Consider the following 57,671-nt stretch of genomic DNA (forward strand, 5'->3'; position numbering starts at 1 on the left):
CTATAGAGGGCGTAACCCACCAGCGAAAGCAGCAGAATCCCCAGTAACAGGAACGACAGCGAACTGCCCAGCGGCCAGTTACGCGCGGTGCCGAACTGTTGCTGGATCAGGTTGCCGATCATCAGCGTCTTGCCTCCGCCGAGAATCGCCGGGGTGATGAAGGCACCGAGACTCGGCACAAACACCAGCAGTGCGCCGGCAATCACGCCGGGCATCGACAGCGGCAGGATGATCCGCCGCAATGCATGCCAGCGATTGGCACCGAGGTCGTATGCGGCTTCCACCAGACGCCAGTCGAGTTTTTCCAGGGTCGAGTAGATCGGCAGAATCATGAACGGCAGGAAGCTGTAGACCAGCCCGACGCTGACCGCGAAGTCGTTGTAGAGCAGGGTGATGCCACCGGCCTGGGGGAACAGCGCGTTGAGGCTCTGAGCAACCCAGCCATGCTCGCGCAGGATAATCAGCCAGGCGTAGTTGCGGATCAGCAGGTTGGTCCAGAACGGGATGGTGATCAGCAACACCATGAGGTTGCGCCGCTGCGGTGTCAGGCTCGACATCCACAACGCCACCGGGAAGCCGAACAGGAAACACAGCAACGTAGTGCCACCGGCCTGGAACACCGAGCGCAACAGCGCCTGGGCGTAGACCCAATTGAGCTCCAGTTCACCGTCGAAACCTTCCTGGAAAAACAGCTGCACATAGCTTTGCAATTGCCAATTGGCCTGCCAGTCGACGCCGCCGTAAACGTTGCGCGGCAACAGGCTGATGTAGCCCATGATGCCGAGCGGAATGGCGATCAGCGCCAGCAAAGTCAGAACCACCGGGCTGAGCAACAGCGCACGGTTGAGGGCGGGAGAAGTGCTGCTGACGCTCATCTCAGGCCTCCATCAACAGGCAGGCGTGGGGCGGCAGGTTGACCGCGACGCGATCACCGACCACCCGGCCACGGTTCAGGCCTTCGTTGTTCTCGCGCAACATGACCTTGATGTCGTTGTTCAACCGGCACTGGTAAAGGGTCGCGGTGCCGACATACAACACCGCTTCAATCACGCCGCGCAGGTGATGCGGTTGCGCCGGGTCGACCAATTGCGAGCGTTCCGGGCGGAACGCCAGTTGCACGCTGGTGCCGTCGAAGCCTTGAGCCGGGCAGGGGATTTCCACCGGCATGCCGCTCGGCACGAACAGTTTTTCGTTCTGCTGGCCGCGCTTGAGGTGGCCGGGGAGGAAGTTGATGTCGCCGATGAATTGAGCAACGAAGCGGTGCTGCGGCCGTTCGTAGATATCGTTCGGTGTGCCGATTTGCAGGATCTTGCCGGCGGACATCACGGCGATTCGGTCGGACAGGGTCAGCGCTTCTTCCTGATCGTGGGTGACGAAAATGAAGGTGATCCCGGCTTCTTTCTGTACGCGCTTGAGTTCGACCTGCATTTCCTTGCGCAGCTTCAAGTCCAGCGCCGACAGCGGTTCGTCGAGCAACAGCACTTTGGGTTTCGGCGCCAGGGCCCGGGCCAGGGCCACGCGCTGCTGTTGGCCGCCGGACAACTCGGCCGGTTTGCGCTCGGCCAGGTGTTGCATTTGCACCAGCGCCAGCATCTCATCGACGCGCTGGGCAATTTGCTTGCGATCAAGACCCTGCATCTCGAGGCCGAAGGCGATATTCTGCGCGACGCTCATGTGCGGAAACAGCGCGTAGCTCTGGAATACTGTGTTGACCCGGCGCTTGAACGGTGGCAAATCATTGACCGGTTCACCCGCCAGACGAATCTCGCCTTCGCTGACCTGTTCGAAGCCGGCAATGGTGCGTAACAAGGTAGTTTTGCCGCAGCCGGAAGGGCCGAGCAGGGTGAAGAATTCATTGTCGGCAATGTCGACTGAAACGTTGTCGAGGGCTGGAGCCAGCCCCGGATCGTCGGAATACCGCTTGGAGACGTTACGCACTTCAATCGCTGTTGGATGACCCATAATGGTGCATTCCTCTAATTATTGTATGCAATATCTGGATGCAATCTAGAAATAACCGGATTAATCTGCTCGTGCAACCCCCTTTTTCAAAGGCTGCTCATCGCCTGGGGCCGGTTGTTTAGCGCTAAAGGAGTGTTCAGATGACCGAGAAAAAACTCGAGACCACGGTCGACCGCGTCTACCAAGGGGTTTACGAGGCGATCAGCAAACGTTCATTGCGTCCCGGGATGAAGCTCGGCGAAGCGTCATTGGCCGAACTTTTTAATGTCAGCCGGACGTCGGTTCGTGCCGCGCTCAAGCAGTTGGAGGCCGATGGCCTGGTCACCACCGAGCCCAACAAAGGGGCGTCGGTGTCGTTGCCCAGTGATGAGGAGATTCGCTCGCTGTTTGAAACGAGGCGCCTGATCGAGATCGGCATCGTCACGGAGCTGTGTCGTCGTCGTGATACTGCCGTGACCCAGGACCTGCGTGATCACTTGTTGCTGGAGGATGAAGCGCACCGCAGTGGCGACCATGAACGGCTGATTCATTTGCTCGGCGAGTTCCACATCAAGCTCGCGCAAAGCCTGAACAACCCGGTGTTGCTGGACTGGTTCCGCAAGCTGATCTCCCGCGCCTCGCTGTACGCCGCCGCGCTGGATGACGACAGTCACGAGGCTTGCCGCGACGACGAACACCTGCGGTTGATCGAGTACATCGAAGCGGGCAATCAGAGCGCCGCGATCGAACTGACCTGCATGCATTTGAATGGCATCGAGAAGGCGATCCTCGACGTCGCCGCCACGCTGAAAACCGGTTACCACCCGCTCAAGCACCTGATTGAGGTTTAGCCACGCTGCTACAAGGTTCGTGCGCAGGGCACGCTCCATGGCCATAAAAATCTGCAGATCAAGAATCAGCTAACCTCTATGAAACCATTGGCGACGGCGATGCTCGAAAACAAACGGGCACGCACCGTCCTCATGCCGTTGCGATCCCTTAAGCCAGTCATCTACAGGGATACAGAGTCAGTCGATGCAGTTTCTAGACGATAGCCATGGGTGTGCAGGCTGGAACGGTGAAATGGCCGGGCGCATCCGCGCGTTCGACTGGAGCCTGACTGAGCTTGGGAACATGGAGACCTGGCCCAGAAGCTTGTGCAGCGCGGTGCAGTTGATGCTCGCGTCGCCACTGCCGATGGTGATGCTGTGGGGCCGACCGGGTTACATGATCTATAACGATGCGTACTCGAAGTTTGCCGGTGGCCGACATCCTTACCTGTTGGGTTCCCCGGTGGAACTGGGCTGGCCGGAAGTCGCCGAATTCAATCGGCATGTGGTCGACACCTGCCTGGCCGGCGGCACCTTGTCCTATCGCAACAAAGTCCTGGAGTTGCTGCGCGACGGGGTTCCCGAAGACGTCTGGCTGGACCTCTATTACAGCCCGGTGGCGGATGATGACGGGAAACCGGCCGGGGTCATGGCGATGGTGGTCGAGACCACCGAACATGTGATTTCCGAACGCCGCCGTCAGGCCGCCGAGGACGCCTATCACGCCGACAACGAACGGGTGCGCCTGGCGCTCAATGCCGGGGCTTTGCTCGGCTCGTTCGTCTGGGACATCAAGGACAATGTGCTCTCCGGCGACGAGCGTTTCGCCCGCACTTTTTCCTACCCGCCGGATCAAAACCTGGCCGACCTGCCAATGGACATCGCCGAAGCACGGATCCATCCCGATGACCGCAGCTGGGTGCAGGAGCAGATCAACCAATCAGTGGAAACCGGCGAACCCTTTAACGCCGAGTATCGGGTCCTGCGCCCGGATGGCAGTTATCTGTGGGTGCAGGCGAGTGGTGGCTGCGAGTTCAATGAGCAGGGCGAACCGTTCCGTTTTCCCGGGGTGTTGATCGATATCCACGAACGCAAGACCGCCGAAGAATCCCTGCTCAAGTTCACCCGCAACCTGGAGCAACGCGTTGCCGACGAAGTCGAAGCGCGGCTGGCAGCCGAAGAACAACTGCGTCAATCGCAGAAACTCGAAGCCATCGGCGGCCTTACCGGCGGCGTGGCCCATGACTTCAACAACCTGTTGCAAGTGATCGCCGGCAACCTGCACTTGCTGGCGCGGCATGAGCCGGACAACGCCAACGTGCAGCGCCGGGTCAGTGCTTCGATTGCCGCGGTCGAACGCGGCGCCAAACTGTCTTCGCAATTACTCGCGTTCGCCCGTCGTCAGCCCCTGTCGCCAGCGGTCTGCGACCTGCGCCAGGTCTTCGATGGGCTCGGGGAATTGTTGCAGCGGGCGTTGGGGGAAACCATCCAGATCAATGTCACCGCGGCCGAAGCTCCCTGGCACATCTACGTGGACCACAATCAACTGGAAAACGCTGTCCTCAATCTGGCGATCAATGCCCGGGACGCCATGAACGGCGAGGGGACCATTGACCTGAGCGCCGAGAACATCACCCTTGATAGCAAGTTTTGTGCAGGCAAGGGCATCGTCGCCGGCGACTATGTCTGCGTGGCAGTGGCTGACAAAGGGGTTGGCATGTCGCCGCAAGTCCTCGCACAGGCTTTCGAACCGTTTTTCACCACCAAGGCCGATGGTCAGGGCACGGGGCTGGGATTGAGCATGGTGTTCGGTTTCGTCAAGCAGAGTGGCGGGCATATCGAGATTTCCAGCGTGGTCGGGCAGGGCACTCGGGTGCAGCTGTATTTCCCGCGCAGCCTGCGACCGATGCTCAGCGAAACGACACGTCATGACCCGCAACAGCGAGGCGGACACGAAACCATTCTGGTGGTCGAGGACAACGAGGCGGTGCGCAGCTCCGCGGTGGAATTACTGAACGAAGAGGGTTATCAAGTGCTGACGGCGGCCAACGGTGACGTCGCGATGCAGATGTTGCTGGAGGGCGCTGTGGTAGACCTGATTTTCACCGACGTGGTCATGCCCGGCCTGATCAAAAGCTCGGACCTGGCCGCTTGGGCCAAGGTGCAGACACCGCCGGTGGCCGTGCTGTTCACCTCGGGCCACACCCGTGACATTATTTCGCGCAATCACCAACTCAGCCCGGATACTTATTTGCTGAGCAAACCTTATGGTCCCGAGGCGCTGACCCAAATGGTCCGCACCGTCCTCAATGGCTAACGCAATTAAAATGTGGGAGCGGGCTTGCTCGCGAAGGGGCCGTGTCAGTTGACAGAGATGTCAACTGAGAGACCGCTTTCGCGAGCAAGCCCGCTCCCACATTTTGATCGAGTACGGACCCACGCTATCAATCATTCCTTAGAACCCTCGAATCAAGGCTGGTCCATGACTTCCAATCCTCCCTCCGGCATGGTCAGGGTGCGCGGCGCCCGGGAACACAACCTCAAGAACGTCGATGTCGACATCCCCCGGGATGCCCTGGTGGTGTTCACTGGCGTGTCCGGTTCGGGGAAATCGTCGCTGGCGTTCTCGACCCTCTACGCCGAAGCGCAACGCCGCTATTTCGAATCCGTGGCGCCTTATGCGCGGCGCCTGATCGATCAGGTCGGGGTGCCGGACGTCGACTCCATCGAAGGCTTGCCGCCGGCGGTGGCGCTCCAACAACAACGAGGTACGCCGAGCACGCGCTCTTCGGTGGGCAGCGTGACGACGTTGTCGAGCCTGATCCGCATGCTGTACTCCCGGGCTGGCAGTTATCCGCCGGGGCAGCCGATGCTCTATGCCGAAGATTTTTCGCCTAACACGCCTCAGGGCGCGTGCCCCGACTGTCATGGGTTGGGCCGGGTGTACGAAGTCACCGAAGCATTGATGGTCCCGGACCCGAGCCTGACCATTCGCCAGCGCGCGGTCGCCTCCTGGCCCACCGCCTGGCAGGGACAGAACCTGCGCGACATCCTGGTGACGATGGGTTACGACGTCGATAAACCCTGGCGCGATCTGCCGAAAAAACTGCGCGACTGGATTCTCTTCACCGAAGAAACCCCCACGGTGCCGGTGTATGCCGGGCTCACCCCCGAAGAAACCAGAGTCGCGCTCAAACGCAACATGGAACCGAGTTACCAGGGCACGTTCACCGGCGCCCGGCGTTACATCCTGCACACCTTCAGCCATTCCCAAAGCGCGTTGATGAAGAAGCGCGTCTCGCAATTCATGCTCGGCAGCCCGTGCCCGTTGTGCGATGGCAAACGGCTCAAACGCGAGGCGTTGTCGGTGACATTTGCCGGTTACGACATTGGCGAGTTGTCGCAGATGCCGTTGCTGCAAGTGGCCGAAGTCTTGAAACCAGTGGCCGCTCACAGCTACCTCGAACAGACCGAGGCGGCGGGTGAGGTATTGACGCACGATCAGACCCGCGAGGCCCGCGAGCATCGTGTAGCCCACGGCGCCAGTGGCCACGCCAACGCGCCGGATGTGCGCCACACACCGAACCTGTCGGTAGAGAAACGCCTGGCCGCGCAGCGGATCGCTCAGGACTTGCTGGAGCGGGTCAGCACGTTGACCGATCTGGGGCTCGGTTACCTGGCGCTGGAACGCAGCACGCCGACGCTGTCGTCCGGTGAGTTGCAGCGTCTGCGCCTGGCGACGCAATTGGGTTCGCAGTTGTTCGGCGTGATCTACGTGCTGGATGAACCCTCGGCCGGATTGCACCCGGCGGATGGTGAAGCGTTGTTCGAAGCCCTGCAACGCTTGAAAGCCGCGGGCAACACCTTGTTCGTGGTCGAACATGACCTGGAAACCATGCGCCGCGCCGACTGGCTGATCGACGTTGGCCCGGCGGCCGGCGAGCATGGCGGCCAAATCCTGTACAGCGGGCCGCCGCCAGGGTTGGCGCAGGTGACGAACTCGCAGACGCGCGCTTACCTGTTCGCCGAGCAGGTCACTCAGCCCCAAGCCAGCCGAAAGGCGAACGATTGGCTACGGCTGGACGGCATCACTCGCAATAACCTGAACAACCTCAGCGTCGAGTTTCCGCTGGGCTGTTTTACCGCGGTGACGGGCGTCTCCGGTTCCGGTAAATCAAGCCTGGTCAGTCAGGCGCTGCTGGAACTGGTGGGCGCGCATCTCGGGCGCGCGGCAAGTGACAGCGAGACGCAAGAGTTGAGCCTTGAGGACGACGCACCGCAAATGAGCGGCGGTCAAGTCACGGCGGGGCTGGAATCGATCAAGCGCCTGGTGCAAGTCGATCAGAAACCCATCGGCCGCACGCCGCGTTCGAACCTGGCGACTTACACCGGGCTGTTCGACAACGTGCGCAAACTGTATGCCGCCACCCCCGAGGCGCAGGCCGAGGGTTACGACGCGGGCCAGTTTTCCTTCAACGTTGCCAAGGGGCGATGCTCGACCTGCGAAGGTGAAGGCTTTGTCAGCGTCGAGTTGCTGTTCATGCCCAGCGTCTATGCACCGTGCTCGACCTGCCACGGCGCGCGCTACAACCCAGAGACGCTGGCAATCATCTGGCAAGGCTTGAACATCGCCCAAGTGTTGCAACTGACGGTGGACGAGGCGGTCACGGTGTTTACCGAGCAACCGGGTATTCGCCGCTCGCTGGAGGTGCTGCGCGATATCGGCCTGGGTTACCTGCGCCTCGGCCAGCCGGCGACCGAGTTGTCGGGCGGTGAAGCCCAGCGGATCAAACTGGCCACCGAGCTGCAACGCAACCAGCGTGGGGCAACGTTGTATGTGCTCGACGAGCCCACCACGGGTTTGCACCCAAGGGATGTCGATCGCTTGCTCGAACAGTTGAATACGCTGGTGACGGCGGGGCATACGGTGATCGTCGTCGAACATGAAATGCGTGTGGTGGCGCAGAGTGACTGGGTGATCGACATCGGCCCGGGGGCGGGGGATCAGGGCGGGAAGATTGTTATTGCAGGCACACCGCAGAAGGTCGCCAAGAGTAAAAAGAGCCGGACAGCACCGTTTTTGGCCAGAGTCCTCGGGTAAATCAAAAGATCGCAGCCTTGCGATGGAACCCTGTCCCCCAGGTGGCTTCGAATCTTCAAGGCCCGACTGTTTCAGCCGCGCACGTGCAGTGATGAACGAGGTACTTATGAAAGATGACAGTGATCTTGAGGAGAACGCGAAAACCGCCGAACCGGAAAGCGCAGACAAAGCGGTCGACCAGAAGCAACTCCACACCGATAACGACAATGAGTTCAGCCCGGGTTTCAAGCCCAATCCCGACCGGCCCAAACCCGGAGATGACACCGATGCCGACATCGACACCGATGGCGGCTAGTCAGGCATTGAAAACGGCCGCATCAAACGGTGCGGCCTTTTTGTGGGAGGGTTATTTGCTCGGATGAGCAGCCTGGAGTTTTTTTGCCATATCCAGATGCTTCTCCAGCGCCGGCAGCATTTTTTGCGCGAAACCTTTCAAGTCCGTGGCGCCTTTGGTTCTGTCGTCCGTCACCGTGTTGGCTTCTTTCTTGAACAGTTCGAGGGTGCCTTCGTGAGCCTTCACCTGATTATTGGCGTAGGCCGCATCGAAGGACTCATCGCGCAAGTCGAGGATTTTCTCTTTCGCCTGTTTGACCAGCGTCGTGCTGTCCGGTACCTCGATGTCATTCTTTTTTGCCAGCGCCGCCAGTTCATCGTTGGCCTTGGAATGGTCGGTGATCATCATGTTGGCGAATGCCTTGATGTCCGCCGATGAGCTTTTTTCCAGGGCCAGTCGGCTCGTTTCGACTTCCGCGATACCGCCCGCGGCCGCGCTGTCGACGAAGTCATTGGAAGTGGCAGCAAACGCCGTGCCCATGCTGGTGCTCAAGGCAACGGCCAACGTGAGGTGGCGCAGGGTAAATCCGTCCATTGGTTAGTCTCCACACAGGTTTCATGGGCGATCGAGTGATCGTTAACGTGTGGAGGCCGACGAGCGGACAAAGGTTTTATTGCGTTTGTGGCAGGGCGACGAACGGGCACCGCTGGTCTGATAGGCGGTCGACAGAACGGGCTAACCGAGGCCATTCTGATAGTTGGTGAACGCAATTGATCGCGTTTGCCTCCGATCAACAAACGGAGGTGTTCCATGCCGGTGCCACACGACCTTTATCAGGATCTCAAGCTTTCAAAGGAAGATATCCAGCAAAAACGCACCAAGGATCCGTTACTGGATTCACTGATCAACAAGTATTCGCAGGCGGATGCCGAGGTCGTAAAGGCTGAATCCGCAAAATCGGATGCGCCCAGTGATGACGCATTGAAGAAACTCAAGGCGAAGCGCGTGGAGGTTAAGCAAAAGATCGTTGATCGACTCCAGACGCCGTCCTGACGCGCCCTGTCTGGTCACCGACGAGCGGTGACTGAAAAACTGGAACGGCGATAAATACCGGCACCTCGAATGTTCAGAGTCCGAATCTACGGCTCCATGCGAGGTGCCCCATGACCGAACGCACCACCATCAATCCAGCGCGGTGCTCAACGGCAATCGCGCCATGTGTTTGGCCTTCAACGACCCGAAATACAACCAATCCCCATACTCGCGAACGGTCGTGATCGGCGAGTAGTTGTCGCGGCTACCGTCCTGCAAGTTGGCGATCACTTTACCGTCCAGATCCAGGCCCAGCGCGAAGGCGCGTTTCTCCACCGGTTTAGGCAGGACAGTCATGGCCCGCACGATCATCTTGCGCACGAAGGGATGCGGCGCGGTCGCATCGAGCAATGCGTTGCGCGGTGCATAGAGCGCCACCCAGAAGCGGTCGCGACCATTGAACGCGAGGTTGTCCGGCAACCCTGGCAAGTTGTCGATGAATAGATCGTGGGTGCCGGCTTTGGGGCCGCTCAGCCAGTAACGACTGATGCGATAGGCGCCCGTTTCGTTGACCAACACAAAGGCATCGTCCGGGCCCAGGGTCACGCCGTTGGCGAATTCCAGCTTGTCCAGCAGGACCGCGGTCTTCCCGGTCTGGAAGTCATAACGCAGCAAGCGGCCATCGCCGCCGTGCTCGATGATCGCTTCGCCGTCACTGCCGTAGCCAAAGCGACTGGAGGCATCACTGAAATAGGCGTAGTGCCCGGATTTGTCGATCACCACGTCGTCGGTGAAGCCGAAGGGCACGCCACTGGCCGCCGTGGTCAGTGCAATCAACCGGCCCTGGGCATCCAGTGACAGCAAGCCCTTGACCCCGTCGGCAATTACCAGCAGACCGTTGGGATGACGGGCCAGGCCCAAGGGCCTGCCGCCCGTATCGGCCAGCACCTTGGTGACCTTGCCATCGAGGCTGGTACGGATCAATCGGCCGTCATGCAAACCCGTGATGAGAACGTCTTCCTCCAGCAGCAACGCTTCCGGCCCGTCGATATCCGCGGCGCCAACGCGCTCCACGCCTTTGAGGCGCTGATTGTCGGCGTAGATGCCGCTGGTGAGGGAGGGCGCCGGTGGCGGAGTCCAGGCCACCGGTTGAACCTTGGTCGGCATCAGCAGCAGAAAGGCACTGATGGCGACGATCACCAGCAACACCACATGGCGAAACTTGATGGTTCGACTCACGCGGTCACTCCTGCCGGGGCCAAATGTTTTTGCGCCATCTCGCGCAATGCCAGCATCGACGCTGCCGACTCACGATCGATGCGCCGCTTGAGCAGCAGTCGATTGGCAATGCGCATCGCCAGGCCGCTGAACTGATACTCCAGGGTGCGTACAAAGCGTGTGCCATCGCCCCTGGCCTCGCACTCGTAAGTCACCACTAAAGACAACCCGTGATCGTCATGGGCCCAGGCACTCCAGCGGCGTCCTGGCAGGTATTCGTTAACTTCCCAGTGCAAGTGTCCTTCACGCCCGCCCGCCTTGATGTCTTCCTCAAATCGTCCCCCGACATGCAGCGGACCGCTCTGGCCGTCGACCTTGAGGGACGAGGGATGCCATTCCGGCCAACGGGTCACGGTGCTGGCATAGGCGAGCACGTCAATCGGGTCTCCAGCAATGTCGATCTGATGCTGCATGCGGGTCATGGTCGTTCTCGTCGGGTGCAGGTCCGTCGGCTCCGGCTCCCAATAGAGGGTGCCGAACAGGTAGTCCATCAGCGGAAAAACGATATTGAAATTGCGTTCCTGCATCAGCTCACGACGGTGATGCAGTTCATGCAGGCGGCGCATCTGGCGGATCCACGGCAACCGTGTGACGGGGTTCTCCGGCGGCAGGTGCTCACAGGCATGGAACACTTCATAGGTCAGGTAGCCGAGGACCAGACAGCCGCCGAACAACCCGGCGACATTGGCATCGAACTGCGCAAGCAGCCACCAGACGGGCAGGGTGATGACGACCGTGTGCAACACGATCAACCAGGCTGGAAACAGAATCACCCGCCAGTCCCGGGCACTGTCGTAGGTCATGTGGCCAGGGGCGAAAAAGCTGTGATGGTCACCGGCATGGCGTGCGTAGAACATTCGCGCGAAGTTTTTTTTGTGATGCCCCAGGTGCCGATGGACCATGTACACGCCGAAGTTGAAGAACAACAACGTCAACGGCATCGCCAGCCATTCCAGTGGTTGCACCTGATGCACGGTGCTCCAGAATCCGCCGATGGCCAGCACCCCGAACAGCAGCACAAAAGCGCCGTGCAGCCATGGGTTGTAGAGCGGATGAATGTCGGCACGGTAGCGGGCGCGGAATGCTTCGGTGGTCTGCCTCACTGCAATCACCTGTAGTTATTGTTATCTCCAGCAGATTAGACGATCCCGGCGTTTTGGCTGGCCCAACCTTGAGGACGCAACCGCCATGATCCGGTGCAAACCGGACTCAGGTCAGCGGGTTCCAGCGTTGCGACCAGTCATCGTCGGATTTGATCACCTCGCGCAGCAGGTCGAAGGCTCGTTGCAACGTCGCGGAGTCGCGGTCGCGGGAGTAAACCAGATAGGTCGGGTAGCTGAATTCCGGGGCTTTGGGCACTTGCTCCAGCACACCACTTTCCATATAGCTCTGGACCACCCGGGTGCGGAAGTAGCCGCTGCCGCCGTTTTCCAGAATGTATTGCAAGCCCAGTGGGCCGAGGTTGAAGCTCAATGCGGCTTTGGCTTTTTCCGGCAGGGCCGCGTCGTGCTGGCGGCGGAAGTCCGGGCCCCAGTCGATGTACACATAGGGATCGGGCCTTGCGGCCAAGCGGATGAGGACCAGTTTTTCTTCCAGCACCTGTTCGACTTGCAAGCGCGGCCAATACTCGGGCTGGTAAACCAGCGCCGCATCCAGAACCCCCAGTTCCAGTTGGCGCAGCAGGTTTTCACCGTCACGGATTTCCATGCGCAGGGCGTGGCTGGGGATCTTCTCGCGCAGCGCGCCGGCCCAGCTGAGCATCAGCGGGTTGCACAGACTGACCTCGCCACCGATGTGCAACACGTCGCGGTAACCCTCGGGCAGCGGCAAGTCCCGTCGCGCCGCTTCCCAGGTTTCGACCAGTTGATTGGCGTAGACCACAAAGGCTTCACCGTTCGGCGTCAGGCGCGCACCGGCGCGGTTGCGCACGAACAACGTACTGCCTAGCTGGCTTTCGAGTTTCTGTACCCGCGCCGTGATCGCGGTCTGGGTCACGTGGAGTTTTTCAGCCGCCGCGGCAAGGCTGCCGTGGCGGACGATTTCCAGAAAGGTGCGGGCGAGATCGATGTCCATGGGGTGGCCGGTGCGGGAGGTGCGCCATTGTAAACGGATACCGTCGGATCAGTTCATGTAGCAGCTGCTACAGGGATCGAGGAGCTGCCGCAGGTTGCGATCTTTTAGCGGTTCATTTCAAAACGCAAAACACGAACAACCAAAGGCCCCCCAGAAACCGGCGAAATCACTGACCGGCGCCGAGGACAGCCGCGCCCGTTCATGGCGATGGGCATGCACCGCGCAAGCCCCGACGCATTGATGAACCTGTGCCGTCAGCGGCGCCAGGGGTTTCCAATGGCCCGGTACTTTGGCGACTGGCGACCACTCCGGCACTACGGGGACTGGAGGCGGTCCGAGTTTTTCAAACTCGACGCTGCCGTAGACGATCTTGCCGTCGACGATGGTCAGTACCGATTCGATCCATTTGACCGCTTCATCCTCGATATGGAAGTAATCCGCCGACAGCGCAATCAGGTCCGCCAGTTGCCCGACCTTGATCTGGCCTTTTTTGCCTTGCTCGGAGGAAAACCAGGCGCTGCCGTGGGTGAAGAGTTCCAGCGCGGTATCGCGGCTCAAGCCTTGCGGGTACAGCGCCAGACCTCCGACGGTGCGGCCGCTGATCAGCCAGTACAGCGAAGTCCAGGGGTTGTAGCTGGACACGCGCGTGGCATCCGTGCCGGCGCCGACCGGAATGCCTTCGGCCAGCATACGAGCGATGGGCGGGGTGGCTTCGGCAGCCTTGGCACCGTAACGGTCGACGAAGTATTCGCCCTGGAATGCCATGCGGTCCTGGATCGCGATGCCGCCGCCAAGGGCTTTTACCCGTTCGATGTTCTGCGGGGTGATGGTTTCCGCGTGGTCGAAGAACCACGGCAAACCGTCGAACGGAATGTCGCGATTAACCTTCTCGAACACGTCGAGCATGCGGCTGATGGATTCGTTGTACGTGGCGTGCAAACGGAACGGCCAACGCTGTTCCACCAGATGGCGGACCACCGGTTCCAGTTCCTGCTCCATGGTTTGCGGCAGGTCTGGGCGGGGCTCGAGGAAGTCCTCGAAATCGGCCGCCGAGAACACCAGCATTTCCCCGGCACCGTTGTGCCGTAGAAAGTCATCGCCCTGACCGTAGTGGGAGGTGCTGGTCCAGTTCTTGAAGTCGGTCAGCTTTTCCTTGGGTTTCTGCGTGAACAGGTTGTAGGCAATGCGCACCGTGAGCTGTTGGTCTTTGGCCAGTTGCTGGATGACTTGATAGTCGTCCGGATAATTCTGATAACCGCCGCCGGCGTCGATGGCGCTGGTGACACCCAGGCGATTGAGTTCGCGCATGAATTGGCGGGTGGAGTTGACCTGGTACTCCAGCGGCAGTTTTGGGCCCTTGGCCAGGGTCGAGTAGAGAATCATCGCGTTGGGGCGGGCGATGAGCATGCCCGTCGGGTCGCCATTGGCATCGCGCTGGATTTCGCCACCCGGCGGGTTCGGCGTGTCACGGGTATAGCCGACCACTTTCAATGCCGCGCGGTTGAGCAGGGCACGGTCGTAGAGGTGCAGGACGAACACCGGGGTATCCGGCGCGGCCTTGTTCAGTTCATCAATCGTCGGCAGGCGTTTTTCGGCGAACTGGAATTCGTTCCAGCCACCGACCACCCGCACCCATTGCGGCGTGGGTGTGCGGTCCGCCTGATCCTTGAGCATGCGCAGCGCGTCGACCAGTGAAGGGACGCCTTCCCAGCGCAGTTCGAGGTTGTAGTTGAGGCCACCACGGATCAGGTGCAGGTGCGAGTCGTTAAGGCCGGGAATCACCGTGCGACCGTGCAAGTCGATTATCTGGGTGCCGGGGCCTTGCAGGGCCATGGCCTGGGCATCGCTGCCGACCACCACGAAGCGTCCGTCCTTGATCGCGACGGCGCTGGCTTGGGGTTTTTTGCGGTCGACGGTGTGCAGGCGTCCGTTGTACAGGATGAGGTCGGCGGGGGCGTCGGGCATGGTTTTACTCCCTGCGATTAGCGGGCTGATCCAGGCACCGACGGCGCCTGCCGAAAGGCCTTGCAGTACACGGCGGCGGTTAAATCCGTCGTGGTCGTCAGGTGGGCTCATGGGCAGTGCTCCACGCAAAGGCTCTTGATAAAAAAGCGAGGGCAAACAGCCGATGTCTGACGCATGCGGCCAGAAGGAATATAGACGGCAAATCCACAGGTAGCCGTTTTCCAATGGCGAAAAACGACGAATCCCGCCTCGAGGGGCGGGATTCGTTTGCAGCCAGGCGTGCTCCCGAAGGTCGGGAGCGGCGCGCTTAGGCCGGGAACAGCTCGGACAGTTTCATGGCCAGCATCATGTCGCCTTCAGCGCGCAGTTTGCCGCCCATGAAGGCTTGCATGCCGTCGGTTTCGCCGCTGACGATGCCTTCCAGGGTTTCGCCGTCCATGACCAGAGTCACCTGGGCGTCCGGGTTTTCGCCTTCCTGGAGCTCGCAGGTGCTGTCCTTGACGATCAGCGAGAAGTTCTTGGTGTCGTCGATGCGGAAACCGAATACCAGGTCCAGACCGGCAGCAGCGGCTGGGTTGAACTTGGCTTTCATTGCTTGTACGGCATCAGCTACGGAGGTCATGGTTCGATCCTTTCTTGGGTAATTAGAGCTGGGTGATTACAGCCAGGGTCACAATTGTCCGGACTCAGCGAAACGTGATGAGTTCCGGGGTCTTCAACAGTTGCAGGTGCGCATGACTGTTGAAAGAAGACAGAGCCACCTCACGACCGCGAAACTTCAGCAGGTTGAGCGAGGTGTTGACGATTTGCCAGTTCAGTTCAAACGCCTGCTTTGCCGGCATTTGCGTAATGAGATGGAGCAGGGCCGTGATGGTGCCGCCGGAGGTGAACACGGCGATTTTCTGGGTGTTGTCGGCGCTTTCGAGGATTCGCTGCAGACCGGCTTGCACCCGTTCGACAAACCCCAGCCAGCTTTCCAGGCCCGGTGTGTCATAGGTGCCGGCGAGCCAGCGCTCGATGATCAGGGCGAAGATGCGCTGGAACTCGCCGCGGTTTTGCGCGGCATTGCGCAGGATGTGCAGCGCTTCGGGCTCGTCCGGTAACATGGCCGGCAGCAGCGCGCGGATCACCGCGTCGGCGTCGAACTCATTGAAAGCGGAATCGATTTCCACGACGGGAACCGGCAGGCCTGCCGCAGCGAACTGTTCCAGTGCGCTGTTGGCCGTATGTTGCTGGCGGCGCAGGTCGCCCGAGAGGCAGCGATCGAAGCTGATGCCCAGTTCGGCGAGGTGCTGGCCGAGGACTTCTGCCTGGCGAATACCGGTGGGCGACAGGACGTCATAGTCGTCTGCACCAAAGGAGGCCTGGCCATGTCGAATCAAATAGATACTGCCCACGTCCGCGTCATCCCGGTACGTTGAAGGTTCGGCGAGGTTATGAGGATGAAGGTGAGCTGTCAATGAAAAAACATACGCTTGTTTGAAATGCCCGTTACAGGGCTGTTGCCAGAGGTTTCACGGCTGGCCGCCGGCGCGGCGCATGGGTATGCTGGAGGTATCCCGCGCGCGTTTATGCAGCGCATCGTATTAAAGGAGTCCCTGTGGAGTTTTTTGCCGAGTACGCAGTTTTTCTGGCTAAGACCGTGACACTGGTGATCGCCATTCTGGTGGTCCTGGCCAGTTTCGCGGCGTTGCGCAGCAAAGGTCGACGCAAGTCGGTCGGCCAGTTGCAAGTCAGCAAACTCAATGATTTCTACAAAGGGCTGCGCGAACGCCTGGAGCAAACCTTGCTCGACAAGGACCAGCTCAAGGCCTTGCGCAAGGTCGAAGCTAAATCCGAGAAAAAGCAAAAGAAAAAACCTGAGGGAGCCAAGCCACGGGTGTTCGTGCTGGATTTCGACGGCGACATCAAGGCGTCGGCCACTGAAAGCCTGCGCCATGAAATCACCGCGCTGCTGACCCTCGCCACGCCCAAGGATGAAGTGGTGCTGCGTCTGGAAAGCGGCGGCGGCATGGTTCACAGCTACGGCCTGGCGTCCTCGCAACTGGCGCGTATCCGTGATGCCGGTGTGCCGTTGACCGTGTGCATCGACAAGGTCGCGGCCAGCGGCGGCTACATGATGGCGTGCATCGGCGAGAAGATCATCAGCGCGCCGTTCGCGATCCTCGGCTCGATCGGCGTCGTGGCGCAGTTGCCTAACGTCAACCGCCTGCTGAAAAAACACGACATCGACTTCGAAGTGCTGACCGCCGGCGAATACAAGCGCACCCTGACGGTGTTTGGCGAAAACACCGAGAAGGGCCGCGAGAAGTTCCAGGAAGACCTGGACATCACGCACCAGTTGTTCAAGAACTTCGTTTCCCGCTATCGCCCGCAACTGGCCATCGACGAAGTGGCCACCGGTGAAATCTGGCTCGGCGTCGCGGCGCTGGACAAGCAACTGGTGGACGAACTCAAGACCAGCGATGAATACCTCGCCGAACGTGCGAAGAAGTCCGAGCTGTACCACTTGCACTACGCCGAACGTAAAAGCTTGCAGGAACGTATCGGCATGGCGGCCAGCGGTTCGGTCGATCGCGTCTTGCTGACCTGGTGGAGCCGCCTGACTCAGCAACGCTTCTGGTAACCCCCAGACTCAATGAAACCGGGTAAATTCCCGGTTTCATTATTTTGGGAGACTCTTTTCGCTGCATTCTGACGACTTTTCCTAGCGGCTTCAGGACTGTTCCCACTTCCCGCCGACTCAAGCAGATTTACTGTAGTCATTCCAATATGACTGCAATGGACTGCACATGAATGATTCCCCGTCTTACCCGACCAACAACACTGACGCCACCTCGGCGCCAGCGATGCGTGACGAACTGCAAGCGGCCGTCAGCAGCGCATCACCGCAAACCCCGGCCCAGTTCGGCGCTCAGCTGTTTCAGAAGAAATGGGGGCACGACATCGACCCGCGAACGGCGCTGCTGGTGACCCTCGATTACGATTACAGAGGCCATTCGGCGCAGGATGGCGTGCATCAAGGCCAGGTGGCCAGCTCACAAACCTTGCTGCAGGCGCTGCTCGACAATTACCAGACGGTTGGAGACGGGCGCTTTGCCGAAACTGCTTTTGGCTTGTACACCCCACCTGACATCGGGCCTTGCGTACGAATTGTCGAGCATGTCGACGAGTTTGCCGACCATGGCAGCGGCAACCATCGAACTTACGAAGGGGTCTATCGCCGCAGCGTCCCGCAAACTTATGAGCCACTGACCCAGATTCCATTGCGCCCCGCCGATTTCAAAAAATGGGTCTGGACGCTGGAGTTGAAAGAGTTGTACCAAGCGTACCTTGAGCGCGTGTGGCCATCGGATGCGACGATCCTCGCCCGCCCGGCCTATCCACTTCGAACTTCGGTCAAGGCCGCATTTGTCATGAGCGCCTGGTTGCAGCGTCATGAAAACAGTCTGAGCGAGAAAGGTCTGGAGCTGGTCCTGCGAGTCGCCGGTCTGCCGCCAAAACAGTCCTGGAGCACCTTGACGCTCCAGCAGTTGCAGGCACCGACGCGAGTGCCGGGCTCGATCAAGGCCGGACGGTTTGAGCTGTACCGCTACACCGCGATGGATATCTGGACGTTTCGCGAGTGCAAGGGTTCGAGAATTTTGCTCTACATTCCCGGCAATTCATCACCTTGGCACGAGTTTTTCGGCGCCGCGAAATTGCAGCGTTGGGTGGTGGAGCAGGGCAAGGTCGATGATACAAAGCACGCCCTGGCGAATCACTTTGCCGAAGACGATCGCACAGATGGCACCTTCCATGCCGGCGTGTTGACGGCGCTGGACGGCATGGTGCGTTACCCGAAAATACACTGGCTCACCAAAACCGCCGGGTTTTTCAATAATGACGGTTACTGGGATCCCGCCGAGTACATCGGTTTCGAGCGGGCTTCAAGGGCAACCGATCCTTTTGCGCAACTGGTGCTGAGCATGAAGCACGCCGCGCAGAACAGTGCTGACAGCATCCGTGACGACGCACAGGTCAACCGGAGTAACTTGAATGCCTTTGTTGAGCCGCTGGTGGGATGGATCAACCGTTTTGGCCCGTTGGCGCTCTTTGTCCCGGGCGGTGAGGGGCTGTTGGCGCTGGCGGGGCTGATCGATGCCGGTTACGGACTGAACCAGGTGGTCAATGGTGAAACATCGACCGAACGTTCGCAGGGGCTGACGCGAACGGTTTTTGGCCTGCTCAACGCGCTGCCGATAGTGGCAGGTGCGGCACAGGTTGGGGAAGGGGCCGAGGCACCGGGACTGATCGAGAAAGGCCTGGAACCGGTTGATACTACGAAGGAGCAAGGTCCGGCACCCGATCCGCATCCGGTTGCACCGCCGGAGCCCGTGCCTGTGGCGACGGAGAGTCGCGCGGAACTGCTGCGGGGCATCGGTGCTTCGGTGGAAGGTTTCAGCGACGAAACCCTGATGCAGATCGGCAAGGTCAGCGCGGTCGATGAGGACATGCTGCGATTGATGAATACGGGGCGGACTCCGACGCCGATGCTGGCCGATACCATCAGCCGTTTTCGCATAGACCACAATCTCGGACCGCTCGCCGGCCCTGAACGCTCAGCCTTGTTCCACAGTCGTTATCAGGCCTTGCAGGCGTCGGATAACGCCTGGGTCCGCCTGTTTCAACAGCAGTATCCCGGCCTGCCCAAAAGCGCCGTGGAGCAAATGCTTGACCGGTATGGCGTCGACCTTGCGTCAACCCCCGAAGCTGTCGAGGCAAAGCGCTTGTTCAGTCGCCTCGATGGCAAGGCCCGTCAGTATCAGCAGCATGTGCGGCTGAATCGGGCCTTCGAAGGACTTTATCTGCGTTCTGTGAACAATCCCGAGTCCGAGACACTGGCATTGCATTCGTTACCCCATCTGCCGGGCTGGCCCCGGGGCTTGCGTATTGAGGTGCTCGACGGGTCGCTCAATGGTCGGGTGCTGGATCGTTGCGGTTCGCTGCAAGCAACGGACGTGCGACGGCTGATCAAAACGGCCGATCACCGTTACGCCACGCCTGACGCTTCAACGGCTACGGATTTCCATGAGGCGTTGTTCAGCGTTCTGTCTGATTCGGAGCGCACGGCATTGCAGTTGCCGTTGAAGGATTCGGTGGAGGCCTTTACACGGTCTATCAGTGAGGGAGCCTTGTCGCGTTCCGAACTGATGACAGGCTTGAACCGGATGGACAGCGGCTTGCCGTTCGAAGCGCAGGGTTTGCATGGCGGAGGTTTTCCAACGACGCCACAGGGCGCAGCGCTAAGCGCAGTGGCAATGCGGCTGCAAGTGAGCGATCTCTACCCTGACTTCAGCCATGCGCAAATCGATGAGTGGCTGCTGCGTGCGGGGGACTACGCCCAGGCGCACCTTGATACCCTGAGATTTCAGTTCGAGCAACTGTGTACGGACCTGACCAGCTATATCGATCGAACCCTGCAGGATGCCGATGACATGGATATCGATTTCCTCGCCCTCGGTGACGCAGAGGCAGCGGGCATGGGCCCTGCGCAAGTCATGCAACATAACGTCGAGCTGCTGCAGCACGCGATAGAATACGAACGAAAGACACGGGAGGAACTGGCTGATGAACTGGTCCTGCTCTGGCAAAAGCGCCCGCCAGTGGCCAATCGTGTTTATTCCGGCGAGGCGTTGGTTGGGTACAAGCTGGATATGGATTTCGAGGAGTTTCATCGCTTGCCCGTCATGAACGTGCGGTTCGACGACGTGATCGAATTGTCGATGCGCGGTTTTCATTTGTTGGAGCGCGAGACCTTGAACGGCTTCCTGGAGTCGTTCCCCAGATTGCGCATCCTGAGCCTGGAGAGCATTGATCTGCGGTTGCCCGACAATACCGGGGCGCTTGAGAGTGTCCTGCCACCCGTAATTCCGCGAATGAGCCAACTCACCACGTTAAATTTGAAAAACACCCAATTGCGGTTGGGAGAGAGCAATGCGGCGCAACTGTGTGACCTGATCAACTTGCAATCCCTGGACCTGAGTGAAAACCCCCTGGGTGTTTCGCCGGTGCTACTGGGTATGAACGAACTGCGTCAGGTGAACCTGCGGAAGACAGGCATCAGCACCTGTCCGATCGGGATCCGGGAGGAGCCTTACCTGACGTCGCTCGATCTGCGTGACAACCGGATCACCCGGGTTCCGCCCGCGGTCATCAATCAGGCCATTGCCACTGGGCGAGTCAAGCTGTGGGGCAATCCGCTGACGGACGAAGACACCCTGCAGCGCCTGATCACTCATCGGCAACAAACCGGCATCAACCTGTGGCTACGGGAAGCGGGAGATGACTCTGGCGAAGCTATTGTCTGGTTACGGAACATGGAGCAGCAGGAGCAGGAAGCTCGATTGGCTATTTGGGAACGGCTGACGAACAAGCCATCGGGCGCACGTTTCTTGGGTGTCATGGAGGGCCTCAGCCTGACCCCGGATTATCTGGTCAGTTACCCGCAACTTCAGGCACGGGTATGGCAACTCTTGAATCAGGCGGATGCGTCGCAGGAGTTTTGGAACAGTTTGAGTCATGACATCGAAGTGGCCGGGGACGATGCAGACAATCCAATGGCCATTTTCATGGTGCTGGAAAATCGTGCGCGGCTTTATCGGGATTGGGTGGCGCTGGGGCGGTCATTTCCCATTGAGGCGAAATGATCCGGTGGTAACTGGAAAGCCTTGAGCCCGGTGAAACGAGCTCAAGGCGTTACGATCAACGACGACGGAACAGCGGAAGCGGTTCGTCGGTAGCAGCCTGATAGGTCACGGAGAAGTCCTTGAGACCTTCCAGGGCTTCGTACGGGTCTTTATCGGCGCGGATCGCAAAGGCGTCGAAACCGCAGCGGTGCAGGTAGAACAGCTGGTCACGCAGCACATCGCCAATCGCCCGCAATTCGCCTTTGAAACCATAACGGTCACGCAGCAGGCGGGCGTTGGAGTAGTTGCGGCCGTCGGTGAAGGCCGGGAAGTTCAAGGCGATGACCTGGAAGTTTTCCACGTCGTCACCGATTTCTTCGGCTTCTTCATCGGCATCCAGCCACACGCCCAGGCCGCCATCGCGGGCCTTGAGCATGCGGCTGTGTTCGCGCCACAGCTGCAACGGGACGATCAGGTCGTCGCAGTTGCTGATCTCGTCGATGTTGAAGTCCTTGGGCAGCAAGTGCCAGGTTTCGTCGACGACTTCATTGTTCTTAATTATTCGCTGCATAGACACGCTCCTTGAAGAGGTCAATGCCAATACGCTGATAGGTGTCGATGAAACGCTCGTCTTCGGTACGTTGTTCGATGTACACGTCGATCAGCTTTTCGATCACGTCAGGCATGGCTTCCTGGGCGAAGGACGGGCCGAGGATCTTGCCCAGGCTGGCGTCGCGACTGGCGCTGCCACCCAGGGACACCTGGTAGAACTCCTCGCCTTTCTTGTCCACCCCGAGAATGCCGATGTGGCCGACGTGGTGGTGACCACAGGCGTTCATGCAGCCGGAGATGTTCAGGTCCAGTTCGCCGATATCGAACAGGTAATCCAGGTCTTCGAAGCGACGCTGGATCGACTCGGCGATCGGGATCGACTTGGCATTGGCCAGGGAGCAGAAGTCGCCGCCCGGGCAGCAGATGATGTCGGTCAGCAAGCCGATGTTTGGCGTGGCGAAGCCCTGTTCGCGCAACTCGCCCCACATCGCGAACAGTTGAGTCTGTTCAACGTCGGCCAGAATGATGTTCTGCTCGTGAGAGGTGCGCAGTTGACCGAAGCTGTAACGATCGGCCAGGTCGGCCACGGCGTCGAGCTGCTTGTCGGTGATGTCGCCCGGTGCAACACCGGTCGGCTTCAGGGACAGGGTCACGGCCACATAACCCGGCTTTTTGTGGGCCAGGGTATTGCGGGTGCGCCAGCGCGCGAAGCCTGGGTGTTCTTTATCGAGTTCGGCCAACGCCAAGGCCTGGTTGTCCAGAGCCTTGTACTCCGGGTCAACGAAGTGTTTGGCCACGCGATGCACTTCGGCGTCGGTCAGCGTGGTCTGGCCACCGCGAAGGTGTTCCATCTCTGCGTCGACTTTTTGCGCGAAGACTTCAGGTGTCAGGGCCTTGACCAGAATCTTGATCCGCGCCTTGTACTTGTTGTCACGACGGCCATAGCGGTTGTAGACCCGCAGGATGGCGTCGAGGTAGCTCAACAGGTCTTGCCACGGCAGGAATTCATTAATGAATGCGCCGACCACCGGGGTACGGCCGAGACCGCCACCCACCAGCACACGGAAGCCCAGCTCGCCAGCGGCGTTGTGCACCGGCTCAAGGCCGATGTCATGGACTTCGATGGCCGCACGGTCGGAAGTCGAACCGTTGATGGCGATCTTGAACTTGCGCGGCAAGTAAGCGAATTCAGGGTGGAAGGTGGTCCATTGGCGGACGATCTCGCACCACGGGCGCGGATCGATCAGCTCGTCGGCAGCGACACCGGCGAACTGGTCGGTGGTGACGTTGCGCAAGCAGTTGCCGCTGGTCTGGATCGCGTGCATCTGCACGGTCGCCAGTTCGGCAAGGATGTCCGGGATGTCTTCCAGCGCCGGCCAGTTGAACTGTACGTTCTGCCGGGTGCTGATGTGGGCATAGCCCTTGTCGAAATCACGGGCAATCCTGGCCATCATTCGCGTCTGGCGCGAAGTCAGTTGGCCGTAAGGCACCGCCACCCGCAACATCGGCGCGAAGCGCTGGATATAAAGGCCATTTTGCAGGCGCAGGGGGCGGAATTCTTCTTCGCTCAGCTCGCCTGCCAGATAGCGTCGGGTCTGATCACGGAACTGCTTGACGCGGTCCTCGATGATCCGCTGATCGTACTCGTCGTATACGTACATATAAGTCCTGTTCTCAGGCTTGGGCCGGTCGGATCCAGTTGCGTTTTTCGCTTGCTGAAGTCTCCGATACTGCCTCGGCAATTCTGCGCGCACGGCCGCGCACTCCCAACGGAGCCGGGGCAAGATACCAGTTTGCAGTTATGCGCAAAAGTGATGTTTGAGTATATGTAAAGAACCAAAACGACTAATGAGATCCAATGAGGTAAAACCCACATTTGTGGTGCGGGCAATCATCGTCTTAACTGTGCTCGAGTCTTTATGCAATCACCGATAAAACCGACAAGAGGCGATGCAATGAGCAACCCTACCAAAACGTCAAAACCCGATAGCACGGTCGATGCTTGGGCAATTCTGTTCCTGATCATGCTGGTCGTGGGCACCGCGGTATTTTGGGTCAGCCATCAATAACCGACCCCGTCCGGGCCCTATCCCGACGATTGTCGGACAATAACCGGAATAAACGCCGTTTTACGGGACTTCGCTGGCTATAATGCGCGGCGAATTGCCGGGGGCTCGGACGATCAATGTTGAAGTTTTTCTACTCATTCCTGCTGATGCTTGGCGCGGTTTACGGCCCCGTAGCGCGCGCGGAATCGGTATTGTTCCTGAGCCCCGGAAAGACTGACGAAGCCTTCTGGAACAGCTATTCGCAATTCATGTACGCGGCAGCCACGGATCTGGGCATTGATCTGCGAATTCTCTATTCCCGGCGCATGCCGGAGCTCACGTTGGCGCAAGCCCGTCAGGCGCTGCAAGGCCCTGATCGCCCGGACTATCTGATGTTCGCCAATGAACAGTACGTCGCCCCGCAGATCCTTCGCCTGGCCCAGGGCAGCGGGGTGAAGCTGTTCATGGTTAACGCTTCGCTGACGGCCAACCAAATGAGTTTGCTGGGCGAGCGCCCTGAGCGCTTGGGCAGCCTGGTGCCCAACGATGAGGAGGGGGGCTACCTGATGCTCAAGGAACTGATTCGCCAGCATCCGCCCGCGGCACCCGGTGAGGTCATCGAGTTGCTGGCGTTTTCCGGCTTGAAGATCACGCCTTCGGCGCAACTGCGCGAGGAAGGCATGATGCGGGCCTTGGCCGAGCACCCTGAAGTGCGTTTGCGCCAACTGGTTTATAGCGGCTGGACCCGGGAACGGGCCTATGAACAGGCCAAACTGCTGTTCCGGCGTTACCCGAAGGTCTCGCTGGTGTGGTCCGCCAATGACGAAATGGCGTTTGGCGCCATGCAGGCGTATTCGGAGACGGGTGGGATACCCGGCAAGGATGCGTTGTTCAGTGCGGTCAACACCTCGCCGGCGGCGTTGCAGGCGACGGTCGACGGACGCATCAGCGTGCTGTTGGGCGGGCACTTCACGTTGGGCGGCTGGGCGCTGGTCGAGTTGCATGATCTTGAACAGGGCGTGGATCTCAGCCATTACGGCGGCCGAGACCGGCAAATCCCGTTGCTGCAACTGATCGACAAGGCCCAGGCCAGGCGATTGCTGGCCATGGGTGAATCACCGGATTACGGTGTGAACTTCCGTCGTCTTTCAGCCAAGGGCCGGCCGACGTCGTATCGCTATCCGTTCAGCCTGCAAACCTTGATGCGCTAAACCCCGGCCAGATGCACCACCAGTTGCACGATGCCGTACAGCATCAACGCGAACACCGCCGTGAACAAAATCCCCAGAATCACGAAATGACTGGGCTTGCCGTGCGTGAAGTCCCGCGCCCGGTTCTTCCCGCTCTGCACCCCGAACGCCGCCGCCATGACGCTGTGCAGCATCTGCCAGAAAGTGGGCGGCTTGTTGTTGCCTGGATCGTCCATAAATCCCCCGTCATGACTGTTTGAGCAGTAAGCATAGACAATTAAACCGCTCCCGGAACCCGGCTTGTCCCGAGCTTCTCACCCTATACATATGTACCACCATCAAGCGCGAGCCCGGTGATTGACTGATGCTTCATCCAACAGCGTCAGGTATCGCCACATGACTGAAACTTCAAGTGCCCGGGAAAAGGGCCTGCACAATCATTTCATCAAAAAGAAACTGCACCACCGGATCCGCCATCTCACTCCCGCGAACATCAATGATATAGGCCGTGCCAGAACCCCGGGTGGCTTGGCCGAAGACGCCATGCCCGATTGGTTCGCGGCGCTTACCGGCGTCCAGCAACAGATTGTCCGCAACAGCCAGAAACGCAGTCGGGCGTCGAATGATGCATTGGCGAAAACCCTCAAGGGACTCAAAGGCCTGACGGAGTTTGCGCAACCCTTGCTCGAGGCTGCGTTGCAAAAGAAGTACGGGTTGACTGTGGATGTCGCAAATACCCTGTTCTACAAAATGTACAACGCCACCGACTCGGTAGAAGAGCAGACCCTGCTACAGGCGGCGCTACGCAATTTTGAAGACGGGCAATCGTTCGCTGATGAAGTCATCGTTGGCGAACGGGGCGCGTCGGTTTCCAACGTTCGGGTGCAAGGTCAGCTCTATGGCTGGACTGATCCTCCCCGCGGCCGCGTAGAGCTTTACAAGATCAAAAAACTGCCGATCAAACCCGTCGAATTCGCCGCACTCTGCCGCGATCTGGATATCGGCAAGCAGTACCAGGACCATCTGAAGGCCAGGTTCGAAGCCGCGGACCGAGCCTCCACTGTCCGCACCCAAACCCTCGAAGCCTGGAAAGACAGCCTGCGGGTACACGCACATATCGCGCGCCTGAAATCGCTGATCACACCTTCAGGCTACCTGGCGATGCTCGGCGTTCTGAATGGTGAAAAAGCGCCGAAACTGGACGGTGAAACCGTCACCTTCAGCCAGTTGCACGTGCTGGGTGCGCCGGCGAGCGAGATGTTTGTCATTGGCGCCAGTCGGCGCAAGGAGAAAAAGGTCGATTTAAGCTGGACCAATCCGGGCGTGAACCTGATTGACGTGCTGACCTACACCGACTCGCGAATCATCGTCTGCATTCCGGGCGATCCGGTTGCCCCGGTCAAGGAATATGACTCGCTCAAAGCATTCGAAAAGGATCTGGCCCTGCGGCTGCGCGGGGTGAGTTACCAGCAGTCTTTCCTGCGGTTGATTCCCCACGGCGATGCCGGCAAGTTCCTCGGCAAGGTCCAGTCGGCCCTGCAAACGCTCAAGTGGAACCCCGACTTTCCGCACCGTGATCGCACCCTGCTGGGGCACCGGGACGGAATCTATGAGCGCGTCTACCGGGACGATCCGGACCTTGATATCAGCGAAACCTTCTTCGATGGCGAACTGTTTGGTGAACTGTATTCAAGGCACCTGACACGCCTGAAGGAATCGGCCGAGCAGTTGGCCGTGCCCACGGCCAAGGTCGATCACGATGCCTGGTATGAACGGTTGAAGCACTACGCCGAGTGGGGGCTGAACATACTGAACGTGGCTGCTTTTTTTGTGCCGGGGCTGGGCGAGGTGATGATGGCCGTGATGGCCGTGCAACTGACCGCCGACGTTTACCATGGCGTGGAAGCCTGGAGCATAGGCGACATGGATCAGGCCTGGAATTACCTCGGTTCGGTGGCTGCGAATGTGGCCTTCATGGCCGTGTTGGGCGCGGTTGCCAGCAAGGCGCCGAAAGTCTTGTCGACGCCTGTCGTCGACGGTCTGGTGAAGGTCAAGCTGCCGTTTGGTGACGAACAGTTGTGGCGACCTGGCCTGACCCCCTACAAAAGTGACGTGGTGTTGTCTGACGGCCTCAAGCCCAACACGCTTGGGCAATATGAAGTGAACGGCAAGACCTATATCCGGCTCGATGGTGATGTGTATGAAAAGACTTTCGACCCGTCGCTGAACAAGTGGCGCCTGAAACATCCAACTGATCCGAACGCTTATCACCCGATCCTTGAGCACAATGGCCAAGGTGCCTGGCGCCACAGTTTTGAACGACCGTTGGAGTGGGATCGGGCCACTTTATTGCGTCGCCTCGGGCACATGACCGACGGGATTGATGCGGCGACGCTGGAGAAAATCGCCGATACCAGCGGCGTTGATGATGCTGCGTTGCGCAAAGTGCATGTCGACAACCAGCCCATACCGTCGTTGCTGTCCGACACGCTTCGCCAGTTTCAGATCGATCGACAGGTCAACGAGATGATTGAGCAGGTTCGTCTTGGCGAACCCGTGCCGGACAACCGCTACGACTATGCGTTGCCGGAAGTGGTCAGTTTGCCGCGTTGGCTAAAGGGGCGGGTGATTGAGGTTTATGACGCGAGCCTGACCGGTACACCGTCCCGTTACGGTCAGGCGTCGATCCCGAGCAAACCCGCGATCAGGGTGTCCCTCCGGGATGTTTCGGCGGGAAGGCTGTCGGAACGGGTTCTTGCGACACTGGACGAGCAAGAAATCATCCGGCTTCTGGGTGAGGAAGGCGCACGGGTCGAGGCTGAGCGCGAAGCGGTTTTTTGCCAGCAACTTGCCGAGCATTTGTCGGGCAACAAAACCTCGGTGTTTGACAGCGCCAGCAAGGGCTTCGACACGTCAGTGACGCAAACGCCTGAACTCAAGGAGTTGCGACGAACCTTCCCGAGCCTGTCGATAGAAGCGGCTCAGGAGGTGTTGGGCAAGGCGTCTATCAAGGAGCGGTTGTCCATCAAGCAAAAGGGGCGGCCTCCTGCCAGTCTGTTGCTCAAGGCGCGCGCTCGGGCCAGGTTGTCCCGGCTGAACAAAGCCTTGTCCGGGATGCAACTGGAAAGCATGGCGTCTCTCGATAGCCAACGCCTGGCGCTACGTGCCCTGGAGAAACTCCCGGGCTGGCCGGAGCGGCTGCGCCTGGAAATACGTCAGCGTGACTACAGCGGCAAACTACTCGACAGCATCGGCAGCGAATCGGCCGAAGACGTCAAGTATCTGGTTACCGATGGCTATCAACATCATCGAGCCCATCAGTTCCAGGCCTTTGATGGACAAGGCAATGCGTTGAACAGCGTGCCGGGGAGCGGCGACAACTTTTACGCCTCGATCATGCATGCATTGCCAGACGAGGCGCGCATCCAGTTGGGGCTGCCCAATGTCGGGCAAAGTGCCGAATTGCAGAAAGCGCTCACAACTTATGCAATGGGCCACCGAGAGCCAATGTTGCAAGCGCTCGTACCGAACGCCGCCACCCGACGGTTCAAGTCTGCGGTTCGGCTGGCTGATGGCCGCTTGGGCTACCCGTTGAGCGGACGAGGAGCGGGGGAAAAGCTTAATCCGTCACTGGTCTCCAGAGTGCGGGATGTCTATCCCGGTTTACCCGATGCGTTGGCCGAAATGATGGTCAACCAACTGTTGCTGGATGGCAGGACCGAGTCGCAGGTTTCCCATTTGTTGAACGAGCGCGCCCGGGAATACGAGGCGCTCACTGCGGAACTGGATCAGTGGGTCAGCCGTGACGGGGCGATTTCCGTTCGCCCACATGTTGTGCAAATGATCAAGAATACCTGGGGGTTGAGGGGCATCTATGACACCGAAGCCACTGTTCACCTCGACTGGAGCGGTGCAGAGAGCCTGCCGGAGCTGACTGCCCGTTTTCCTCATGTGCGCAATGTGAAATTGAGCGTCGAAGGCATGCTGAGTCAAGCGCCGGAAGCCTTTGTGCGGCAGTTCCCCAACGCCCGGTCGCTCGAACTGGAGATCTGGGACGCAACCCACAGAGCCCAACTGATCGAGAGGCTCAAAACGCTGTCGACTCTTCGCGAGCTACGGTTGACGGGAAGTCTTGGTCAGGAGTTCAGTGAGTCTGCCCAGGCGCTGATGGACGTCATGCCGCAACTGGAACGCCTGGAACTACGGGGCGTGGAGAGCGAACTGGACGTCAGCCGATTGGCTGATCTGCGTTCATTGACCATAAGCGGAATCCTGGCGACCTGGCCCAAGGGCGCGCTGCAATTGCAGCACCTCAAGGAGATGAACCTCAGTCACACATACATCAAGACATTGCCCTCTGGACTGTTCTCGGGGCACGAGGATCTGTGGCGAGGCTTGAACCTCAATTGGGCAAGGCGGGACCGTGAACAGTTCGTCAAGGTTTATGAATATGTGCACGATAACCCGGCGCATCTGCTCGATACCGAGCACATGCTGGACCGCTACTGTCAGGACACGCTGCAAAACGTCATGGACTCGGGCAGCGAACTCTCGGCAGCGGCGCTGAGGCAGTTGAAGGCCGAAGGGCTTTCAGGGCGGGCGTTGCTCGATCATGTCAACGGCGTGCGCCAGGACCGGCAGGCGTTGTTCGAGCCGCTTTATGCGTGGCAGGAGCGTTCGCCAATGGTTGGCGGCCGACCGGTCGATCGGCGCGGCCGAGAGACTGCCGCCAGGTTCATCCGCGAATGTTGGCGAGAAGGCCTGCGCGCGCGTTATTCCGGTGCGCAGGATGTTCCTGTTCCGCAACCCCAACCCGGCCCCTCGGCAAGGCCCACGCCAGCCATTGAGACTGCTGATTCGGCGACGCTCGATTTGTCAGGCGCACCGTTGGGTGACTTGCCCGAGTTGCCGGCCTTGTCGACGACAGGTTTCACTCATGTGCAAACGCTGAAGATGCCGGACGTCACGGTCTCGGTCGACGACTTCAGCCAGTTTTTGCGCAACTTTACCGAGGTTCGCACCCTCGATTTGAGCCGCAATCAATTGTTCGATTTACCGTCGACACTGGGCAGTCTCGGACAGCTGAAGGACCTGAGCCTACAACACAACTACCTGACGATCACCCCGAGTATCCAGCGGCGCTTGAACGGGTTGTCCCGCCTTCAAAATCTGGACTTGCGTTACAACCGCGTCGAATCGCTGGACGTCACGTCAATGCATGGCCTGAGAGCGCTGCGCTTGGGACACACTGCCATTGAAGAATGGCCCGAAGGCGTGCTGGACTTGCCCGGCTTCTGGAAGCTCGAGTTGAACAACAGCGCGGTGACCGCTATTCCAAAAGCCGCGCTGAAAGGGCATGACAATCTTTTGGTCGACATGAGCGGTTGCCGATTGACGCTGCAATCCCGTCACGACTTATTGACGAGCAGTAACTCCTTTTCGCCGATGGGCATTTCCCGAGCCGACTTGCGCGACGGCATCACCATAGGCGGGCCGGCTTACTTTCCGCCGCTGGTCAGCCAGCATCCGGAATTGTTGTTGTCGTTGTCTGCGGTGTCAGCCGACGAGTTGGCTCGAATGACCCCGCAAGCCCGCCTGCAAAGACTCGATCCGGAACTGGGCGCCTCCGAGGCCGTTCAGGCCGTTGACGAGCTGACGTTACAGGCGGGTGGAGCCATTGCGCTGTTTGATCAGTTGACGCGATGGGACGAGCAGTATCAGGCATTGACTCGAACCCTGAATGACTGGATTGCAGCACCACCGTTCAAGCTGCGAGAACTGGACATGCCTCTCTGGGTGTCCGCCATGGAACGTAGTAATGCGGCAGGGCGGATAATGACATGCTGGCGCCAGAGCCTGCGCGGCGCGGCAGCGGTCGAGGGAGGCTCCGGTGGTTACACTCTTGATTTGTCCGATACCCCCCTGGGCAGTTTGCCGGCGTTGTCGGGCGACTTCGCTCACGTCGGGACGTTGAAGCTGAACAAGATTTTTATCAACGAGGCGGGGCTGGAAGATTTCCTCGTTCCGTTTGGCGGCCTCCACACTCTGGAGCTTGACCACAATTCGCTGAGTGCCTTGCCAGAAGGGGTTACGTCATTAGGCAGCCTGAGACGACTGTCGGCCGCTCACAATCGATTTACCGCCTCGTCCCGGTTCCAGCGTCAGCTTGCAGCGTTGAGAAGCCTGGAATCGTTGGACCTGGCAAATAATTGGCTGGAAATGCTGGATATCACCTCGCTCACTGAACTGCAGACTCTCGATTTGCATGACAATCGTCTGGTCAGTTGGCCGCTGGGTGTACTGGATCTTCCCTCTCTCAGAACACTGGATTTGCGCGACAACATGCTCGAGTCCATCCCGCCGGAACTGATGACAGAGGAGCACAGGCCCTTGCGAGCGAGCACTAATCTGGCCGGCAATGACAATCTGGATGGCGCCGTCCTTCTGATGCTGCGCAACCATGTGGAGGACGGCGCTGCGATAATGGGCTGGTCGGTGACGGACATCGAAGAGGCGCTGGATGAGTATGACGCAGACGACTTCGACGATCTTTCAACGTCGAGTGACGAGGAGGTGGATGTCAGTCAGGTGACCGGCGCCGCGGCCCGGGAGCGATGGATCGACCCGTCAACGGCGGGTGCCGAGGAGCTGAAAAGGATCTGGGACGGTTTCGAAGAAATCCCGGGCAGCGGCGCTTTCTTCAACCTGCTCGACCGGATGGAAGGCACGAAGGACTTCACCCTCGGGCGTGCCGACCTCACCCGGCGAGTCCATCGGGTGCTGAAAGCGGCAGACAGTGACGACGCGCTCAGGGAAACGATCTTTAGCATGGCGCAATCGCCCCTGACCTGCGGCGACGGGCGAATCCTGTTGTTTAGCGACATTGAAGTGAAGGTCTTCGAGTTCGAGACCGTCAAGTCGACACCGTTGAATCAGCAGGACAGCGTCCTGTACAAACTCGGCCGAAACCTGTTTCGCCTCGGCAAAATTGAAAAAATTGCCAACCGCGACATTCTCAAGCGACAGGAACAAGGTGGTCGGCCGGACCCTGCGGAAGTGCGCCTGGCGTATCGAATCGGCTTGAGCGACCGACTGGAACTGCCGGGGCAGCCCAAAGACATGCTTTACAGCGGCAACGTATCACCCCTGATGCTGGACGCCGCGTATGCCGAAGTCATTCAGGCAGAACAGGCTACCGACTTCATGGATGAGCTGGTGGGGCGCAAATACTGGGCCGACCATTTGAAGCGCAAATACCCTGAGCGCTTCATCGCACTCAAGGAAAGTCAGGTGGTCTTGCAAAGTGAGCTGGAGGACAGGTATCCGGACATAAACGAGGCATACCTGACGGAGCTCGGGACGTTGGAGGTCACGTTTAAAACCCAGGAAACCCAATTGTTGCTGGAACTGTCTGGCGACGAGAGAAAGCAGTTCAGTCTGTAAACGGCTGATGCACACCTCGGCAGACGCAAGGTCTGCCGAGGTGTTCTCACAACCGGTATGAGGCCTGTATCAGTTGTCGTAACCCAGGTTCGGCGCGAGCCAGCGTTCGGTCACGCTCAATTCCTGACCCTTGCGCGACGTGTAGCTCTGCACCTGATCCTTGTCGATCTTGCCCACGGCGAAATACTGCGCCTGCGGGTGAGCGAAGTACCAACCGCTGACCGCTGCTGCCGGGAACATGGCGTAGTGCTCGGTGAGGAACACGCCGCTGCGGCCGGCTTTCATTTCCGAGGCCTCAGGGTCCAGCAACTTGAACAGCGTGGATTTCTCGGTGTGATCCGGGCAGGCCGGGTAGCCCGGGGCAGGGCGGATACCGGTGTATAGCTCTTTGATCAGCGCCTCGTTGTCGAGCGTCTCGTCCTTGGCGTAACCCCAGTAGTCTTTACGAACCTGTTGGTGCAGCCACTCGGCGCAAGCCTCGGCCAGGCGATCGGCCAGTGCCTTGACCATGATCGAGTTGTAATCGTCGCCGGCTTCTTGATAAGCCTTGGCCACTTCTTCGGCACCGATACCGGCGGTGGTGATGAAACCACCCACGTAGTCGGTCACTTCGCTGTCCTTCGGTGCAACGAAGTCAGCCAGGGAGAAGTTCGGCTTGCCATCGGTCTTGATGATTTGCTGACGCAGGTGATGCAGCTTGGCAATCGGTTTGCCGTCATCGCCATAGACTTCAATGTCATCCTCACGCACCTGGTTGGCCGGCCAGAAGCCGAACACCGCACGGGCGCTGATGAGTTTCTCGTCGATCAGCTTGGCGAGCATTTCCTGGGCGTCGGCGAACAGCGCGGTGGCGGCTTCACCGACCACTTCGTCCTGCAGAATGCGCGGGTACTTGCCGGCCAGGTCCCAGGAGATAAAGAACGGCGTCCAGTCGATGTATTCGGCCAGGACTTTCAGGTCGATGTTGTCCAGCACCTTGGCACCGGTAAATGTCGGTTTGACCGGCGCGTAAGTGCTCCAGTCGAACTGAGGCTTCTTGGCGATGGCCGCCGGGTAGCTCAGGCGTTCGGTACGGGCGCTGCGGTTGGCGGTGCGCTCGCGGACTTCGATGTATTCCAGGCGAGTCTTCTCGATGAACGCCGGCTTCAATTCCTTGGACAGCAACTGTGTCGCCACGCCCACGGCACGGGAGGCGTCGGTGACGTAGATCACTGCGTCGTTGCTGTATTTCGGCTCGATTTTCACCGCCGTGTGCGCTTTCGAGGTGGTCGCGCCACCGATCATCAGCGGCAGATGGAAGTCCTGACGCTGCATCTCGCGGGCGACGTGGACCATTTCATCCAGCGAAGGGGTGATCAGGCCGGACAGGCCGATGATGTCGCACTTCTGCTCCTTGGCCACTTGCAGGATCTTCTCCGCCGGCACCATCACGCCGAGGTCGACGATGTCGTAGCCGTTACAACCCAACACCACGCCAACGATGTTCTTGCCGATGTCGTGCACGTCGCCTTTTACCGTGGCCATGAGGATCTTGCCCTTGGCTTCCGGCTTGTCGCCTTTTTCCAGTTCGATGAACGGGATCAAGTGCGCCACGGCCTGCTTCATCACGCGGGCGGATTTCACCACCTGCGGCAGGAACATTTTGCCCGCGCCGAACAGGTCGCCGACGATGTTCATGCCGGACATCAGCGGGCCTTCGATCACTTCGATCGGGCGGGTGAACGACTGACGGGATTCTTCAGTGTCTTCAACAATGTGCGTGGTGATGCCCTTGACCAGTGCATGCTCCAGTCGCTTGTTGACGGGCCAGCCGCGCCATTCTTCGGTCTCGGCTTCCTTGACGCTGCCGTCGCCCTTGTACTTGTCGGCAATGGCGAGGAGGGCGTCGGTGCCTTCCGGAGTGCGGTTGAGCACTACGTCTTCCACGGCGTCACGCAGTTCGGCCGGGATCTGGTCGTAGATCTCCAGCTGACCGGCGTTGACGATACCCATGGTCAGGCCGTTGCGGATCGCATACAGCAGGAACACCGAGTGGATCGCCTCGCGCACCGGGTTGTTGCCGCGGAACGAGAACGACACGTTGGACACGCCGCCGGAGGTCAGCGCGTATGGCAGTTCGTCGCGGATGTAGGCACAGGCGTTGATGAAGTCCACAGCGTAGTTGTTGTGTTCTTCGATGCCGGTGGCGATGGCAAAGATGTTCGGGTCGAAGATGATGTCTTCCGGCGGGAAGCCGACTTCGTTGACCAGAATGTCGTAGGAGCGTTTGCAGATTTCTTTCTTGCGCGCTTCGGTGTCGGCCTGGCCGGATTCGTCGAAGGCCATCACCACCACGGCGGCGCCGTAGCGCTTGCACAGTTTGGCGTGATGAATGAACTGCTCGACGCCTTCTTTCATGCTGATCGAGTTGACGATGCCCTTGCCCTGGATGCACTTGAGGCCGGCTTCGATCACTTCCCACTTGGAGGAGTCGATCATGATCGGGACGCGGGAGATGTCCGGCTCACCGGCAATCAGATTGAGGAAGGTCACCATGGCCTTCTTCGAATCGAGCATCCCTTCGTCCATGTTGATGTCGATCACCTGGGCGCCGGCTTCAACCTGCTGCAGGGCGACTTCCAGGGCTTCGGTGTAGTTGTCTTCACGGATCAGGCGGGCGAACTTGGCCGAACCGGTGATGTTGGTCCGCTCGCCGACGTTGATGAACAACGAGTTGCGATCGATGGTGAACGGTTCCAGGCCCGACAGGCGGCAGGCCTTTGGAATGTCCGGAATTTCACGCGGCGCATAACCGGCCACAGCGTTGGCGATGGCTTCGATATGGCCCGGCGTGGTGCCGCAGCAACCGCCGACGATGTTCAGGAAGCCGCTTTGGGCGAACTCTTCGATGACCTTGGCAGTTTCCGACGGCAGTTCGTCGTACTCGCCGAATTCATTCGGCAGACCAGCGTTCGGGTGCGCGGAAACGTAGGTGCTGGCCTTGTTCGACAGCTCTTCCAGGTAAGGACGCAACTCGCTGGCGCCGAGGGCGCAGTTCAGGCCGACCGAGATCGGCTTGGCGTGGGCCACGGAGTTCCAGAAGGCTTCGGTGGTCTGGCCGGAGAGCGTTCGGCCGGAGGCATCGGTAATGGTGCCGGAGATCATGATCGGCAACTCGACGCCGAGTTCTTCGTACACGCCTTGCACCGCGAAGATCGCCGCTTTGGCGTTCAGGGTGTCGAAAATGGTCTCGATCAGAATCAGGTCGGCGCCGCCTTCGATCAGGCCTTTGGTGGCCTCGGTGTAGTTTTCCACCAGTTCATCGAAGGTTACGTTGCGGTAGCCGGGGTTGTTCACATCAGGCGACAGCGAGCAGGTGCGACTTGTAGGACCGAGCACGCCGGCAACGAAGCGCGGCTTGTCCGGGGTTTCCAGGGTCTTGGCGTCTGCGACCTTGCGCGCCAGACGTGCGCCTTCTACGTTTAGCTCGTACGCCAGGCCTTGCATGCCGTAGTCGGCCTGGGACACCTGGGTGGCGTTGAAGGTGTTGGTTTCCAGAATGTCGGCGCCGGCATCCAGGTAGGCTTTCTCGATGGCGCCAATCACGTCCGGGCGTGTCAGGATCAATAGGTCGTTGTTGCCCTTGACGTCACTTGGCCAGTCGGCGAAGCGTTTGCCGCGGTAATCCTGCTCCTCGAGCTTGTAGCTCTGGATCATCGTGCCCATGCCGCCATCGAGAATCAGGATGCGCTCTTTGAGGGCGTGCTTGAGAGCTTGAAGGCGAACACTGCGATCGGACATTTGGACTACTCGGAAAGACCATGACGAAGGGGCGGGATAATAGCAAACCTGCGTGGTTTTAGAGCATGTCCCGGTTTTGCATGAATATCGCTCATGTTGGAGTGGGGTGCAGACCGGTAGAATCGCGGCGTTTTTTCATGATCGGGACCAGGGATATGTCTTTTCGCGTCATCAGCATGGTTTTGCTGTTTTTAAGCTGGGGCGCCGCCGCGCAGGATCCGGCCATTTCTTCTGCCATTTCCTACAGTCGCGACATCCAACCGATCTTCACCGAAAAGTGTGTGGCCTGCCATGCCTGCTATGACGCCGCCTGTCAGCTCAATCTGGGCAGTGGCGAAGGGGCTGCCCGTGGCGCGACCAAGATTGCGGTCTACGACGGCGAACGCCGCCAGGCTGCCGCGCCGACCCGGCTGTTTTATGACGCCTTCGGCAAACGTGACTGGCAGCAAAAGGACTTCTACTCGGTGCTCGACGCTCAGGGCAGTCAGGCCGCGTTGATGGCGCGGATGCTTGAGCTGGGCCACAAAACGCCTTTGCAACCCAACGCCAGGTTGCCGGAGGACATCGTCCTTGGACTGAACCGGGAAAACACGTGCGCGATGCCAGCCGAATTCGACGGCTACGCCAAATCACATCCCCAAGAGGGCATGCCGCTGGCGGTCACCGGCCTGACCGACCAGCAGTACCAGACGCTGCAACGCTGGCTGGCGTCCGGCGCGCCGATTGACGAGCAAGGCCTTGCGCCGAGCGCCAAAGAAGCGTTGCAGGTGGTGCAATGGGAAAACCTGCTCAACGCACCGGGCGCACGGCAAAGCCTGGTGGGGCGCTGGTTGTTCGAGCATTGGTTTCTCGCTCATCTCTATTTCAAGGACGGCGAGCCGGGGCATTTCTTTCAGTGGGTACGTTCGCGCACGCCGACCGGCCAGCCTATCGACTTGATCAATACACGCCGCCCGAATGACGATCCGGGCACTCAGGTGTATTACCGCTTGTGGCCGGTGCAAGGCGTGATAGTGCACAAGACCCACATCACCTACCCGTTGAGCGCGGCGAAGATGGCTCGGATCAAAAGCCTCTTCTATAACGGCAACTGGCAGGTCAACGCCTTGCCGGGCTACGGCCCGGAGCGTCGGGCCAATCCGTTCACCACGTTCGAGGCCATCCCGGCCCAGGCGCGCTATCAGTTCATGCTCGATAACGCCGAATATTTCGTTCGTACGTTTATTCGCGGCCCGGTGTGCCGTGGCCAGATCGCCACCGACGTGATCCGCGATAACTTCTGGGCACTGTTCCAGGCGCCTGAGCACGACCTCTACATCATCGATCCAAAGTATCGCGGCCAGGCCACGCCGTTGCTGGCGATGCCGGGGCAGAACGACGATGTCGGCAGCATCCTGAGCCTGTGGCATGACTACCGCGACAAGCGTAACGAGTACGAGGCGCTGCGCCGTGACAGTTACGCCGATGCGTCGGCGCCGAGCTGGTCGACCTTGTGGGCCGGCAACGATAACGCCTTGCTGACGATCTTCCGGCATTTCGACAGTGCCTCGGTGAACAAAGGCCTGATCGGTGACGTGCCGCAAACGATGTGGCTGTTCGACTTCCCGCTGCTGGAGCGCACGTATTACCAGTTGGCGGTCAACTTCGACGTGTTCGGCAATGTCTCCCATCAGGCGCAAACCCGGCTGTATTTCGACCTGATCCGCAACGGCGCCGAGCAGAATTTCCTGCGCCTGATGCCGGCCGATTCGCGCGACGACTACCTCGACGACTGGTACCAGAGCGGCGGCAAATTCAAGATGTGGCTGGATTACGAGGCCATCGACAATGACAAAGAGACGGCGCTGGTACTGGACGAAAAGGACCCGAAACGCGATTTCGCCATGCAGTTGCTGGCCCGTTACGGCGACCTCAACGCCAAGCCGGATCCAATCAACCGTTGTGACGGCGCTTATTGCTCACGGCCGAACATCGATCTGGCCCTGCAGAGCGCCGAACAGGCGTTGAGTCGCCTGACTTCGCGTCCGGCGGCCGGGTTGAAGGTTATCGATCAGTTGCCGGAAGCGACCCTGCTGCGCATCGAAACCGCGAGCGGCAAGCGCGAGGTTTACAGCCTGCTGCGCAACCGCGCGCACAGTAACGTCGCGTTCCTGCTCGGTGAATCCCGGCGTTATCAACCGGGGCTCGACACGATCACCATTTTTCCGGGCGTGCTCAGCAGCTATCCGAACTTCATGTTCAATATCCCGGCCGAGCAAGTGCCTGAGTTCGTGTACGAGATGGAAAACGCCAAAGACGCCAATCGCTTCGAGAAAATCGTCGAGCGCTGGGGCATTCGCCGCAGCCATCCGCAGTTCTGGTTCTACTTCCATGACCTGAGCCGGTACGTCCACGAGACTGATCCGGTGGAAGAGGGCGTGCTGGACATGAACCGGTACGAGAATCTTTGAGTCCGACCGCTTCCTCCTGTAGGCGTGAGCCTGCTCGCGATAGCATCCTTACAGTCAGCATCGATTTTGCTGAACTGACGCCATCGCGAGCAGGCTCACTCCTACAGGGGATCTCCGTTTCTTTCCCGACAAAAATACTAGGACTTTGTGCGGCGCGATGATTGGCGTAAACTGCGCCCAAGCCTGCGAGGAGTTTCCATGACCGCTATTACCATTACCGACGCCGCCCACGATTATCTGGCTGATCTGCTCTCCAAGCAGAACACCCCAGGCATCGGCATCCGCGTCTTTATCACCCAGCCTGGCACCCAGTACGCCGAAACCTGCATTGCTTATTGCAAGCCGGGCGAAGAAAAACCTGAAGACACGGCGCTGGGGCTGAAAAGCTTCACTGCTTACATCGACTCGTTCAGCGAAGCCTTCCTGGACGATGCGGTGGTCGACTACGCCACCGACCGCATGGGCGGCCAGCTGACCATCAAGGCGCCAAACGCCAAAGTACCGATGGTCAATGCCGACAGCCCGATCAACGAGCGTATCAACTATTACCTGCAAACCGAGATCAACCCGGGGCTGGCCAGCCACGGCGGCCAGGTCAGCCTGATCGATGTGGTCGAAGACGGCATCGCCGTGCTGAAGTTCGGCGGTGGCTGCCAGGGCTGCGGCCAGGCAGACGTCACCTTGCGCGAAGGCATCGAGCGCACCTTGCTCGAGCGCATTCCCGAGCTCAAGGGCGTTCGTGACGTCACCGACCACACGCAGAAAGAAAACGCCTACTACTAAGTAAGGTGTTCGCTGCAGACATAAAAAAACGGCGCCCCGTGAGCGCCGTTTTTTTTGATCGTTCCCACGCTCAGGGCCGATACAAATGCGCATGCCCCGCGCGGTACAGCGATGACTCACTGAAGTGATCACTGCCCAAAACCCGGCCCACCAAAATCAACGCCGTGCGCCGAAACCCCTTGGCTTCAACCTTCGCGGCAATGTCTTCAAGCGTCCCCACCACCCAGTCCTGATCCGGCCAGGTCGCCCGGTGAATCACCGCAATCGGGCAATCCGCGCCGTAATGCGGCAGCAATTCGGCCAGGATCTTCTCCAGATGATTGACCCCCAGATGAATCGCCATGGTTGCCCCGTGCTGCGCCAGGCTGCCGAGCTCCTCGCCGGCGGGCATCGCGGTTTTGTCGGCATAGCGGGTCAGGATCACGCTCTGCGATACGTCAGGTAACGTCAGTTCGGCGCCCAACAGTGCCGCGCAGGCCGCCGTGGCCGTGACACCGGGAATGATTTCAAACGGGATGTCGAGTTCACGCAAGTAGCGAATCTGCTCGCCAATCGCACCGTAAAGACTCGGATCGCCGGAGTGCACCCGGGCCACGTCCTGACCCTTGGCATGGGCGGATTTGATCAGCTCGATGATCTGTTCCAGGTGCAGTTCGGCGCTGTTGACTACCTGATAGGCGCGATGGCCTTCCAGCACGGCGGCGGGCACCAGGGAGCCGGCATAGATGATCACCGGGCAGCTGCGAATCAGCCGTTGGCCTTTGACGGTAATCAGTTCCGGGTCGCCGGGACCTGCGCCAATGAAGTAGACGGTCATCGTCGGTTCCTGTGAAGAAAAAGGGGCTGGGCAAGGCTTCAGATGAAGATTGCTCATGATCGAAGGCGAGGATTATCGAGGATTTTAGGCGGCGCCGGCCAATGCCAAGGTGGCCTGGGCATATTTTTGTCGTGAAATCAGTAGTTTTGCCGGTGCCTGGGTCAGTTGTTCGGCCAGCGCCAGGGCGGCACTTTCCGCTACGCCGTAGCAGCCGGTGCGTTCGAACGCGATGTCCGAGCGGTGGCTGAGTTGCGGTTGATAGCCGGCCAATTGTTCGCTGCTGAAGTACATCAGGGGCAGCGCGAGTTGTTCGGCCAATTCGATCAAGCCCGGCTCTTCGCGCTTCAGGTCGATGCTGGCCAGGGCCTTGATCTGGTGAAGTCCGATTTTATGAGCCTGTAACGCCTGATCGAGCAGCGCCCGCAGCGTGCTGACGGGGCAGCCGCGCTGGCAGCCCAGGCCGACCACTAACGTCGGCGCTGTGCTGATCTCAGTCATGCGTGGTATTGACCATCGCTTTTGCGGCGGAACAACCAGGCACTGATCAGGCCCAGGGCCAGCCAGAATGCCACGTTGGTCAGCTGCGAAGCGATTTTGAACTGAGCTTCCAGGGCTTGCGGAGCCAGCATCGAGTGGACTTCCGGTTGTGGTGCGCCGATCACGTGAGGAACGGCCAGGATTGCCACACCGAGCACTTTCATCAGCCAGTGACGACTGAACACGATCAATGCAATGCCGACCGCGGTGGAGGCGGCCGTGCCGATCCACCAGATCTGCCGTTGCGCCAAATCAGCCGCGGCAGTGCCCGGCAGCTCGGGCGGCAGACCGAGGGTCGGTGCCAGCACGAACGTTGCGTAACCGGCCAGGCCCCAAAGCAGGCCTTGGGAGGTTTTGGTCGGTGCGCGCAAGGTATAGAGGCCGGCGAGCATCAAGGCGAAACCGACAGCGACCACAAGGTTGCCACCTGTGGTGGACAGCACACGCTGCCAGCCATCTTCCGGTTCCCAGGCTTCAGCATCGTGAGTGTGAGCGGCGACAGCACCTGCGGCGTGTTCGTGGACTTCAACAGCAGCCGGCTCGGATTTTTCGTAGGTCTCGGCCTGCAAAATCAGCGGAGCCACCCAGAAGCTTTGCAGCAGGGTCAGCAGCAGGGCGGCCAGAAGCCCGGTGAACCCCGCGGTTTGCGCAATACGCTTGATCATGTCGGCAGGTCTCAATGGCACGGGAATGCAGAGCTGTGGCGGGTATCGTGAGCGGCGTTGTGCACCGCTTCGATGTGCGAGAAACCGGCGAAATACACAAGGCACGCACCCAGGATCGACGCACACGCGGCGGCGGTCAGGCGTTGAGTCAGGGTATTGGTGGTGCTGGCGGTGCTCTTATCGGTGTTGCTGCCGGTGCTGCTGATAATCGACATGGCGCTTCCCTCTGGTCTGTCAGCGGGTGATTTAGAGCGCATGGAAGACCCCTGCGAGTCGGGCACGCAGAGGTTCAAACAGCGCCCGCCCACCGCGGGTTTGTTATTCAGTGATCGTAATGGTCACTTTGTGTTGCGGGCCGGTCTCCGGGCTCACGAGGGGTCTTGGCTTTCGCCTTGACCTGCAAGCATCACCTTCCCATGCCGAACTGCTGGCACAGTGGATCTGACGCTTCGCTCGCTTACCGTTGCGGGGGCAGCACCGGACTGACATGACTTTAGAGTAAAGCACATGATTCACCGGTTTCCCGTTTCACCCTGTGAAGGGCACCCGTAACAAGGCGTGTAGGAGAGCATGGGCGGGGGCGGGGAGTCAATTGGCAAGGGTTCTCAGTTGGAAACCGCGGCGCTCCCTTCGCGAGCAAGCCCGCTCCCACAGTTGACCGCGTTCCAATGTGGGAGCGAGCTTGCTCGCGATGGGGCCGGTGCGGACACTACAAGACATTGACCCGCCCCCACACGATGCGTAGCCTTGCGCTTTCGAGGTTCTTCGGCGTCTGCCGAAGCTAAGAAGGGAACGCGGTCGATGCCGCGGCTGCCCCCGCAACTGTGAACGGTGATGTTCGCTGCCACGCCACTGCAAACCCTGTGCAACGGGTTCGCGGGAAGGCGCAGCGAATGCCAGGCCCACAAGCCCGGCACACCGTCAGCCAGGAGACCTGCCTCGACACAGATTCTCACTACAACCGGGCGGGGTGATCCGGTGGCGAAATCTTCCGCGCGCCTATGCAGCAGCGGTCGTCGTCCCGTATGCCCGCCACCTTGCCAAAGGGCATCCGATGAAAACACTGGCCAAACTCCCCGTCACCATCGTTACCGGCTTCCTCGGCTCGGGCAAAACCACCTTGCTGCGGCACATGCTCGACAACGCTCAGGGCCGTCGCATTGCGGTGATCGTCAACGAGTTCGGCGAGCTGGGCATCGACGGCGAAATCCTCAAGCAGTGCTCCATCGGTTGCACTGAAGAAGAAGCCAACGGCCGCGTCTACGAACTGGCCAACGGCTGCCTGTGCTGCACCGTTCAAGAAGAATTCTTCCCGGTGATGCGCGAATTGGTCGCCCGTCGCGGCGACCTCGACCACATCCTCATCGAAACCTCGGGCCTGGCCCTGCCAAAACCGCTGGTGCAAGCCTTCCAGTGGCCTGAAATCCGCAGCGCCTGCACCGTTGATGCGGTGATCACCGTGGTCGACAGCCCAGCGGTTGCCGCCGGCACCTTCGCGGCTTTCCCGGACCAGGTCGATGCCCAGCGCAAACTCGACCCCAACCTGGACCACGAATCGCCGTTGCACGAGCTGTTCGCCGACCAACTGGCCAGCGCCGACCTGGTGATCCTCAACAAGGCCGACCTGATCAGCCCTGAAGACCTGGCCCGTGTGCGCCTGGAAGTCGCTGAAGAACTGCCGCCAGCGGTGAAAATCATCGAAGCCAGCAGCGGTCGTCTGCCACTGGACGTGCTGATCGGCCTCGGTGCCGGCTCTGAAGAACACATCGACAGCCGTCACAGCCATCACGATCACCACCATGAAGGCGAAGATGATCACGATCACGATGCCTTCGACTCCATCTCCATCGAACTGCCGCAAGCCGACGAAAGCCTGCTGCTGGACGCGCTGACCCAACTGGTGGTCCAGCACGGCATCCTGCGTGTCAAAGGTTTCGCGGCGATCCCGAACAAACCGATGCGCCTGCTGATCCAGGGCGTGGGCACGCGTTTCGACAAGCACTTCGACCGTCAGTGGGGCGCCGATGAAGCGCGCACCACGCGTCTGGTGTTGATCGGCCAGGAACTGGACGCCGCGCTGCTCGAATCGCAACTGCGCGCCGCGCTCAGCGTTTAAGCCATGCACCTGCTCAGGACCCAGCCCGGCGGTTTCGTGTCGGATGACAACATTGCCGACCTTGGACAAACCCCCGCCGAGCTGGTGATCCTGTGCAGCGGCGACTCAAGCCTGGCGCTGCTCGCCGAAGCGGCGCAGCAGTTGCCCGACGATTACCCGAGCGTGCGCCTGGCCAATCCGATGCAGGTGCAGAATCACGCGTCAGTCGATCTGTATGTCGACGAAGTGCTGCGCCACGCCAAGGTGATTCTGATTTCGCTGCACGGCGGTATCGCCTATTGGCGTTACGGCGTCGAGCAACTGGTGCAACTGTCGGAGCGCGGCGTGCAGCTGATTCTGGTGCCTGGCGATGACCGCCCGGACCCGGAACTCAGCGAGCTAAGCACGGTGGGCGCGGAAGACCGCGATCGGCTCTGGCAGTTTTTGCGTCAGGGCGGCATGAGCAATGCCCTGGTTTTTTTCCGCTGCCTCGCCAATCGTTGGCTGGATCGCGACTACGCCTGGGCCGAGCCGCAAACCCTGCCGCGCACGGCGATTTACCACCCGCAAAAAAGCCCCGCTGAACTGAAGGATTGGCAAGCCGACTGGCAGGCCGATCAACCGGTGGCGGCGGTGCTGTTTTACCGCTCGCATTTGCAGGCGGCCAACACTGGTTTCATCGATATTTTCTGCCAGCGGTTGCAGGCGGCGGGGTTAAACCCTTTGCCGATCGCCGTGGCCAGTTTGAAAGAACCCGGCTGCCTGACGGTGGTCGAGGACCTGTTGGACGAAGTCGAGGCGGGGGTGATTCTCAACACCACCGGTTTCGCGCAATCCAGCCCCGAAGCGCCGCATTTGCGGCCGTTTCGCCGCAACATCCCGGTGATCCAGGCGATTTGTGCCCAGGACAACGAACCGGGTTGGCGCGCCAGCGAACAAGGCCTCGGTCCGCGTGATCTGGCGATGCACATTGCGCTGCCGGAACTGGACGGGCGGATCATCAGCCGACCGATCAGCTTCAAAGACCTGGCCTGGCGTAGCGAGCGCAGCCAGTCGGACGTGGTCTGCTATCGACCACAACCGGAGCGCATGGATTTTGTCGCCGAACTGGCGCGACGCTGGATTGATCTGGCGCGGGTGCCCAACGCTGAAAAGCGCATCGCCCTGATCCTCGCCAACTACCCGACCCGCGACGGTCGCATCGGCAATGGCGTGGGCCTCGACACCCCGGCTGCCGCGCTGAATATCCTGCGTGCGCTGCATAAAGAAGGTTATCCGCTACCGGCCGAGTTGCCTGATAGCGGCACCGCGTTGATCCAGCAGTTACTCGGTGGCGTCAGCAACGACCTCGACACCCTCGACCAGCGCCCGTGTATGCAAAGCCTCGCGCTGGATGACTACAACCTGATGTTCAGCGCCTTGCCCGAGTCCAATCGGCAGGCCGTGCTGGAACGTTGGGGCTCGCCCGAAAACGATCCGATGTTCCGTGGCGGGCGAATGATGATCGCCGGGCTGCGCTTTGGCCTGACCTTCGTCGGCATTCAACCGGCGCGGGGTTATCAGGTGGACCCGAGCGCGGTGTATCACGACCCGGACCTGGTGCCGCCTCACGGTTATCTGGCGTTCTATTTCTGGTTGCGTAACACCTATGGCGCCCACGGCGTGATCCACGTCGGCAAGCACGGCAACCTCGAATGGCTGCCGGGCAAGGGTGTCGGCCTGTCAGAGAACTGCTGGCCGGATGCGCTGCTCGGGCCGTTGCCGAATATCTATCCGTTTATCGTCAACGATCCGGGCGAGGGCGCCCAGGCCAAGCGCCGTACGCAGGCGGTGATCATCGATCACCTGATGCCGCCGCTGACCCGCGCCGAAACTTACGGCCCGTTGCGCAACCTCGAATTACTCGCCGACGAATATTACGAAGCGCAATTGCTCGATCCGCGCCGTGCCCGGGAATTGCAGCGCGACATCCTGCAACTGGTGCGCGATACGCACATCGACCGCGAACTGCAACTGGACGAAAAGCTCGACAGCGATGCCGATGCGGCGATCTGGTTGCCGCGTCTGGACACCTATTTGTGCGACTTGAAAGAGTCGCAGATCCGCGACGGCCTGCACATTTTCGGCGAATCACCGACCGGGCGTTTGCGTATCGATACGTTGTTGGCGTTGTTGCGCATTCCGCGTGGCGATGGACGTGGTGCGCAATCGAGTCTGCTGCGGGCCTTGGCCAAGGCGTTCACGTTGGGCTTCGATCCGCTGGATTGCGCGCTCGCCGAACCTTGGACCGGGCCGCGTCCGTTTGAACTGCAATCCCTCACCGATGAAGCCTGGCGCACGGCAGGTGATACCCGCGAACGTCTGGAACTGTTCGCCGCGCAATTGATCGAGCAAGCCTTGGTCACTGAGGTTGAGCAGCTGAACGAGCCAGGCTGGTCAGAGATGAAAGCCATCATCGACAGCCTGCGCGAAGTCGTCGCGCCAAGGCTGGATGCCTGCGGCCCGGCCGAAATGCGCGGTCTGCTCGACGCCCTCAGCGGCCGCTTCGTGCCCGCTGGCCCCAGCGGTGCACCGAGTCGCGGTCGACTCGACGTGCTGCCGACCGGGCGCAACTTCTACTCGGTGGACGTGCGTAACCTGCCGACCACCACCGCGTGGCGCATCGGTTTCCAGTCGGCCACCCTGATTCTTGAACGACACCTGCAAGACCACGGCGATCACCTGCGCCAGCTAGGCCTGTCGGTGTGGGGCACCGCGACCATGCGCACCGGTGGCGATGATATCGCCCAGGCCATGGCGCTGATGGGCGTGCGCCCGGTCTGGGCCACGGGCAGTCAGCGGGTCGACGACTTCGAGATTCTGCCGCTGAGTCTGCTGGACCGTCCGCGGGTGGACGTGACGTTGCGCGTCTCCGGATTCTTCCGCGATGCCTTTGCCAATCTGATCCGCCTGTTCGACGCCGCTGTGCAAGCGGTCGCCGCCCTCGACGAGCCGGACGACCTCAACCCCTTGGCTGCCAAGGTGCGTGCCGAGCGGGAAGCATTGATGCAATCGGGGCTGGATGAAGACGCGGCCAAGCGGCAGGCCGGTTGGCGCATCTTTGGCGCCAAACCCGGTGCTTACGGCGCGGGCGTGCAGGGCGCCATCGATGGTCGTCTGTGGCAAAGCCGCGACGACCTGGCCGAGGTTTATCTGAACTGGGGTGGCTACGCTTACGGCGGCTCTGACGAAGGCACTGCGGCGCGAGAGCAGTTCGCTCAGCGCCTGAGCCAGGTTCAGGCTGTGCTGCAAAACCAGGACAACCGTGAGCACGACTTGCTCGACTCCAACGACTATTACCAGTTCCAGGGCGGCATGCTCGCGGCCGTGGAAAGCCTCAGTGGCGAAGCGGCGGCCAGTTACCATGGCGATCACAGTCAGCCGGACTTGCCGAAGATCCGTACGTTGAAGGAAGAGCTGAACCGGGTGATTCGCTCACGGGCGGCCAATCCGAAGTGGATCGACGGCGTGAAGCGTCATGGCTATAAAGGCGCGTTTGAACTGGCGGCGACGGTTGATAACCTGTTTGCCTTCGACGCTACAACGCAGCTGATCGACGATCACCAGTATGCATTGCTGGCGGATGCGTACTTGCTGGATCCGGCGACCCGGGATTTTGTTCGTGAGCATAATCCGCATGCGTTGCGCGACATGACCGAGCGGATGCTGGAAGCGCAACAGCGGGGGATGTGGAAGGAGCCGGGCGATTACCGTGAAGCGCTGGAGAATTTGTTGCTGGACATCGAAGAAGACGGGTAGCTGATCGTTCCCACGCTCTGCGTGGGAATGCCTCAACGGACGCTCTGCGTTCGGCTCTTGGGACGCAGAGCGTCCCGGGCTGCATTCCCACGCAGAGCGTGGGAACGATCAATCAAAAAAAGACCACGACCGAGACAAAACAATGACCGACACCCCCCATTTCCCTCTCTCCGCCGTGGTCGGCGCCGACGATCTGAAACTCGCCCTCTACCTGACCGCCATCGACCCGAAAATCGGCGGCGTTCTCATCGAAGGCCCCCGCGGCATGGCCAAGTCAACGCTGGCCCGAGGCCTGGCGGACTTGCTCGCCAGCGGCCAATTCGTCACCTTGCCGCTCGGCGCCACCGAAGAACGGCTGGTGGGCACCCTCGACCTGGACGCTGCCCTGAGCGAGGGTCGCGCACAGTTTTCCCCCGGTGTACTGGCCAAGGCCGACGGCGGCGTGCTCTACGTCGATGAAGTCAACTTGCTGCCCGATCACCTGGTGGACCTGCTGCTGGATGTGGCCGCCAGCGGCACCAACCTGATCGAACGCGACGGCATTTCCCATCGGCATTCGGCGAAGTTCGTGCTGATCGGCACCATGAACCCGGAAGAGGGTGAGCTGCGTCCGCAACTGCTCGACCGTTTTGGCCTGAACGTCGCCCTCAGTGGCCACACAGCACCGACCGAGCGCGGCCAGATCATTCGTCGGCGGCTGGATTTCGACAGCGATCCGCACAGCTTTTGCGCCGAATGGGAAAGCCAACAACAGTCGCTGCGCGAACGTTGCCAGAAAGCGCGCAGCACGCTGGCAAGCATCCCGCTCGACGATCATGCGCTGGCGCAGATTACCGAGCGTTGCTTTGCCGCCGGTGTCGATGGCTTGCGGGCCGACCTGGTCTGGTTGCGCGCGGCACGTGCCCATGCAGCGTGGCGTGGGGCGAGCGCCATCGCCGAGGAAGACATCGACGCTGTCGCCGAATTTGCCTTGCGTCATCGCCGTCGTGAGCCATCGCCACCGGCGCCGCAACACAGTCAGCCGCCCTCTGCGCAAAATGCCAACCCGAGCGAAGGCCAGGGCCAATGGGGTGAAATGCCCGCTCAGGCGCTCCCGGTCGGCGCGCGACGTGAAGTGCCGAGCTGGCCAAAAAAGCCCTAGGCATTCGCCCTCGATCTGACGCGGGGGCGAATGCCAGACCCCGCGCCGGACGGCTGGATAACGGCAAACAGGGTAAGCGTCACGCGGCGCGCAGCGGTTCGATCAATTGGCCCGGCACCTTGCTGAACGGCCGCCCGCGTCAGCGCGCCGATGTCCTGTTTCACCTGCGCACCCGTTCACCCCATGAACTGTGGCTGGTGATCGTGGACGCCTCGGCTTCGACTCGTCGCCATCAGGCGTTGAGTGATGCCAAGGGCTTGCTCGCGCAACTGTTCGACGATGCCTATCGCCAGCGTGCACGCCTGGCGTTGCTCACGGCCAGTGGTCATGTGCCGAAGTGGCAAGTGCAGGGGCTGAAAGCCTCCGCGGGTTTGCGCAACTGGCTTGATGGCCTGGGCGCGGGCGGTGGCACGCCGTTGCTGGCGGCGCTGGGTGAGGCGGGGCGCTGGCTGGCGGTCAGGCAGAAGCGTTTTCCGGCGGAACATCAGCGCTTGTTGCTGGTGACCGATGGCCGATTGAAGGACTGGTCGATGTTGCCGGCGCTTGATTGTCCGGGGCTGCTGATCGACATCGAACGCGGGCCGATTCGGCTTGGGCGAGCTAAGGTAATGGCTAGCGAGTTGCAGGCCGAATATCGACATATCGATGATATGGAGTGAACCGGAAAGATCACAGGAGTGAGTCATGCGCGTTCTAGCCGCCAACATTCAGGATGATTTCCGCGTCAAGGTCTACGCCGGCACCAATGGCGTGCTGTTGGCCATGGACCTGGCCGAACACCGCCGCAAAGGCCTATTGGGTTTCGCCATCGAAAGACAACAAGGCCCCAAGCCCTGGCTGTTCCTGTTCAACAGCCTGACCTTCCCCGGCAAGGTGCATACGTTTCCCCAGCTTCACGCCACCCCCAGCAATATCGCGCCGTTGCAGAAATTTCGCTGGGCCGATTACGCGGTCAATCCGGGGATGACGATCCATTACCGAATCCACCTGGCCTACGGCTCCGTTGATGCGCCGCAGCTGGGTGAGTACCTGGAGGTGACGGTCACCTCCGACAATGGGCAGCCGAATAATCAAAGTGTGATTTTCAATCGCGCAGTGGCCGCCAGCCAGGCGTTCCAGCGCAAGTTTCCCGAACTCGACGCGCTGATCAGCGCCAACAAGAACCTGCCCATCGAAGCCTGGCCGGATGCCCCGCGGCAGTGGCTGGAAAACGGTTTGCTCGGGCGTTTGCTGGGGTTTATCGAGCGTGCGGTGGATGACCGGTGGGCGCTGGACATTGCCATCTACGAGTATGAATTGCAGGCCGTTGTCGATGCGGTCAATGCCGCGTTCGAACGTGGGGTAAACGTTCGAGTCCTGTATCACGCTCAACCGGACGATGATGACACCACCATCAACGAGGCCAGCCTTGAAAAAATCCCGGCAGAGAACAAGCGCGGGCGGGTTACCCATAACATCTTCCACAATAAATTCATGGTGCTGAGCCGGCTCGACGCGGCGGGGCAGCGTCAACCCGAAGCGGTGCTTTGCGGCAGCACCAATTTCACGCCCAACGGCGTTTACCGACAGGCCAACGTGGTGCACGTGCTGGACGACACACGCGTCAGCGCCAGCTATATACACACTTTCGAGCAGGTCTGGGCTCACCCTGCGGATGTCGGCGCCACCCGAAACTGGCTCACCCAAAACAACCCGATGGATCCGCTGCAGCCGATGTTCGCCGGTTTCTCTCCGCGCTCGGGAAAAGGGGATCTGCAAGCGTTTGTCGAGATCATCAACGCCGCGAAAAAAGACGTGCTGTTCGTCACCGCGTTCGCTTTGCCCGACGACGTCCTGAACGCTTTGCTCGGCCTGCCCCACGACGACATTTTGCGTTACGGCCTGCAAAACACCGCGAGCCGCATCACCGGTTTCCACGCCGACCGCACCGCGGAATTCGCCGCCACCGCGCTGCTCAACACCGGGCTGGAAGGCTGGCTTCGAGAGAACATGAAAGGCCAGAAGGGCAACCTGCTGGTGCACACCAAAGCCGTGGTGACGGACTTCACCAGCGATGCGCCGACGATCATCAGCGGTAGCCACAACCTCAGTGCCGCAGCCAGCAATGGCAATGACGAGAACTACCTGATCATTCGCGGTGATACCGATCTGGCAGACCGTTATGGTCTGGAGCTGCTGCGGTTCTACGAGCATTACCGCTTTCGCTACTTCGCCAAGAAACTCGCGCTCAAGCAGGTCCATCCGTTGGCGACGGATGACAGCTGGACCGACGACTATTACCTCGATGGGGATTTGCGTCAGCTATCCAGATTGCGTTTTTCCGGACGATAAACACACTTGCAGCGCAGACGCCCCCCCTTGTGGGAGTGAGCCTGCTCGCGATAGCGGTGTGTCAGGCGACATCAATATTGACTGGTCGGGCGCTTTCGCGAGCGGGCTCGCTCCCACATTGGATTACTTCAGTCCCATCGCCTGCCGGTACTGACGAGTCCGCCGGGCGATGTACACGCGGTCGAGAATCAACGCCCATAGCGCCGAAACGCCCGGACGGGTCTTGCGTCCACGGCTCAGGCGATTGAGCTGGAATTTCACGACGGCCATGCTCGCCAGTGCCGCCAGAGGTTTGCGTTTCCAGCGAATCGGCGGCAGTTGCGGGTGACTGTTCTGGCCTTCGCGCCAGCGTTTGACCAGTTGCGGTTCAATCGCCAGTGCCGTGCCGATCCCGGCCATGGCGATGCCGTTGTCGAGCACCTGTTCGACGATCGCCAGGCGTCGAATCCCGCCTGTCACCATCACCGGCATGTTCGCCACACGGGCCAATTCCCCGGCCATTTCCAGAAAATACGCTTCACGCGCCAGGGTCCGACCATCCCGGGCCTCGCCTTGCATGGCCGGGGCTTCGTAGCTGCCGCCGGAGAGCTCCAACAGATCGATCGGTTGATCGTTGAGCCACTGGATGACTTGCCGGGCGTCGTCGGCATCGAAACCGCCGCGCTGGAAATCCGCCGAGTTGAGCTTCACCGCCACGCAAAATGTCGGCGACACGGCCTTGCGCACGGCGCTGACCACCGCTAACAACAAGCGCGCGCGATTTTCCAGGGAGCCACCCCAGCGATCGGTTCGGCGGTTGGTCAAGGGCGATAGGAACTGGCTGATCAGATAACCGTGCGCGGCATGAATCTGCACCCCGGTGAAGCCGGCTTTTTCCGCCAGGGCAGCGCTGGTGGCGAAACGTTGGATGACGTCTTCGATGTCGCGCTCGCTCATGGGTTTGGGCTCGGCAAACATATTCGAGAACGCACCCAGGTCCAGCGCCACCGCGGACGGCGCCAACGCTTGCTGGCCGAGGTTGGCCATGGTCTGACGGCCAGGATGATTGAGCTGCATCCAGAACTGCGCGCCACCGGCCCGTCCGATGCTGGCCCACTGGCGAAAGCGTTCGAGGTGCCGCTCATCTTCCAGCACCACGCCGCCGGGGCCGGTCATGGCGCGGCGATCAATCATCACGTTGCCCGTCAGCAACAGGCCGGTTTCGCCTTCGGCCCACGCCTGATACAAGCGGAACAGGGCCTCTGCAGGTGCCTGCCCGCTGTCAGCGAGGTTCTCTTCCATCGCGGCTTTGGCGATGCGGTTGCCGATGGTCTGGCCGTTGGGCAAATTCAACGCTTGGAAGGGCGACATGCTTGACTCCTCATCAGTGATGAGCAGAGGCTAAGCTTAAAGTTAACTTTAATGTCAAGCAGGCAAATGAGGCGCAGATGAAGATTGGTGAATTGGCGCAATTGAGCGGGTTGAACGCGTCGCGCATTCGGTTTTACGAGGCTCAGGGTTTGATTCGGCAGGTGGAACGCCGGGCCAACGGTTACCGGCATTATCCCGACCAAGCGTTGCAAACCCTGAAAATCATTATTTGCGCCCAGCAGGCCGGGTTCAGCCTGGAATAGTTGAAACAGCTATTGCCGGACAGCGCGACCGGTGAGTTCAAGCAAGACGAATTGCTGGCGGGGCTTGCGCGCAAAGTCGAACAGATCGAAGAGATGCAGCTGCACTTGGCGCAGAGCAAGGCGCAGCTGTTGGAGGTGATCGACAACATTCAGTCGCGGCCCGAGGGCATGGGCTGCGAAGCGAATGCCCAGCGGGTATTGGCGAGGTTCAAGCCTTAGCGCTGATAGCTGCGGTCGAGGGAGCGGGGATCGGATTGCGCATCAGCGTGCCGACCACAAGCGCACCCAGCAGGGCCAACAATCCCGCAACCCACAGCAGCAGACTGAAACCACCGACGAAGGCTTGGCGGGCCAACGGTTCGACCACGGTGCGCGCGGTTTCCGGTAACAGGCCCATCGCCGTCGTCATGTCACCGGCCACCACCCGCGAGGCGATGCCCTGGGTTTGGCCGAGCCATTGCGCACCCTGTGCCGTCAGGCTCGTACGCAACAACAGCTCGGTATGACTGGACAGCAACGCACCGAACACGCCGATGGCCAGCACGATGGCGCTGAAGCGCATGGTGGTGCTCATGCCTGAGGCCATGCCGGTACGCTCCCGTGGCACGCAGGCCATGATGTTCTTTTGCGTATCGCCGTTGAGCAGCCCGGCACCGGCGCCCGTCACGGCAATCGCCAGGGCGAAGGGCAGGTAACCGCCGCTGCTGACCGCCCAGGCACTGAGCAGATTGCCGCCGCCGACCAGGGTCAAACCGGCGGCCATCAACGTGGCGGGGGCAAATCGACGCGACAGACGTACGCCGATGCGCGGGCAAATCAGCATGGTCAGGGCAAACGGCAACATCCCCAGCCCTGAAGCGATGGCCGAGAAACCCAAGCCGTTTTGCAGGTAAAAAGGCAGCAGGGTCATCATCACCTGGGCGCAACCGGCGTAGGCAAACATGCCTAACAGTGCGCCGATGAAACGCGGATGCTTGAACAGCTGAAGATCGACCATCGGCCGCCGCTGCATCCGTTCAATCACTACGAACAGCCCCAGCAACAGAGCGCCGCTGATGAGCCGGGCGTAGGTCAGTGGATTGCTCCAGCCGATCCGGTTCGCCTCGATCAGGCCCCAGATCAGGCACAGCAAACTCGCACTGAACGCCAGGCTGCCCCAGGGATCGAGGCGTGCGGACTGAGTGTCGCGGGACTCCGGCACGGCGCGCCAGACCATCACCATCAGGAACAATCCGACGGGCAGATTAAGGTAGAAAATCCAGCGCCAGCCCATGTATTCGGTGATCAACCCGCCGACCGTCGGCGCGGCGGTCATCGCCACCCCCATGCACGCGCCCCAGAACGCCCAGGCTTTGGCCCGTTCCACTTCATCGTGAAAGGTGTGGCCGATGGAGGCGAGGGCCGAGGTCAGCAGCAAGGCAGCGCCGACACCCTTGATCGCCCGGGCGATGTCGAGGAACAGCGCATTGGGCGCGGCACCGCAACCGATGGACGCGAGGATGAAAATGGCCAACCCGCAGATCAGGGTTTTCTGCCGGCCGAAGCGGTCGGCGATGCTGCCAGCCGGCAACAAAAGCGCGGCGAAGGCCAGCATGTAAGCGCTGACCACCCATTCGATGTCGGCAAAGTTTGCGCCCAGGTCCCGAGCGATCGTGGGCAGGGTGACGGCGACTATGTTGGTGTCGAGGACGATCAGCGAGCAAACGCCTGAGGCTGTGAGTAATGTCAGGCGCGGGCTCACCTTGGGTTTGACGGACATAGCAACATTTCTCTACTGTGAAAGTCAGTGCAGCTTATCGTCTGTTGACGCTTCCCTTGTTAGGCGTGCCTTGTCACTTCATTACCTTTGAGCTAATGCATCCATGGACATACGGCATTTCCGCTATTTTCTGGCCGTTGCCCGCCAAGGCAACTTCACCCGCGCCGCCGAACAACTCGGTATTGCACCGCCGACCTTGACTCGACAGATCCAAGACATGGAGAACGAACTCGGTACGCGCTTGTTCGTGCGCCAGACACGTGAAGTCAGCCTGACCGAGGCCGGCGCCGCGCTGCTGATCGAGGCCGAGGCGACGGTGCGGCAATTCGAATACGCACAGTACAACGCCCAGCGTGCCGGACGCGGGGATATTGGCCATATCGAACTGGGTTATGTGGCCTCGGCGGTGTATTCGGGTTTGCTGCAGAAACAGGTGCAAGCCTTCAGCCGCGAGTGTCCTGACGTCAGCCTGAACGTACGGGAAAGTCCCATGGCGTCATTGCCGATGATGGTGGTCGAGGGGCGTTTCGATATTGGCTATGTCCGCTCACCCATGACCCTGCCTGAAGGCCTGGAAGCGATTCGCCTGGACGCAGAAGGTTTTGTGCTGGCGGTGTCGGCCGAGTCCTGGCTGTGCCGATTGCCAGAGATTAGCCCCGAACATTTGCAGAACGAGACGTTCATCCTGCCGGAGCAAATCAGCGGCACGTTGCAAGTCGCCGCCGAGGGTGGATTCGCGCCGAAACTGGGGGCGCAACCGGGCGGGCTGGTGGCTGTCATTGCATTGGTGTCGTTGGGGCAGGGCGTGGCGGTGGTGCCAGAATCGGTGGTCGGGCATGTCAGTTTGCCGGGCGTGTTGTACCGGCCGATCAATGGGTGTGAGGCGAGCTCCTGGTTGTCGTTGATCCATCGGCGATTCGAAAAATCACCGGCGGTGGCGAGGTATATCGAGCAGGTCAAAAATCGCTGAGTACAGATTTTGTAATGATTTCCAGCTGTAGGAAATGTCACTTTCGCCTGTACGCTCCAAGGCCTTTTTCCTTTCAGGACGTACATGAACACCCTCTCGGAGCCTCCCGGTTATCCTTTCTCCTCGCGCTACTGCGCGGTCTTGATGCACGCGAAACACCCAGTCTTTCGACTTCTGAATACCTCTGACATTGCAGTTCCACGGCCTCTGCGCCGCGCCTTGCCGTGCCCGGCATTCTGAATTCACTGAAGAGATCGAGACGTTTTTATGGAATGGATAGCTGACCCCACCGCGTGGCTGGGCCTGTTGACGTTGATTGTGCTGGAGCTGGTGCTGGGCATCGACAACCTGGTGTTTATCGCAATCCTCGCCGACAAACTGCCACCCGAGCAGCGCGATCGTGCGCGGATCATCGGTTTGTCCCTGGCGTTGCTGATGCGCCTGGGCCTGCTGGCGAGTATTTCTTGGCTGGTGACGCTGACTCAGCCGCTGGTCGAGGTGTTCGACAAGAGCTTCTCCGGCCGCGACCTGATCATGCTGTTCGGTGGTGTGTTCCTGTTGTTCAAGGCCACCATGGAATTGCACGAGCGGCTCGAAGGCCATATCGGCCAGCGCGCGTCAAACGCCGGTTATGCACTGTTCTGGCCGATCGTGGCGCAGATCGTGGTACTCGATGCAGTGTTCTCTCTGGATGCGGTGATTACCGCTGTGGGCATGGTCGATGAACTGGCGGTGATGATGATCGCCGTGATTATTTCCATCGGTCTGATGATCGTCGCCAGCAAGCCGCTGACCCGTTTCGTCAACGAACACCCGACAGTGATCATGCTGTGTCTGGGCTTTCTGATGATGATCGGCTTTGCGCTGACCGCTGAAGGCCTGGGTTTCCACATTCCTAAGGGCTACCTGTACGCGGCCATCGGCTTCTCGATCCTGATCGAGATTTTCAACCAGATCGCCCGGGCTCGCCGCAAAAAATCCATGCAGGGCCTGCGACCGATGCGTGAGCGCACGGCCCACGCCGTGATGCGTTTGCTCGGTGGCCGCAAACTGGCGGCGGAGGAGGTCGGCGAGGAGATTGCCGACTTGCTGGACAACGGTGAAGCGCCGAGCGCAGAACTGTTCGATCGTCGCGAGCGAGTGATGATCAGTGGTGTGCTGCAACTCGCCGAGCGACCGATCCGCACCTTGATGACCGTGCGTGCTGACATCGACTACATCGACCTCTCCGACGATGCCGACGCCATTCGCACGCGCCTGATGCATTCGTCCTATTCGCGCCTGCCGCTGATCCGCAATGGCGCAGTGGATGAGCCGCTGGGCTTCGTGCACAAGAAGGAATTGCTCAAGGAATACCTGGCCGGCAACTCGCCCGGTCTTGAGCATTTGGCGCGCAAGACCATCAACTTGCTGGACAGTTACTCGATCCTCAATGCCCTGGAGCAGATGCGCAAAGCCTCGACCCACATTGCGTTTGTGGTCAATGAATTCGGTGACTTCGTCGGCGTATTGACCATGACCGACATTCTCGAATCGATCGCCGGCGAGTTGCCCGACGCCAGCGAAATCGAGGGCCCGGATGTGGTCGAGGAGAAGGGTGGATTCATGGTCAGCGGCGCGTTGAACCTGGCGCGCGTGCGACAGCGGACCGGGTTTGCGGCAGAGCCCGGCGACGACTATCAGACCCTGGCCGGACTGGTGATGAGCTTGCTGGATCGCCTGCCGATGATCGGTGACAGCCATGAGTGGGAAGGCTGGCGGATGACCGTGGTGGCGGTTGAAGAGCGGCGGGTGACGCGCGTGTTGCTGGCGCGTATCGACGGGTAATTTTGCGCCGGATTTGAGGGGCCTTCGCGGGCTTGCTCGCGAAAGCGCTCAGTCCGGCGACAGACAACTCAAGCCCTGCCCACCTGGCGTGCTCGAGGCACAGTGCACAGGGTCCGCAGGGATTGACGCAACCACACCAGGTCATGGCTCGGTTTGCGAGCCGTGTGCTTGGGTTTCACCTTGCCAATGTGCCTGGCGAAGTCTTCCTGCAGGGTTTGCTCTGTGCCGATTCCCTTGAGCTTCTTCAGCAACTTCCCATCCTTGTAAAACAGCACGGTCGGAGTGCCAGTGACGTCCGGGTGGCGGGGGGAATCGCTGGTATTGAGCATGTAGATGTTCGCGTGATGGCGAAATCGTTCGCCAATCTCACGAAAAATCGGCCCGGCTGTTTCGCAGGCGGGGCAGTGTTGACTGCCGAAGTACAGGATCACCGGGCGCCAGGTTTTCAGGGCCTTGCGGTAGACCGGAGCTAGCGCTGCATGGGTGGTTGTCGAGCTCATTGAAATCTCCTTTTAACAAGGCCATTGACGGTCCGTCGACGGTAAAGGAAGGCGCAGGGATGGGTCTACTGTCAGAAATAACAGGTCGGTAGGTTTTCCTACGTAGACCTGGACACTCCTGACCGTGTTACAGGACCAACCCGACAGGACACACGGAAAGCTGGAAGCGTTTGGCGTGATACTTTTTGTTCATTCTTCAATGGAGACAGT

Annotated in this window: 38 protein-coding genes, 1 pseudogene and 2 riboswitches (1 of these 41 only partly in view); of the genes and pseudogenes, 19 read left to right on the forward strand and 20 right to left on the reverse strand. The window is 60.2% G+C overall.

The window, feature by feature from the left end:
* A protein-coding gene (locus ACMXYJ_RS14470) for an ABC transporter permease (protein ID WP_415760366.1) crosses the window boundary here: on the reverse strand, positions 1-875 show its 5' portion. The gene continues 43 nt to the left of window position 1, outside the view; only the first 875 of its 918 coding nucleotides appear in the window; it begins with the start codon at positions 873-875; its stop codon lies beyond the left edge, outside the window.
* Position 876: 1 nt separating this feature from the next.
* Positions 877-1,962 (reverse strand): ABC transporter ATP-binding protein, encoded by a 1,086-nt coding sequence (locus ACMXYJ_RS14475; RefSeq protein ID WP_415760367.1) that lies wholly within the window; start codon positions 1,960-1,962, stop codon positions 877-879.
* Positions 1,963-2,102: 140 nt separating this feature from the next.
* Between ACMXYJ_RS14475 and ACMXYJ_RS14480 the strand changes: the two genes are divergently transcribed.
* The 4 genes from ACMXYJ_RS14480 to ACMXYJ_RS14495 all read left to right on the forward strand — a co-directional run bounded on the left by ACMXYJ_RS14480 (position 2,103) and on the right by ACMXYJ_RS14495 (position 8,167).
* A complete protein-coding gene (locus tag ACMXYJ_RS14480; protein WP_008154995.1) occupies positions 2,103-2,792 on the forward strand; it encodes a GntR family transcriptional regulator in 690 nt (229 codons plus the stop codon).
* Positions 2,793-2,976: 184 nt separating this feature from the next.
* Complete coding sequence (locus ACMXYJ_RS14485) at positions 2,977-5,088, forward strand: hybrid sensor histidine kinase/response regulator (RefSeq protein ID WP_415760368.1); 2,112 nt, start codon at positions 2,977-2,979, stop codon at positions 5,086-5,088.
* A 165-nt stretch (positions 5,089-5,253) separates the two neighbouring features.
* Positions 5,254-7,872 carry an excinuclease ABC subunit UvrA gene (gene uvrA / locus ACMXYJ_RS14490; RefSeq protein WP_415760369.1) on the forward strand — a complete coding sequence of 873 codons (2,619 nt, stop codon included), beginning with the start codon at positions 5,254-5,256 and terminating at the stop codon, positions 7,870-7,872.
* Positions 7,873-7,978: 106 nt separating this feature from the next.
* Positions 7,979-8,167 carry a hypothetical protein gene (locus ACMXYJ_RS14495; RefSeq protein ID WP_140684055.1) on the forward strand — a complete coding sequence of 63 codons (189 nt, stop codon included), beginning with the start codon at positions 7,979-7,981 and terminating at the stop codon, positions 8,165-8,167.
* A 51-nt stretch (positions 8,168-8,218) separates the two neighbouring features.
* On the opposite strand, the gene ACMXYJ_RS14500 is transcribed toward ACMXYJ_RS14495, so the two are convergent.
* The gene (locus ACMXYJ_RS14500) at positions 8,219-8,740 is read right to left on the reverse strand and encodes a DUF4142 domain-containing protein (protein ID WP_415760370.1); all 522 of its coding nucleotides are present in this window, start codon (positions 8,738-8,740) and stop codon (positions 8,219-8,221) included.
* 216 nt (positions 8,741-8,956) lie between these two features.
* Here ACMXYJ_RS14500 and ACMXYJ_RS14505 point away from each other — a divergent pair, with 216 nt between their 5' ends.
* A complete protein-coding gene (locus ACMXYJ_RS14505; RefSeq protein WP_046048501.1) occupies positions 8,957-9,199 on the forward strand; it encodes a DUF465 domain-containing protein in 243 nt (80 codons plus the stop codon).
* Positions 9,200-9,328: 129 nt separating this feature from the next.
* Here ACMXYJ_RS14505 and ACMXYJ_RS14510 read toward each other — a convergent pair whose 3' ends face one another.
* The 6 genes from ACMXYJ_RS14510 to ACMXYJ_RS14535 all read right to left on the reverse strand — a co-directional run bounded on the left by ACMXYJ_RS14510 (position 9,329) and on the right by ACMXYJ_RS14535 (position 15,891).
* On the reverse strand, positions 9,329-10,417 hold the full coding sequence (locus ACMXYJ_RS14510) for an SMP-30/gluconolactonase/LRE family protein (protein ID WP_415760371.1): 1,089 nt from the start codon (positions 10,415-10,417) through the stop codon (positions 9,329-9,331).
* The gene (locus ACMXYJ_RS14515) at positions 10,414-11,559 is read right to left on the reverse strand and encodes an SRPBCC family protein (RefSeq protein ID WP_415760372.1); all 1,146 of its coding nucleotides are present in this window, start codon (positions 11,557-11,559) and stop codon (positions 10,414-10,416) included. Before ACMXYJ_RS14515 ends, ACMXYJ_RS14510 begins: the two co-directional genes overlap by 4 nt.
* Positions 11,560-11,665: 106 nt before the next feature.
* Positions 11,666-12,529, reverse strand: coding sequence for a LysR family transcriptional regulator (locus ACMXYJ_RS14520; protein ID WP_415760373.1), 864 nt, complete (start codon positions 12,527-12,529; stop codon positions 11,666-11,668).
* A 117-nt stretch (positions 12,530-12,646) separates the two neighbouring features.
* Entirely contained in the window at positions 12,647-14,494 is a 1,848-nt protein-coding gene (locus ACMXYJ_RS14525) for an amidohydrolase (protein WP_415760725.1), read from the reverse strand.
* A gap of 307 nt (positions 14,495-14,801) precedes the next feature.
* Positions 14,802-15,116 carry an SCP2 sterol-binding domain-containing protein gene (locus ACMXYJ_RS14530; protein WP_008154977.1) on the reverse strand — a complete coding sequence of 105 codons (315 nt, stop codon included), beginning with the start codon at positions 15,114-15,116 and terminating at the stop codon, positions 14,802-14,804.
* 64 nt (positions 15,117-15,180) lie between these two features.
* Positions 15,181-15,891, reverse strand: coding sequence for a histidine phosphatase family protein (locus tag ACMXYJ_RS14535; protein WP_415760374.1), 711 nt, complete (start codon positions 15,889-15,891; stop codon positions 15,181-15,183).
* Positions 15,892-16,094: 203 nt separating this feature from the next.
* Between ACMXYJ_RS14535 and sohB the strand changes: the two genes are divergently transcribed.
* Both sohB and ACMXYJ_RS14545 read left to right on the forward strand, forming a co-directional pair.
* Positions 16,095-17,120: a protease SohB gene (gene sohB, locus ACMXYJ_RS14540; protein WP_415760375.1), complete on the forward strand. Its 1,026-nt coding sequence runs from the start codon at positions 16,095-16,097 to the stop codon at positions 17,118-17,120.
* 166 nt (positions 17,121-17,286) lie between these two features.
* Complete coding sequence (locus tag ACMXYJ_RS14545) at positions 17,287-21,183, forward strand: dermonecrotic toxin domain-containing protein (protein WP_415760376.1); 3,897 nt, start codon at positions 17,287-17,289, stop codon at positions 21,181-21,183.
* 55 nt (positions 21,184-21,238) lie between these two features.
* Here the strand turns inward: ACMXYJ_RS14545 and ACMXYJ_RS14550 are convergent, their stop codons facing one another.
* Positions 21,239-21,733, reverse strand: coding sequence for a DUF934 domain-containing protein (locus ACMXYJ_RS14550; protein WP_038982933.1), 495 nt, complete (start codon positions 21,731-21,733; stop codon positions 21,239-21,241).
* A complete protein-coding gene (locus ACMXYJ_RS14555; RefSeq protein WP_415760377.1) occupies positions 21,717-23,375 on the reverse strand; it encodes a nitrite/sulfite reductase in 1,659 nt (552 codons plus the stop codon). Before ACMXYJ_RS14555 ends, ACMXYJ_RS14550 begins: the two co-directional genes overlap by 17 nt.
* A gap of 524 nt (positions 23,376-23,899) precedes the next feature.
* Between ACMXYJ_RS14555 and ACMXYJ_RS14560 the strand changes: the two genes are divergently transcribed.
* Positions 23,900-24,973, forward strand: coding sequence for an ABC transporter substrate-binding protein (locus tag ACMXYJ_RS14560; RefSeq protein WP_415760378.1), 1,074 nt, complete (start codon positions 23,900-23,902; stop codon positions 24,971-24,973).
* Here ACMXYJ_RS14560 and ACMXYJ_RS14565 read toward each other — a convergent pair.
* Positions 24,970-25,188: a DUF2970 domain-containing protein gene (locus ACMXYJ_RS14565; RefSeq protein WP_415760379.1), complete on the reverse strand. Its 219-nt coding sequence runs from the start codon at positions 25,186-25,188 to the stop codon at positions 24,970-24,972. The genes ACMXYJ_RS14560 and ACMXYJ_RS14565 overlap by 4 nt on opposite strands.
* Positions 25,189-25,348: 160 nt before the next feature.
* Here ACMXYJ_RS14565 and ACMXYJ_RS14570 point away from each other — a divergent pair, with 160 nt between their 5' ends.
* Positions 25,349-32,395 carry an NEL-type E3 ubiquitin ligase domain-containing protein gene (locus ACMXYJ_RS14570; RefSeq protein ID WP_415760380.1) on the forward strand — a complete coding sequence of 2,349 codons (7,047 nt, stop codon included), beginning with the start codon at positions 25,349-25,351 and terminating at the stop codon, positions 32,393-32,395.
* A gap of 69 nt (positions 32,396-32,464) precedes the next feature.
* On the opposite strand, the gene metH is transcribed toward ACMXYJ_RS14570, so the two are convergent.
* Positions 32,465-36,175, reverse strand: a complete 3,711-nt coding sequence (gene metH / locus ACMXYJ_RS14575) for a methionine synthase (protein WP_415760381.1) — start codon at positions 36,173-36,175, stop codon at positions 32,465-32,467.
* 155 nt (positions 36,176-36,330) lie between these two features.
* Between metH and ACMXYJ_RS14580 the strand changes: the two genes are divergently transcribed.
* Positions 36,331-38,625 carry a fatty acid cis/trans isomerase gene (locus ACMXYJ_RS14580; protein WP_415760382.1) on the forward strand — a complete coding sequence of 765 codons (2,295 nt, stop codon included), beginning with the start codon at positions 36,331-36,333 and terminating at the stop codon, positions 38,623-38,625.
* A gap of 198 nt (positions 38,626-38,823) precedes the next feature.
* The gene (nfuA, locus tag ACMXYJ_RS14585) at positions 38,824-39,408 is read left to right on the forward strand and encodes a Fe-S biogenesis protein NfuA (RefSeq protein ID WP_046048486.1); all 585 of its coding nucleotides are present in this window, start codon (positions 38,824-38,826) and stop codon (positions 39,406-39,408) included.
* 70 nt (positions 39,409-39,478) lie between these two features.
* On the opposite strand, the gene cobM is transcribed toward nfuA, so the two are convergent.
* From cobM to ACMXYJ_RS14605, 4 genes are all read right to left on the reverse strand, one after another.
* Positions 39,479-40,225: a precorrin-4 C(11)-methyltransferase gene (gene cobM / locus ACMXYJ_RS14590; protein WP_415760383.1), complete on the reverse strand. Its 747-nt coding sequence runs from the start codon at positions 40,223-40,225 to the stop codon at positions 39,479-39,481.
* 84 nt (positions 40,226-40,309) lie between these two features.
* Complete coding sequence (locus tag ACMXYJ_RS14595) at positions 40,310-40,723, reverse strand: cobalamin biosynthesis protein (RefSeq protein WP_415760384.1); 414 nt, start codon at positions 40,721-40,723, stop codon at positions 40,310-40,312.
* A complete protein-coding gene (locus ACMXYJ_RS14600; protein WP_415760385.1) occupies positions 40,720-41,427 on the reverse strand; it encodes a CbtA family protein in 708 nt (235 codons plus the stop codon). The genes ACMXYJ_RS14595 and ACMXYJ_RS14600 overlap by 4 nt, the downstream gene beginning before the upstream one ends.
* An 11-nt stretch (positions 41,428-41,438) precedes the next feature.
* Complete coding sequence (locus ACMXYJ_RS14605) at positions 41,439-41,642, reverse strand: CbtB domain-containing protein (RefSeq protein ID WP_056741506.1); 204 nt, start codon at positions 41,640-41,642, stop codon at positions 41,439-41,441.
* Positions 41,643-41,763: 121 nt separating this feature from the next.
* A riboswitch (cobalamin riboswitch) is annotated at positions 41,764-41,992 on the reverse strand.
* A 176-nt stretch (positions 41,993-42,168) separates the two neighbouring features.
* A riboswitch (cobalamin riboswitch) is annotated at positions 42,169-42,383 on the forward strand.
* A 98-nt stretch (positions 42,384-42,481) separates the two neighbouring features.
* Between ACMXYJ_RS14605 and cobW the strand changes: the two genes are divergently transcribed.
* From cobW to ACMXYJ_RS14630, 5 genes are all read left to right on the forward strand, one after another.
* Positions 42,482-43,543 (forward strand): cobalamin biosynthesis protein CobW, encoded by a 1,062-nt coding sequence (gene cobW, locus ACMXYJ_RS14610; protein ID WP_415760386.1) that lies wholly within the window; start codon positions 42,482-42,484, stop codon positions 43,541-43,543.
* Positions 43,544-43,546: 3 nt separating this feature from the next.
* Complete coding sequence (gene cobN, locus ACMXYJ_RS14615) at positions 43,547-47,320, forward strand: cobaltochelatase subunit CobN (protein ID WP_415760387.1); 3,774 nt, start codon at positions 43,547-43,549, stop codon at positions 47,318-47,320.
* A gap of 142 nt (positions 47,321-47,462) precedes the next feature.
* Positions 47,463-48,461 (forward strand): ATP-binding protein, encoded by a 999-nt coding sequence (locus ACMXYJ_RS14620; protein ID WP_415760388.1) that lies wholly within the window; start codon positions 47,463-47,465, stop codon positions 48,459-48,461.
* A gap of 2 nt (positions 48,462-48,463) precedes the next feature.
* Positions 48,464-49,120, forward strand: a complete 657-nt coding sequence (locus ACMXYJ_RS14625; protein ID WP_415760726.1) for a vWA domain-containing protein — start codon at positions 48,464-48,466, stop codon at positions 49,118-49,120.
* Between the two features lie 25 nt (positions 49,121-49,145).
* Positions 49,146-50,792: a phospholipase D-like domain-containing protein gene (locus ACMXYJ_RS14630; RefSeq protein WP_415760389.1), complete on the forward strand. Its 1,647-nt coding sequence runs from the start codon at positions 49,146-49,148 to the stop codon at positions 50,790-50,792.
* 123 nt (positions 50,793-50,915) lie between these two features.
* Here ACMXYJ_RS14630 and ACMXYJ_RS14635 read toward each other — a convergent pair whose 3' ends face one another.
* Positions 50,916-52,142, reverse strand: coding sequence for an NADH:flavin oxidoreductase/NADH oxidase family protein (locus ACMXYJ_RS14635; RefSeq protein ID WP_415760390.1), 1,227 nt, complete (start codon positions 52,140-52,142; stop codon positions 50,916-50,918).
* A 77-nt stretch (positions 52,143-52,219) separates the two neighbouring features.
* On the opposite strand from ACMXYJ_RS14635, the pseudogene ACMXYJ_RS14640 reads away from it, so the two are divergent.
* Positions 52,220-52,624: pseudogene (locus ACMXYJ_RS14640) on the forward strand (MerR family transcriptional regulator).
* Here the strand turns inward: ACMXYJ_RS14640 and ACMXYJ_RS14645 are convergent.
* Positions 52,614-54,164, reverse strand: coding sequence for an MFS transporter (locus ACMXYJ_RS14645; RefSeq protein ID WP_415760391.1), 1,551 nt, complete (start codon positions 54,162-54,164; stop codon positions 52,614-52,616). The pseudogene ACMXYJ_RS14640 and the gene ACMXYJ_RS14645 overlap by 11 nt on opposite strands.
* A 103-nt stretch (positions 54,165-54,267) precedes the next feature.
* Between ACMXYJ_RS14645 and ACMXYJ_RS14650 the strand changes: the two genes are divergently transcribed.
* Together ACMXYJ_RS14650 and ACMXYJ_RS14655 are read left to right on the forward strand one after the other, a co-directional pair.
* Entirely contained in the window at positions 54,268-55,134 is an 867-nt protein-coding gene (locus ACMXYJ_RS14650) for a LysR family transcriptional regulator (RefSeq protein ID WP_415760392.1), read from the forward strand.
* A 267-nt stretch (positions 55,135-55,401) separates the two neighbouring features.
* On the forward strand, positions 55,402-56,961 hold the full coding sequence (locus tag ACMXYJ_RS14655) for a TerC family protein (RefSeq protein ID WP_415760393.1): 1,560 nt from the start codon (positions 55,402-55,404) through the stop codon (positions 56,959-56,961).
* A gap of 68 nt (positions 56,962-57,029) precedes the next feature.
* Here ACMXYJ_RS14655 and ACMXYJ_RS14660 read toward each other — a convergent pair whose 3' ends face one another.
* Positions 57,030-57,461 carry a thioredoxin family protein gene (locus ACMXYJ_RS14660; protein ID WP_415760394.1) on the reverse strand — a complete coding sequence of 144 codons (432 nt, stop codon included), beginning with the start codon at positions 57,459-57,461 and terminating at the stop codon, positions 57,030-57,032.
* Positions 57,462-57,671 lie beyond the last annotated feature (210 nt).

This window comes from Pseudomonas arabinosi, assembly GCF_047758675.1.
Taxonomy (GTDB): domain Bacteria; phylum Pseudomonadota; class Gammaproteobacteria; order Pseudomonadales; family Pseudomonadaceae; genus Aquipseudomonas; species Aquipseudomonas arabinosi.

Bases quoted from the DNA above. Each gene is read 5' to 3' on its own strand.
- ACMXYJ_RS14555 (WP_415760377.1), bottom strand. From the start codon at position 23,375: ATGTACGTATACGACGAGTACGATCAGCGGATCATCGAGGACCGCGTC.
- ACMXYJ_RS14530 (WP_008154977.1), bottom strand. From the start codon at position 15,116: ATGACCTCCGTAGCTGATGCCGTACAAGCAATGAAAGCCAAGTTCAAC.
- ACMXYJ_RS14500 (WP_415760370.1), bottom strand. From the start codon at position 8,740: ATGGACGGATTTACCCTGCGCCACCTCACGTTGGCCGTTGCCTTGAGC.
- ACMXYJ_RS14525 (WP_415760725.1), bottom strand. From the start codon at position 14,494: ATGCCCGACGCCCCCGCCGACCTCATCCTGTACAACGGACGCCTGCAC.
- ACMXYJ_RS14650 (WP_415760392.1), top strand. From the start codon at position 54,268: ATGGACATACGGCATTTCCGCTATTTTCTGGCCGTTGCCCGCCAAGGC.
- ACMXYJ_RS14480 (WP_008154995.1), top strand. From the start codon at position 2,103: ATGACCGAGAAAAAACTCGAGACCACGGTCGACCGCGTCTACCAAGGG.
- uvrA (WP_415760369.1), top strand. From the start codon at position 5,254: ATGACTTCCAATCCTCCCTCCGGCATGGTCAGGGTGCGCGGCGCCCGG.
- ACMXYJ_RS14635 (WP_415760390.1), bottom strand. From the start codon at position 52,142: ATGTCGCCCTTCCAAGCGTTGAATTTGCCCAACGGCCAGACCATCGGC.
- metH (WP_415760381.1), bottom strand. From the start codon at position 36,175: ATGTCCGATCGCAGTGTTCGCCTTCAAGCTCTCAAGCACGCCCTCAAA.
- ACMXYJ_RS14495 (WP_140684055.1), top strand. From the start codon at position 7,979: ATGAAAGATGACAGTGATCTTGAGGAGAACGCGAAAACCGCCGAACCG.
- ACMXYJ_RS14570 (WP_415760380.1), top strand. From the start codon at position 25,349: ATGACTGAAACTTCAAGTGCCCGGGAAAAGGGCCTGCACAATCATTTC.
- ACMXYJ_RS14605 (WP_056741506.1), bottom strand. From the start codon at position 41,642: ATGTCGATTATCAGCAGCACCGGCAGCAACACCGATAAGAGCACCGCC.
- cobN (WP_415760387.1), top strand. From the start codon at position 43,547: ATGCACCTGCTCAGGACCCAGCCCGGCGGTTTCGTGTCGGATGACAAC.
- nfuA (WP_046048486.1), top strand. From the start codon at position 38,824: ATGACCGCTATTACCATTACCGACGCCGCCCACGATTATCTGGCTGAT.
- cobM (WP_415760383.1), bottom strand. From the start codon at position 40,225: ATGACCGTCTACTTCATTGGCGCAGGTCCCGGCGACCCGGAACTGATT.
- ACMXYJ_RS14475 (WP_415760367.1), bottom strand. From the start codon at position 1,962: ATGGGTCATCCAACAGCGATTGAAGTGCGTAACGTCTCCAAGCGGTAT.
- ACMXYJ_RS14580 (WP_415760382.1), top strand. From the start codon at position 36,331: ATGTCTTTTCGCGTCATCAGCATGGTTTTGCTGTTTTTAAGCTGGGGC.
- ACMXYJ_RS14505 (WP_046048501.1), top strand. From the start codon at position 8,957: ATGCCGGTGCCACACGACCTTTATCAGGATCTCAAGCTTTCAAAGGAA.
- ACMXYJ_RS14645 (WP_415760391.1), bottom strand. From the start codon at position 54,164: ATGTCCGTCAAACCCAAGGTGAGCCCGCGCCTGACATTACTCACAGCC.
- ACMXYJ_RS14595 (WP_415760384.1), bottom strand. From the start codon at position 40,723: ATGACTGAGATCAGCACAGCGCCGACGTTAGTGGTCGGCCTGGGCTGC.
- ACMXYJ_RS14560 (WP_415760378.1), top strand. From the start codon at position 23,900: ATGTTGAAGTTTTTCTACTCATTCCTGCTGATGCTTGGCGCGGTTTAC.
- ACMXYJ_RS14485 (WP_415760368.1), top strand. From the start codon at position 2,977: ATGCAGTTTCTAGACGATAGCCATGGGTGTGCAGGCTGGAACGGTGAA.
- ACMXYJ_RS14545 (WP_415760376.1), top strand. From the start codon at position 17,287: ATGAATGATTCCCCGTCTTACCCGACCAACAACACTGACGCCACCTCG.
- ACMXYJ_RS14620 (WP_415760388.1), top strand. From the start codon at position 47,463: ATGACCGACACCCCCCATTTCCCTCTCTCCGCCGTGGTCGGCGCCGAC.
- ACMXYJ_RS14600 (WP_415760385.1), bottom strand. From the start codon at position 41,427: ATGATCAAGCGTATTGCGCAAACCGCGGGGTTCACCGGGCTTCTGGCC.
- ACMXYJ_RS14520 (WP_415760373.1), bottom strand. From the start codon at position 12,529: ATGGACATCGATCTCGCCCGCACCTTTCTGGAAATCGTCCGCCACGGC.
- ACMXYJ_RS14655 (WP_415760393.1), top strand. From the start codon at position 55,402: ATGGAATGGATAGCTGACCCCACCGCGTGGCTGGGCCTGTTGACGTTG.
- ACMXYJ_RS14660 (WP_415760394.1), bottom strand. From the start codon at position 57,461: ATGAGCTCGACAACCACCCATGCAGCGCTAGCTCCGGTCTACCGCAAG.
- ACMXYJ_RS14565 (WP_415760379.1), bottom strand. From the start codon at position 25,188: ATGGACGATCCAGGCAACAACAAGCCGCCCACTTTCTGGCAGATGCTG.
- ACMXYJ_RS14550 (WP_038982933.1), bottom strand. From the start codon at position 21,733: ATGCAGCGAATAATTAAGAACAATGAAGTCGTCGACGAAACCTGGCAC.
- cobW (WP_415760386.1), top strand. From the start codon at position 42,482: ATGAAAACACTGGCCAAACTCCCCGTCACCATCGTTACCGGCTTCCTC.
- ACMXYJ_RS14630 (WP_415760389.1), top strand. From the start codon at position 49,146: ATGCGCGTTCTAGCCGCCAACATTCAGGATGATTTCCGCGTCAAGGTC.